Source organism: Flavobacteriales bacterium, assembly GCA_016699575.1.
In the GTDB taxonomy this organism is placed as follows: Bacteria; Bacteroidota; Bacteroidia; order Flavobacteriales_F; family PHOS-HE28; genus PHOS-HE28.
The window spans coordinates 3,742,862-3,800,532 of sequence record CP064979.1; the positions used below are offsets into that span (position 1 = coordinate 3,742,862).

Sequence of the window (57,671 nt, forward strand, 5' to 3'; positions counted from 1 at the left end):
TCCCTCGCCCGCGGCCTCGACTACTACACCGGTGCCATCTTCGAGGTGAAAGCCTTGGAGGGAACCTTGCAGAGCAGCATCTGCGGTGGTGGACGTTACGATGATCTCACGGGCGTGTTCGGCCTGAAGGGCATGAGCGGCGTGGGGATCAGCTTCGGAGCGGACAGGATCTACGATGTGCTGCTGGAGACCGGCAAGTTCCCGGCGGACCTCGGCGCCAGCACGCGCGTGCTCTTCGCCAACTTCGGCGACAACGAAGCCATGCACTGCCTCAAGCTGCTGCGACAGGTCAGGGAAGCGGGCATCAGCGCCGAGCTGTACCCCGATGCCGTGAAGATGGCCAAGCAGTTCAAGTACGCCGACGACAAGAGCATCCCCTTCGTGGCCATCATCGGCGAGAACGAGATGAAGCAGGGCATCGTCACCGTGAAGGACATGAAGACCGGTGAACAGAAAGCCGTGAAGCAGGAAGATCTACTGGCCCTGCTCGCATGATCGTTCAACGCACCCGTACCGTCGACCCACTGGGTCGACACCTCTGAGATCCCATGGCAACCCCTTATCAGATCACCACCCGCGGCATCACCATCGCTGAACTCGACGCCATCGTGCGCGAGCGCCGGCACATCGCCCTTGCTCTCGATGCGCAAGCCGCAGTGGAGAAGAGCCATCGCTGGCTCAGCGACAAGCTGGCCAGCAGCAACGATGCCATCTACGGCGTGAACACGGGCTTCGGCGCGCTGGCCGACACGCGCATCGACAAGAACGACCTGAGCCAGCTGCAGAAGAACCTGGTGATGAGCCATGCGTGCGGCAGCGGCGCACCCGTGTGCGCCGATCGCGTGCGGGCCATGCTGGTGCTGAAGGTGCAGAACATGGCCTTCGGGCACAGCGGTGTTGCGCCTGCCACCGTTCAGCGCTACATCGACATGCATAACATGGGCGTACTGCCGGTGGTATACGAGCGCGGTTCGCTCGGCGCCTCGGGCGACTTGGCCCCATTGGCCCATCTCGCACTGCCCCTGCTCGGCCTGGGCGAAGTGGTGAGCGGCGGCAAACGCATGGCGGCCTCCACGGCCATCGGCATCATGGGCTGGGAGCCGTTGACGCTCGGCCCGAAGGAAGGCCTGGCGTTGCTGAACGGCACGCAGTTCATGAGCGCGCATCTGGCGCTGATCCTCGCTCGCGCGCAACGCCTCGCTGACCGCGCCGACAACATTGCCGCGCTGTCGCTCGATGCCTTCGACGGACGTACGGAGCCCTTCCACAGCAGCGTGCACGAGGTGCGGCGCCACCCCGGTCAGATCGCGGTGGCTGCGCACATGCGGCAGATCCTGGCGGGCAGCGCCATTGCCGCTCAGGCGAAGAAGCACGTTCAGGACCCGTACAGCTTCCGCTGCATTCCGCAGGTGCATGGCGCCAGTCGTGACGCCATCGCGTTCGTTGAACAGATCACGGAACGTGAACTCGCTGCGGTCACCGACAACCCCACGGTGTTCCCCGACGAGAACCTGATCATCAGTGCGGGCAACTTCCACGGACAACCCGTGGCCCTCGCGCTCGATTTCCTCAGCATTGCGCTGGCCGAGTTGGGCAGCATCAGCGAGCGCCGCACCTACAAGCTGATCAGTGGGCAGCGCGGTCTACCGGCCTTCCTCGTGGCGAAGCCCGGCCTCAACAGCGGCTTCATGATCCCGCAGTACACTGCTGCATCACTGGTGAGCGCGAACAAGGCGCGGTGCATGCCCAACAGCGTCGATACGATCGACAGCAGCAACGGACAGGAGGACCATGTGAGCATGGGTGCCGCCGCCGCCATCAAGTGCTGGGATGTGCTGCATGATGTGGAACGCATCCTGGCCATCGAACTCATGAACGCCGCACAAGCGCTCGACTTCCGCCGTCCGCTGCGCAGTTCGCAAGCCTTGGAGGAACTGCATGCGAGTTTCCGCAAAGTTGTGCCCTACGTCGAGAACGATGTGGTGATGCACGACCTGATGGAAAGCTCGACGGCCTTCGTGCGCGCGGTGTGACGATGAAGGTCTATCTGCTGCCGGGCATCGCCACGGATCACCACCTCTTCGATCGTCTCGACCTCAGCGGTCTGGATGTGATGAAGCTCGACTGGCCAAGGTTCCGGCGCGGGACAACGTTGGAGGAGATCGCCAAGGACATGGCTCCGCAAGTGGACCGCGATGAGCCGCACATCCTGGTTGGTGTGAGCATGGGCGGTATGGTGGCGCAGGAACTCGCGCTCATCACCAACCCGGTGAAGGTCATTCTCATCAGCACATGGACCGGCCCGCAGGAGTGGCCGCGCTTCGTGCGTTTCGGTGCTGCCATCGGTGTGCAGCGGGCCATCACCGCTGCGAGCATGAAGGCCAGTTGGCCGGTGAAGCGGTTCCTCACCGGCCAGGACGGGCGCACGGCACAGTTGCTGCGCGACATGGCCTTGCGCGAAGGCCCGGAGCAGATCAGGCGGGGGCTTTCTGCCATCTTCCGCTGGCCCGGTTCACGATGGAAGGGCCCGGTGGTCCGTATCCACGGCGACAAGGACCGCCTGATGCCCATCCAGCAGCTCAAGCCCGACCACGTGGTGCGCGGTGGAGCGCACGCCATGGTGTACTGCCATGCGAACGCCGTGAGCGCGGCCTTGCGGGCCGCGCTCACGTGACTTGCGGTGGAGTTCTATCTAGGCTCGAGCTCGAACGTGAACTTTTGTTGGTAGAGAACCGGCACCGGTTCATCATCAATGATGCCCGGCTTCCACTTGGGCATTCGCTTGACCGCCCGTACCGCCTCGGCGTCGAGTTCTTTCGTAACTCCTTTCGCCACACGTATGCCTACTACGCTACCGTCCTTGTCCACAACGAATTCCACCCAGACCGTACCATGGTGTTCCAGCAGTTGGCTGAGCTCAGGGTAAACCAATGTTCGATCCAGGAATTTCTTGAGACCGGCCTCGCCTCCTGGGAATTCAGGTTCCTTGTCAAGTTCCCAAATGCGCTTGTACCGCGGTCCTTCTGCTGAACCTGTGACGCCTGTGCCGCCGCCGTTAGGTACGAACGGCGCGGTACCTCCCACGCTATCCGCAGGCACTCCGGCGCCTGGACCGGACGCCAGTGAGTTGGTATCGGTACGCTCCGCCGGCAATGAATCAACAGCTACCACTGCGACATCGGGAGACGCGCCACCCGATGGTGGGACAGGAGCAGTGGGTGGTGGGGGCGTTGGTGGAACAACTCCTGTGGGCGGATCAACAGGCGGGAGCACTACCTCCACACCTTTCGAGTTGATTGGCGGGACAAAGGAGTAGGTGGTAGTTCCGAGCATGCTGGGGAGCACGGTCGCTGCGCCGATCACACCGAAGCCGAATACCATGGCCAGCACCATCACCCGGTGGTGCTCCTGCCGGATGCGATACGCTCCGTACTCGTGGTTGCGCCCGGCGAAAACCACCTCATTGCGGTCGGTGCTGAGCACGTTGCTCCAGCTGAAGTCGGCCAGCAGCAGGGAGCAGAACAGGATGATGAGAAAGAGGATCAGCGCGGTTGTCATGGCTTCCGGGGTTTGGAGCCATGAACGCACGAGCGGGGCCGTTCGACATGTGGCCGAGGGCGTGCTTCAGGAACGGTAGCGAAGAGGGAAGGAGCGGACAGGGACCAGCCCGGTTCAGAGCGTGAGCCCGAGCGAAAGCAGGGCTACGGCGAGCAGAAGGGAGAGCCGAAGGGCCAGGTTGATGAGCTTGTTGCGACCGGGTTGATGCAGGGTGGTTGCAGGGGAGCGCATGGCAGAGATCAGGGGCGTCTGCATCCAAGACGGGGGCCGCCGGGAAGGGTTGCGTCCATGTGGTCCGGTGCGGCGCTGCATCTTCGCCGCCATGGAACACTTGCTCACGCTCGACGCCCTCATCAGCCTGCTCACGCTCACCACGTTGGAGATCGTGCTGGGTATCGATAACGTCATCTTCGTTTCCATCATCCTGGGGCGCATTCCGGAGGAGAAACGGTTGCGCGCTCGTCGCCTGTGGATGGTGCTCGGCATATTGATGCGCAGCGCGTTGCTTCTCGGCCTGGGTTGGCTGGTGAAGAACGGCGAGGAAGAGCTTTTCAAGGTCTTTGGCTACGGCTTCAACCTGCACAATTGCATCATGTTCTTCGGCGGTCTTTTCCTGCTCTACAAAGCGGTGAAAGAGATCCACCACAAGCTGGAAGGCGGTCATGAGGAAGCCAAGCCCGCCAGTGCCAGCAAGGGTTTCGCCGCGCTCATCCTGCAGATCGTCCTCATCGATGCCGTGTTCAGCTTCGACAGCATCGTAACGGCCATTGGCCTGGCCGACCACATCGAGGTGATGATCATCGCCGTGATCATTGCCATGGTGGTGATGTTCTTCTTCGCCAATGCGATCAGCGGCTTCATCGAGAAGCACCCGGCCTTGAAGATGCTTGCGCTCAGCTTCTTGGTCATGGTGGGCTTCATGCTCTTCTTCGAAGGGCTGCATCCCGTGCACCACAGCGAGATCCCCAAGGGGTATGCGTACGTGGCCATGGCCTTCAGCTTCGGTGTGGAGCTGTTGAACATGAAGGCGCGCAAGCGGGTGGTGAAGCTGAACCCCTGACCTGTCCGGGCCGGTTCCTGGATCCCCATGGCTTTTGGATCAACTTGCGGCATGGCCCAGCAGGAGCACGAGAACATCCCGGTCCATCACCTGGAAGGCCATGGTCATCGCACGGTGACCTTCGAACGCATCGTGCCCATGCCGGAGGAAGTGCGCAACAGCGTGCACCGCCACGACCACTACGAGATCTTCGTGTTCGCCAAGGGAACCGGCACGCACATGATCGACCTGAAGCTTTATCCGTTCGTAGGCCCCTGCATGCATGTAGTGGAAGCGGGCCAGGTACACCATTTGGTGCGCAGTGCGGATACGGTCGGGTTCGTGATCCTGTTCGAGCCTGCTGCGGTGGCCGATACCCAGCGGTTCAAGGACATGCGCCGCCTGTACGATGCCATGGGCGATCACCCCACCGCACCCCTGTCCGTGGAGCGGCTGAAGATCATGTGTGACCTGGCCGATGCCATCGAACGCGAACTCGAAGCGCAGGAGGAGGGCTACGATCGGGTGCTGGAGAACTACCTCGGTATCGCCTTGACCAAATGCGGACAATGGACCGCGAGGTTGGATCGATCGGGGACCAGGGATCCGTTCGATATCGTGGGGAAATTCAAGCAGCTGGTGGAGAAGCAGTTCAAGGAACTGAAGCAGGTGAGCGACTATGCCGACCAACTGAGCGTAACACCCGGCTACTTGAACGAGAAGGTGAAGGAGCGATTGGGAACGAATGCGAGCGGCTACATTCAGGCACGTTCCATGTTGGAGGCGAAACGGCTGTTATTGCATAGCGGTATGAGCGTCAAGGAAGCGGGCTTCGCATTGGGCATGCAGGACCCTGCGTATTTCACGCGGTGGTTCAAGAAGAACGAGGGCCTGACGCCAGCGGACTACCGAGCGCGCGTGCGCACCGAGTTCCCGGAAGTGGATTGATCCCAGCGGCCGACCGCGATTTGTCCTGTTCGAACCACGGTTTGTCCATTGAGGAGGGGTGGGGCGGAAGGGAGTTTTGCCCCGTGAACCATCCGTCCGATCCGTCCCGCGCCACATCGTTCAGCTTGCTGGCGGCAGTGTTGTTGCTTCCTATGCTGTCCAGCGCCCAGAACATCGGCATCAATACCGATGGATCCTCGCCGCATGCCAGCGCGCTTCTTGACATTGACGTGAGCGCCCTGGGCGGCACCAAACGAGGGTTGCTCATCCCGCGCATGACCGCCGCCGAGATGAACGCCATCGTGGCCCCGGCCACCAGCCTGCTCGTGTTCAATACCACAGTGAACAACTTCTTCTACTTCAACGGCACGGCGTGGGTGCCTATCAGTGTGGCTGCCGGTTGGGGACTTAGTGGCAATGCGGGCACCAACCCGGCCGCCAACTTCGTGGGCACCACGGACAATCAGGGGTTGCGGTTCCGGGTGAACAATGTGTTCGCGGGGGCGCTGGGTACGGCGAACAATCAGACGATAGCTTACGGCATCAATACCGGGTCTGCCGGGTTACAGAACACCTTCATCGGTGGCGGCGCGGGCTCTGCCACCAGTGGCGCGGGGAATACCATGATCGGCCACCTGGCCGGTACCGCGAACACAGGGGGGATCGCCAACGTGATCATCGGTAGCGGTGCGGGCACCTCGTTCAGTGCCAGCAATAACACCATGGTAGGCTGCAATTCGGGCCAGAACACCACCACGGGTACTACCAACACGTTCCTCGGCCGGGATGCCGGCTTGGCGAACACCACCGGGAACGCCAATGTGATGGTGGGTATGTCCGCGGGCAACACGAACGTGACCGGCTCGCAGATCACCCTGGTCGGCGAGAACTCGGATGTAGGGTCCAACGCATTGTTCAATGCGAGCGCGTTCGGTTTCCGAGCGCAAGTGGATGCGAACAACTCGTTGGTGCTTGGGAGCATCGCCGGCACCAACGGCGCTGCCTTCAGCACCAACGTGGGCATTGGCACCACCACACCGGCCGATCGTCTGCATGTGGTGGGCAACATCCGCATGGTTGACGGCAACCAGGCAACTGGGCGGGTGCTTACGAGCGATGCCAATGGAAGAGCCACATGGCAGGCGCTGCCGACCGGGAACAACGATTGGAGTTTGCTTGGCAATGCGGGAACGGACCCGGCCATCAACTACATCGGTACGGCTGATGCACAGCCACTGCAATTCAAGGTGAACGGTGTACATGCGGGCTCGTTGGGTGCCACCACGACAGGATCGGTTTCATTCGGTCTATCAGCAGGCCAGGTCAGCACCGGGTCGAACAACACGTTCATCGGTTCCGGTGCGGGCGCGGCGGCCACCACGGGTTCGTTGAACGTCTTCGTTGGGCGATCGGCCGGGGCCAGCACCACCACCGGATCGGGGAATACCTGTGTTGGGCAGAACGCGGGGTTGAACATGACCGGATCACAGAACACCCTGCTCGGGTCCAATGCCGGTTCCACCAACACCACGGGCGGTTCCAACCTGTTCATCGGTAGCGCGGCCGGAAACGCGAACACCACAGGCAGCATGAACGTGTTCATGGGCTTGGGTGCGGGCAACTCGAACGTGGGCGGCAACGCCAATATCGTGATCGGAAGCAACGCTGATGTGGGTGCACCGGCACTGGTCAATGCCACAGCCATCGGCGCGAACGCACAGGTGAACGTGAACCATGCCATCGTGCTCGGCAGCATCAATGGCGTGAACGGTGCTTTGGCCGATGTGAACGTGGGGATCGGAACACCTGCGCCAGCGGATCGTTTGCATGTGGTGGGCAACATCCGCATGGTGGACGGCAACCAAGCGGCTGGTCGTGTGCTCACCAGCGATGTGAACGGAACAGCCACGTGGCAGAATGCCAGCGCCCAGGCATGGGGATTGGCCGGCAACACCGGAACGAACCCGGCCACCAACTTTCTTGGCACTGCGGACAACCAGCACCTGGTGCTGCGCGCGAACAACACGGAGATGATCCGGTTGAACACGGCAGGCCGGGTGGAGATCGGTACGGGTGGCACGGCCGTAGCGAACGTGCCATCCATCGGGCTGCCCAAGTTGTGGGTAGCCAGCGCGAACACGGCGGACGATAACATCATCTTCCAAGCCTCGCACAACAACCCCGCTTCCAGCGCGGCCTTCGTTTCGGCCAAGTCCAACGGTACGCTGGCCGCACCCACATCGGTGGTGGCCGGTGAGAACATGGGGCGCTGGGCCACCGTGGGCTACGGCGCGGCCAGCTTCCTGCCCGCTGCCGGTATCCGTGTGGTAGCGGAAGCGGCACCCGTTGTAACGCACGTACCCAGCCGCATCAACTTCGAAACGGACAACGAAGTGCAGCGCATGACGATCCGCAGCGGGGGCAACGTGGGCATCAACACCAACAACCCGCTCGATCGCTTGCATGTGGTGGGCAACATCCGCATGGTGGACGGCAACGAGGCCGCCGGGCGCGTGCTCACCAGCGATGCGAACGGAACGGCCACGTGGCAGAATGCGAGCGCCAATGCCTGGGGCTTGGGCGGCAATGCGGGTACCAACCCGGCAACGGATTTCGTGGGTACCACCGATGGGCAACCGCTGCGTTTTCGAGCGAACAACCAGAACGGCGGTCAGATCCCACAAAGCACGCTGGGTACGCTGGCACTTGGATTCGATCCGGGCACGAACGGTACGGGGCCTTTCAACACCTTCATCGGTAATTCGGCAGGTGCGGCGCACACCACGGGTGCTACGAACACAGCGCTCGGCCATGGCGCCGGAAGTCAGATCTCCAGCGGAAGCGGTAATACTTACATCGGGGGTGGAGCAGGTCTGGGATCGAACGCTGGCGACAACACGTTCGTTGGTGCCACCACCGGCCAAAGCACCACCACGGGCGGAGGAAACACCTTCATCGGTCGTTCCGCGGGCTTCAGCAACAACACGGGTGCGGGGAACACACTGCTCGGCAACCTCGCCGATGTGGCCAATGCCGCATTGACCAATGCCACCGCCATCGGCGACCGCGCGGAAGTGGCTGCCAGCAATAGCATGGTGCTCGGGAGCATCAACGGCGTGAACGGCGCCACGGCAAGCACGAATGTGGGCATCGGGGTCACGGTGCCGCTCACCACATTGGATGTGAACGGCGGCCTCACCATCCGCCGGCCGGCCAACGTGAACATCGCCACCGGTGCGAATGCAGTTGTAGTCGGCAACACCAGCTACCTACGGCTCAACTCCGGGGCCACCATCGCCAGTGCCACCATCAACCTGAGCAATGGGTTGGCCACGGGGCAGGTGCTGGTGATCGAGTGCACGTCGCCGGGGCCCTTGTTCGGATTCACGATCACCGACAACAACAATACGATCATGAACGGGGATCATGCCATGAACCCCGGCGACTCGCTCACCCTGATCTGGAACGGTGCCGATTGGCTGGAATTGGCGCGGAGCACCAATTGAGCACGCGAGGTGCCGAGCCCTTGCGCGATAACCGCGATCCGTCCTGTTCGAGCCATGGTTTGTCCATTGTGGGGCCAGCGGCCTACCGGCAGTTTTGCCCCGAGTTCATCAATCCCCATGCACATGTCCCCGTTCCGCATTCCCGCTTTCCTGGCCATCAACCTGGTCTCCGCCGCGTTATGGTCCAACAACATCCAGGTGAGCAATGTGTCGCTCAATGGACAGAACCCCGCCACGGACACTTGGCAGGTGGCCTTCGATCTCAGCTGGGACAACAGTTGGCGCACCAGTTCGGGTGAATCCAACTACGATGCGGCGTGGGTCTTCATCAAATACCGCTTCGGCCCCAATACCGATTGGCGCCATGCCACGCTGAGCCCCAGCGGGCACATCGTCAGTGCTCTGGCCACCGTTGCGAGCGATCAACGCGGGGTGTTCATCCACCGTGGTATTGATGGGATCGGCACCATGTCCCTGACCAATTCGCAGCTCCGGTGGAATTACAGCGGCACCGGTGTCGGCGACAACGACCCCATCGAGGTCCGCGTTTTCGCCATCGAAATGGTGCGTGTGCCGCAGGGTTCCTTCGCCGCCGGCGACGGAGCGACGTCCGATTTCCAGCGCCATTTCGGTGCCGGGAATTCCAATGATCCGTTCATCTTCACCTCCGAGGCCGCGTTGAACCTCGGTGGATTCTTGTCGACCAGCTTGGGGAACCGGAACAACGTTGATTCCGGAAGCGGTGCCGATGATGATTTCAGTACGACCGTGAACCAGACCTTGCCAGCCGGCTTTCCCAAAGGCTTCAACGCGTTCTTCATGATGAAGTATGAATGCAGCGAAGGACAGTACGTGGATTTCCTGAACATGCTGACCCCGGCCCAAGCCAACAATCGCTTCCCCAACACCACGGGAACATTGGGGAACACCATCGACGATTCGGGGACGCCACCAGAGCTGTACGTGACCAGTGCACCGGAACGGGCGGCCAGCATGCGCGGCACGGATCTATTGGCCTACGCCGACTGGGCTGCACTGCGGCCCATGACCGAACTGGAATTCGAGAAGGGCTGCAGGGGCAACCGGCCCGTGGTGGAGGATGAGTACGCATGGGGAAGCACCAGCTTGCGAACAACCCCGGTGTACGGGGTGTTCGATGCCGGCACGGCGAACGAGACCGTGAACGCCGTCGGCACTGAAGGGAATGCGAACTACTCCATTTTCATCACCCCGAACCGCCCGGCGCGAGTGGGCATCTTCGCTGGAAGTCTGACCAACCCGGATCGTGCCGCAGCTGGTGCCGGGTACTACGGTGCGATGGAGCTTTCGGGGAACCTGCCGGAGATGGTGATCAATGTGGGCACCCCGCAGGGAAGGGCCTTCACCGGTGCTAGCGGAGATGGGACCTTGGATGCTTCGGGCGCAGCAACGGTGGCAGGGTGGCCAACATCCGGGTTGCCATTGGCGGTGCGCGGTGGTGGCACCGGCGACCTTGCCGTGAGGCTCCGGGTGTCCGATCGACATTCCGCTGTGAATGCCTTGTCCACTGCTGGAAAAGGCGCGAGGTTGTGCCGTTTTCCATGATGAGGACCTGACCTGAACGGATATGCGGAACGAACAAGCAGGGATCCATGGTTTGGTGATCGGATACGCGTTCATAATCGCGGCATCGGTCCAAGCCCAGAGCAATGCCATCTTCCAGGGCGGCATCGGCGACGGGCATACGGCCTCCGGCTCCGCACAAGCGATCACCACATCCGGGATCTTTTCAGGTGGTATGGCGGACGGCTACGCACGTTCCGGGTTCGCGCCGCTGATCTCTTCACCGGGCATCTGGTCCGGTGGTGTGGCCGATGGATATGCGGGTGCGGGCCATGTGCAGCCTGCGAACAGCTCTGGCATCTTCTCGGGTGGAGCAGCGGACGGATATGCGCGCGGCGCATCCATCCTGGCGATCAATACGGCGGGTATCTTCAATGGTGGTGCAGGAGATGGCCACGCGCGTAGCGACGGCACCAACGTGAAGGTGAGGATCCAAGGGGTCGCCTTGTTGGAAGGGCCGTGGGATCCCGGCACCACCCTGATGAACGACGCGCTTCGCGCAGCCGGACTGGTACCGCTGGATGAGCCTTACACCGCCCTCGGCTATCCTGCGATGGGACCCGGCGAATCCACCTCGGCCACTACGCTCTCGATCACCGGTGGTGGAGCCATCGTGGACTGGGTGCGCATCGAACTCAGACAAGCACTGGCCCCTGAGGTATTGGTCGCAGTGCGTCACGCATTGGTTGACCGAACGGGCCTCATCCTTGACGCATCGACCACCAGCCCGGAGATCCAGCTGGATGCTCCACCGGGCAACTACCACGTTGTTGTGCGGCACCGCAATCATCTCGGTGTGATGAGCGCATCTCCTGTTCAACTTTCCGCCACGGCAACGTTGATCGACTTCAGCAAACCACCAACCGCGACGTTCGGGACAGGCGCCCAAAAGCTCATCGGAGCAGTCACCGTCATGTGGGCCGGCGATGTCAACGGTGATCATCAGCTCAAGTACACCGGCAGTGGCAACGATCGGGATCCCGTATTGGTCGCAGTGGGCGGCACTGTCCCCACGAACACGCTGACCGGTCAGTACCGGGCGGAGGATGTGAACCTCGATGGTGTTGTGAAGTACACCGGCACCGGCAACGATCGCGATCCCATCCTGGTGAACATCGGCGGCACGCTACCCACGAACGTGCGCACGGAACAAGTGCCGTAGCTTACTGCTCATCGGCCCCGCTGAACGCGAACTGCACCAGGTTGCAGCCCATCTGCAGAGCGCGCGTGCGGTTGGCCTCGCTGTCGCCGTGCACGTCCGGGTCTTCCCAACCGTCGCCGAGGTCGCACTCGAAGTCGTAGAACAGCACCAATCGTCCTTCCCAGAACAGGCCGTATCCGCGCGGCGGGGCGCCATCGTGCTCATGCACTTTGGGAAGGCCCCGCTCGAAGTCGAACAACTGGTGGTAAACGGGATGTGAGAACGGCAGCTCCATCAGTTCCAATTCCGGGAACACCCGCTTCAACATGGGCCGAATGAACTTGTCCAAGCCGTAGTTGTCGCTGATGTGCAAGAACCCGCCGCCGATGAGGTAGTTGCGGAGGTTGTCAGCCTCCTGTTGGCTGAAGACCACGTTGCCGTGACCCGTCATGTGGATGAACGGATAGGAGAACAGGTCCGGGCTGCCCACCTCCACCGTGGCCACCTCAGTGCCGATGCTCATGCCGCCTTTCGTGTTGCAGAACTTCACCAGGTTGGGTACCGCTGTAGGGTTGCCGTACCAGTCGCCGCCACCGTTGTATTTGAGCACGGCCAGCCGGTACGTGGCCTGGCCGAGTGCGATGGAACTGAGGAAAATAAGGAGGAAGGACAGCGGAATTCGCATGGACGATCGCAGGTGCGGGCAAAGGTGGACATGATCCGCGAAGAACCGGCCGAAGTAAGGAACGTTCACGAATGCGCAGGCCCCGCACATGGTGCGGGGCCTGCGTGTTTATCGCACCCGGTCACCGATGGGTTACCTGCAAGCGCACGGTGCGTGGTCCATCGTGGGTGAGCAAGGTGCAGGCATACAGGCCATCGGACAGCTGTGCCGTGGACAGTTCCACCGTGTGCATTCCGGGGCCTCGCTTCCCAACGCCCTGGCGGGCAACCTCGCGGCCGGCAGCGTCGTGCATGATCAATTGCACGTCCGACGCATCCTGCATTGAGAAGGTGAAACGGGCTGCATGGTCGGCGGGCGATGGGAAGACCGTTAACCCCGTTGCAGTGCCCTGGGCTTCGGGCGCCCCGAGGAACGGGTTCAAGTTCATGCGCACCATGGGCGTGGCGGTAACGTAGAACCAGGTCGTGGTTGGCGAGTCATAGAGCAAGGAGGTCTGGGGCAGGCTGGTACCGCTAAGGCCGGTCCACAAGTTGTCCTGGCCGCCATAATGGCCCACCGTCACCAAATAGTCACCGGCGAACAGGTCAACAGGTGGATCGAAGACAAGGCTCTTGAAAGTATTGCCGCCTGGGGCGTTGAGGTCAGCAGCGACCACCTCGTCTTCATCGGTCATGGCTAGCAGGTCGCGGTTCGCATCGTAAACGGCTCCATAGATCGGCAGGCCGACCGGGGTATCATCATCCACGGCCACGTCCACGGCGTAAAGCACATCGCCATCGTTCACCATGTTGAACCAGTTGCCCAGTTCATAGGCTTCGCCCGCGTTGTCGTCGCGCCCTGTCAGTGCATTGCGATCGCGTGCGAAGGTGAACGGGCTCACAGCGAAGGTGAGGGTATCGCTGTTATCGGCGGGCACCAGGTCGGTGCTATCGGCGGTGAGCCCGAAGGCCACGGTATAGTCCTCGGCCAAGGTGCCCGGTGTCCAAGCGGCTGCGTAGAGGCTGTCGCGATCCCCGCTGGCCAAGGTGATGCCGGTGCTGGAAGTGCTGTAGACAGGGTTGCCGTTACCATCCGTCACGGTGACGGTCATGGTGGTATTGGTCTGGTCCTGGGCACCTTCATTGGATACATGGCCTTTGAAGGTCAGCGGGCGCACTTGCGTTGAAGGGTAAATGGAGAACTGCAGATCGCCGAAATCGGGTGCCGTATCGAAGAACCATTCGTCGTACATCGTTTCGTTGAACCGTAGATCGTGCTGCGGGGCATCCACGATGGCGATGTCATCGATCATCCAGAAGTAGACCCTGGCGTTCCAACCGATCTTGATGTACACCGTGGGCTGGTTACCGGCAACCGCACTGATGTTGAGGCTCACCGGCATGTTGTTCGGGCTGGCCGAGTTGGCCACCACGGTGCCTTTCACGTTCCATGTGGTCCAGCTTACGCTATCGTTGCTCACCATCACGTCCAAGGTGGGTGCGTTGTTGTAGCGGAAGTACTGCGTGAACTCGAGTTTCACATCAGGGTGGCCAGTGAGGTCGACGGCACCCGTTGTGAAGTAGGTATCGAGGTACTGGTAGGTGGTACCGGATGGCTGCCCGAAGTTCACGTTGTTGGCCGAATCGGCATCGCAAAGGAGGAAGCCGTTCGCGGAGGTGGCGCTGACGATACTGTCGCCGGCCCCGGCGAAAAAGCCCGCACTGCCATGAAAGGAGTGGCGCCATGGGCATAAGCCACTGGCGTCCTGCAGGGTCCATCCGGCAGGTAACCCACTGGCGAAATCCTCTTGCCAGATCACGGCTCGATCGCCGCTATGGGATAGCGCTGCGGAGCGGGCTTTCCGCTGCTGCGGCGTGTCGGGCACAGGTTGAAGTGTTTGCGCGGCCAAGGTCAACGCAAACAACACGGAGCTGGTGGAAAGGAGCGTACGGTGGTTCATGGGCGTGTGATCGAACGGCCAATGTACAAGCCTGCCGCTCACCATTCGTACCCGACGCATGCCTGTGAGATGAACGGTGATCGGGCCCACGGCCACATCACATCGCTTGCCGCATGTTGAAGGTGGCGCAGGCCACGATGGCGGCGGTTTCGGTCCTGAATCGTGCGTTGCCCAAACCCGTGGCGACGAACCCTGCAATGCGCAAAGTGTCTGCTTCCTGGGGCGTGAAATCGCCTTCGGGCCCTATCAGCATGATCACGTCCGCCTTGCTCCGGAAGGCGTTCACAAGCGGTTCGCGCTCGGCTTCGCACCATCCGAAAAACCGCTGTGCGGGAAGTGGTGCTTTCAACAGCTGATCGATCGTCGTGGGCCCATCCAACATGGGCAGCCAGGCGCGCTGGCTCTGTTTCATGGCGCTCACCAGCACTTTCAGCGACCGGTCGTGGCGCAGGTGCGTGCGCTCGGTGCGTTCGGTGATGAGCGGCGTGATGCGGTCCACGCCGATCTCCGTGCATTTTTCCAGCATCCACTCGAACCGGTCGATGTTCTTGGTAGGTGCACAAGCAATGTGGATGCGGCCCAAGCGTTCCGGTGCGTGTTCCGTGATAGCGGAGCAAAGGGCTGTGCAGGCCTTCTTGTCCACTTGTTCCATCGTCGCAACGGCCGCAGCGCCCCGACCGTTGAGCAGCAGCACGGTGGTGCCGGGCTTCAGGCGCAGGACGTTCACGGCGTGGTGCGCTTCCTCCTCCGGCAGCACAACGGTCCCGGCGTTCAGGTCGGGTACGTGGAACGAATGCATCGGCTTACTGCTTGGGGAAGTCGAGCTTGTGGAAGTGGAAATCGGGGCTGTGCAGCTCGACCTTGAAACCCGTCACGCGGTGGTTGCCATCGAAGCTGAACGTGATGTAGCCGGGTTCAAGGAAAGGATCGGCATGGTTCCACTGGAACGTGTCGTAGTGCCAATGCTCAAGGTTGCCCGTGAACAGTTCGGGCGCTGGTCCGAAGGACAGCACCAGCTTGCCGTTCTTCTCGCCGATGGTGGCATCACCGTAGATCTTGTCCGTGTAGGTTCCTGCGAAGGAAGCCTGCGGCAGGGACGGTTTGGTCTTCAGCACGTGCGCATCGGTGCGCTCCTTGCGGCGTTTGGCTTCACGTTCAGCCCGCTTGGCGAGCCGCGGCAGCATTTCGGCCACGGGGTCGGCCTTGCCATCGCCCAAGTAGAGGTCCAGGATCTCGTTCGTCACCGCGAAAACACTGTAGCTCTCACCGTTCCCCAGTGCGATCACCGCGAGGTCCTTTTCGGGCACCACCGCGTGGTTGAGGATGAACCCCGGCATGCCACCGCTGTGCGTGATCACGGTTTCGCCGTTGTTCTCCTCCACGAACCATCCTAGCGCAGCGCCATCGCGTCGACCGCCCATGGGCAAGTGGATGCTCGTGAGCGCGTTGAACGTCTCCGCGCTGATGAAGGGCTTGCCGTTGTGCTGGCCTTCGCTCATCCACATGGCGTCCCACTTGGCCAGGTCCGTAACGGTGCTGAGCACGCCGCACGCACCATCGGCGCCACGCAAGGCCTGGTAGGGCATGCTCTTCTGCGGTGCAGCAGGGTCCTGGCCTTTGCGCACATGCGGCATCGCCACATCCGTCATTCCGGCCAGATCGGCTGTTTCCACCCGGCTGCGGTCCATGCCCAACGGCTTGAAGATGCGGGTGGTGATGAACTGGTCCCACGTCATCCCGCTCACGCGTTCGATCAGCTGCGCCGCAGCGATGAACATCAGATTGCTGTACCCGAACTCGTCGCGGAAGGGCAGGGAGAACGGTTCTTGCGCATGCCGTGCAAGGATCTCCTTTTGCGTGTAATTGGTGCCGTACCAGAGCAGGTCTCCGTCGAAGGTGATCCATCCACTGCGGTGGCAGAGCAGGTCCTTCACCATGAATTTCTCCGTCACTGCCGGGTCCGGTGTCGCGAACTCAGGTAGGTGCTTCCGCACGGGGTCGTCCCACTTCACTTTGCCCTCATCCACAAGCAAGCCCACCGCGCAGGCGGTGAAGGCCTTGCTGATGCTGGCGCAGTAGAAGATGCTGTTCGGCGTCACCGGCTCGGGTTCGGCCAGGTCCAGCTTGCCGTAACCCTTGCTCCAGATCAGCTTTCCGTCCTTTACTATGCCGACGGAAAGCCCGGGCTGGTCGAGGGCCTTGACCGCGTTGGCGATATAGGCATCAAGACTGTCCAAGTTGGGCTGGGCAAGGGCGGGGGCGAGGGCCGCCAGAAAGGCACCGGTGAACAAGTATCGTGTGGTCATGGTGGCGAAGGTGTGCAGAACGTTGCATACATCGTGCGGTGCACGGCAGGCATGATGCGGGCGAGGATGGTACCAATGGTTGCCCCGCCTACTTTCGACGCAAACCCCTGAGCCATGCAGTCGCTTCGTACGATCTGGTCCTCACTTTCCCTGTTCGCCGTTATGGTTGCTTGCTCCCAAGGATCATCACCGGTCGTTTGGAACATCAAGGCGGTGATGCCCACGGGCACCACGCTCGATGTGAAGGCCTTTGACAAGTCGGGCAAGCAGTACGACGTGAAAGCCCTGGAGAACGGCGACACGCACGTAATGGACGTGAAGGCCATGGACGGTACTGCACAGTTCCCCGTCAAGGTGATCGCGAGCGATGATGCCATGATGCCGGTGAAGGCGATCGCTGCCGACGGGTCCCTTCTTGATATCAAGGCACTGGATGCCGACGGCAACAAGCTGGATGTGAAGGGTGTGGCCACGGCCGGCCATCTGGTGCATATCAAGGCCATTGGTCCCGACCGGGCGCTCTATGGTATCAAGGCCATAAGCACCGGAGGTCAGATGCGCGACATCAAAGGCGTGAGCCTCGGTGCTGACGCGGAAGCGATGATGGTGAACGGCGTAAAGGTGCGGGCGCACGTGAAGGCCGTGGTGCACGGCACCGACCACGACAACGATCCCATTTGGAACGTGAAGTGCGTTCAGCCCGATGGGCATGTCCTCGGCATCAAAGCCGTTGACAAGTCGGGAACGCTGCACGACGTGAAGGCCTACCCGGCCAATGGCGATGTCACCATCCTCGACATCAAGGCGCTGATCAATGGACAGGAAGTGGCCGTGAAAGTGCTCGTGAGCGACGACAAGCTCTCGCCCGTGAAGGCGGTGGCCAAGGACGGAACCATCTACGATATCAAGGCCATTACGGCGGACGGAAGCAAGCTGGATGTGAAGGCCGTGCGCCGCCTGGGCAACATCTACGACATCAAGGCGATGGCCGCTGACGGCAAGGAGATGGGCGTGAAGGCGATCTCACCTCATGGGCTCTTCTACGACATGAAGGGCATCAAGCTGCTTGCCGACGACCAGGAGATGACAATAGCCGGCGTGGCGGTGCGGGCGCACGTGAAAGCCCTGCCGCAAGTGGAATAGGCAACGCTCTATCCGCCGCTTCCCATGGAGATCTCCACTGTGGCTTCCTCTTTCTTGGCACCTTTCAGTTCGGTGGAGCCGTCGATCCCCTCCAGCACCTCCAGATTGATGCCATCGCTTAGACCTGTCTTGATGTAGGTCTTCTTCCAGGCTTCGTCGCCTTCACCGCCGGGGTTCTTCACGAAAACGAAGGCGCTGTCGCCCTTGGTATTGAACGATACGATGCTCTCCGGCACGGTGAGCACGCTGTCGCGCTGGTCCAGTACGATGTCGGCATTGGCGCTGTACCCGCTGCGCAGGCTTTCACCATCCTTCAGTTTCACGGCCGCACGGATCTCGAACTGGATGGCGCCGTTCTCTTCCACGCCTTTCGGCGCGATGTACTCCAGTTCAGCATCCCACTTTGCGTTCTCGATGGCGCCCACGGTGAGCACTACCGGCATCTGCAACTTCACCTTGCCCACTTCGCTCTCGTCCACCTTGCCCTGGAAGATGAGATCGCCCATATCGGCCACTGCGGCGATGGTGGTGCCTTCGTTGAAGTTGTTGCGCTCGATCACGCTGTTGCCCTCCTTCACCGGCACATCGAGGATCATGCCATCGATGGTGGATCGCACCACGGTGTTGCCCGCGCTCTTGTTGCTGATGCCGTCGCGCACCACTTTCAACGCTTCCTCGGCCGCTGCCAGCTCCTGCTTGGCATTGCGCAGGGCGATGTCGAAGCCCTGCATTTCCGCTGCGCTGATGACGCCCTTGTCGGCCAGCGGTTTGTTGCGGTCGAAGTTGAGTTGTGCGTTCTGCACGCCGATGTTGGCTGCATTGACGCGCTGCTCGGCGCTGCTCAACTGCATCATGTCCGGTACGATCTGGATCTTGGCCAGCGGGTCGCCCTTCTTGATCTGGTCGCCGGCCTCCACGTACAGCTCCCGGATGATGCCGCTCACCACCGGCTTGATGAGGATCTCCTTGCGCGGCACGATCTTGCCGTTGGCAACCGTCTTCTTCACCACATTGTTCTTGGTGGCTTTCTCGCTCTTGAACTCGTCCGGTTCGGGGTTGCTCTTGTCGTAGAGGAACCACATGGTCCAGATGAAGAGCAGGCCTAGGCCGGTGAGCAGGGTGTATTTGAGGAACTTTCTCATGGTTCTTATTCAGCTCGTAATGCGTCAACAGCTTTGATGGACAACGCCCTGCGCGCAGGCAGGTAACCGGCCAACAGGCCGGAGAGGATGAGGACAACGAAGGCCACGATGGCCACGCTGATGTCAACACCGGGGTTCTTGAAGAAGTCGCTGCTGTCGCCCACGGCGGCACGCGTTCCTTCCAGGACACCGACGGCCGCCAACAAACCGGAATAGCCGGCAATGAAAATGAGCGTTATCGCTTCCTGCATGATCTGGCCGGTGATGATCCGGGGCGTGGCACCGATGCTGCGACGGATGCCGATCTCCTTCGTGCGTTCCTTGATGCTGATGAGCATGATGTTCCCGATGCCGATCACCCCGGCCAGCAGGGAGCAGATGCCCACCACCCAGCTCACGAAGGCGATGAAACCGAAGAGCATCTGCATGCTTCCGTAGATCTCGGCCAGGTTGAAACTGCCGAACGCGTTGTCGTCCGTGGGGTCGATGCGGTGCTTGCGCGCCATGAGGAGCTTGACGTCCTTCTGTATGCGCGCCACGTCCTCCCCGTCCTCGCCCACGATGCTGAACCAGTGCACCATGTTGATGCTGTTGAAGGCTTTCTGGAACGTGGTGAACGGCACGTAGATCTTCGCCTCGGGATTGTCGCCCATCTCGGCGCTGCTCTTCTTCTTCATCAGGCCCACCACCTGGAAGTACACGCCGTTGATGCGGATGTACTTGCCTATGGGATCCTCCTTGTCGAAGAGGCGCTCCACCACCTGCATGCCGATGGCGCAGACCTTGCGCTCCTCGCGCAGGTCGGCATGGTTCAGGAAACGGCCTTCGACCAGTCGCACGGCTTCCACGCCCAGCACTTCGGGTTCGGCCCCGTAGATGCTGAAGGCCGCGGTCTTGCCCTTGTAGTTGACGTTGTTGCCGCCTTGCCATCCGCCCAACTGCAGTTGGGGCGAACAGATCTTGATGCCGGGCACCTGATCGCGTATCAACCGGATGTCCTCGTTGTCGAAATTGAACCGGCGCCCACGTTGGAAACCGGCGTAAGGTTTCGTGGTGGGCATTGTCCAGATGAAGCAGCAGTTGCTCGCGAAGCCGTCGAAGCCGCTCATCACCGCACGCTTCAGGCCGTTGCCCATGCCCAGCATCACCACCAGCATGAAGATGCCCCAGGCCACACCGAGCATGGTGAGGAAGCTGCGGAGCTTGTTGCGCCGCAGTGTCATCATCACTTCGTTCCAGCGTTCGCTATCGAACATGGTGCCTGTGCATTATTCGTCGCGGAGCGCTTCGATGGGTTTGATGGCCGCAGCCCTGCGCGCCGGGAAATAGCCGGCCAGTGCGCCCGCCGCGATCATGGCCGCCAGCGCGTACAGTGCCGTGGCGAAATCGATGGTGGGGTTGGCGAAATAGGGATTGCCGGGAATGGCCATGGCCATGCCTTCCAGGATGAGCACCGCGATCGCCAGACCGAAATAGCCGAAGAGGATCGTCACGAAGAGCGCTTCCAGCATGATCTGCCCGATGACGTTGGCGGGTGTGGCGCCCATCGCTTTCCGGATGCCGATCTCGCGCGTACGGTCCTTTACCACGATGAGCATGATGTTGCCGATGCCCACGATGCCGGCCACGAGACTGCCGATGCCCACCGCCCAGATGAAGAGCTTGATGAAGCCGAAGACCTGGTTGAAGGTGCCCACGTTCTCCACATTGTTCTCCAGCCACAGCGCACGATCGTCCGTGGGGTCGAAGTTGTGGTTGCGGGCCAGGGTGTGGCGGGCCCGTTCCTCGGCCATGGCCGCGCCTTGCGGGCTGTCGTCGGAGAAGCTGAACATGATCTGCCTGATCTCGCGGTTGGCGTTGAAGACCTTCTGCGCACAGCTGAGCGGTATGAACACGGGACTGCGACGCATCATCCCGCCCTCTCCGGCGTTCTCGAACTTGTACAGGCCCACCACCTGGAACGGCACACCGTTCACGTTCACCCATTCGTTCAAGTAAGGCTCTTCCTTGAAGAGCTCCTTGCGGGCGTCTTCGGCAATGACGATGACCTTCCGTGCTTCCTGTTCGTCCACCTCGTTGATGAACCTTCCCTCCACCACGGTCTGCCTCTGCAACAACTGGTTTTCGCTCACGATGCCGTTGATGTCGTAGCTGCCGTAGTTCTTGCCGTACTGCACCTGGCTGGCCCCGCGCCACACCCGGTAACTGCCGCTGATGTGCTCAAGCCCGGGTATCGAATTGCGCAACGTGACAACGTCATCCTCGTCCAATTGGATCTCCCGGTTGGCCGGCAGCCCGTTCCACGGCTTGCTCGTTTCGCCGCCCCAGATGCTGATGCTGTTGGTGGCCGTGTTGGCGAATCCCTGGCTGAACCCGTTCTGCAGACCACTGCCCAGGCCAAGCAGAATGATGAGCATGAAGATGCCCCAGAACACGGCGAACCCCGTGAGCACCGTGCGCATCTTGTTCTTCCCGATGCTCTGGAAGACCTCACCCCATTTTTCCCTATCGAACATCGCTCTGGAGTATGGCGTGGTCGTAGTTGTGGCTTTCGATCAGACCGTCCTTCAGGCGGATGGTGCGCTGGGTGTTCCGCGCCACTTCGGCGTCGTGCGTCACGATCACCACCGTCATGCCCAGGTCGGTGTTCACATGCTTCAACAGCTCCATCACCTCCTGACTGGTCTTGCTGTCCAGGGCGCCGGTGGGCTCATCGGCCAGGATGATCTTCGGGTTGGCCACCAGTGCACGTGCAATGGCCACGCGCTGTTTCTGGCCGCCGCTCAGTTCGTTGGGCATGTGCATGGCCCAGTCCTTCAGCCCAACGCTTTCGAGCATGGCCAAGGCCTGTTCGTTGCGTTTGCGGCGGCTCAAGCCTTGGTAGTACAGCGGCAGTGCCACGTTCTCCAGCGCGTTCTTGAAGGCGATGAGGTTGAAGCTCTGGAAGATGAAACCGATGTACTTGCTGCGCAACTGCGCGTACTCCGTTTCGCTCTGGCTCTTGATGAGCGTGCCGTCCAGCATGTATTCGCCACTGTCGTACTCGTCCAGGATGCCGATGATGTTCAGCAGGGTGCTCTTTCCGCTGCCGCTCTGGCCCATGATGCTCACCATCTCACCCTTGTTGATGGTGAGGTCGATGCCCTTGAGCACTTGCAATACGTTGTTGCCCGTGATGTAGGCTTTGCGGATGGACTTCAGTTCGAGCATCGGCCCCGAATGTACCGGTGCGCCTGTGCCCAGTGGTTGGGCTTACACGAGCGGTTGGGCGGCCGGTAGGAGCGGGGAGCGGCTCACGTGCGGCGGAAGACGAGGTCCACCAAGCCCCTGTCAACGAGGATCTCGTGCAGCACGCCGTCCTTGTACAGGTAATGGTTCACTTTTCCGCCTGACATGGTGAGCGTGTAACGGCCATCGCCCGTCGCCACCAATGGACAGTCCTTCATTTCGCTCTCCACGAAGATGGTCGTGCGGTCCAACGGTTCCTCATAGTACATGCGGGCCGTGGTCCAGGACTGCGGAAGCCCCATGGTCCGCGCCGGTCCTGGGTGCACATAACGCAGTGAACGCTCTTCCTGCACCATCAGATGACTGGAGTCGCGCATGTTGTTGTTCAGTTTGGTGATGGAATAACAGGACACCAGAGCGGTGTCGTTGTAGTGCGCAACCAATTGGGTCTCCACGGTCTGGTCGAACACCACGTTGAATTCCGAGAAGGAAGTGATGATGTACGTTGTGCGCGCTTCCATCTCAGTCCGTACGCTCACGATGTGCCCCACGATCTCATCGCCTTTGTGCACGTTGAATGATGCTGTTTGGGCGGCGCTGTCCATCCCGATGAACGTGGCGTAGAGCGCAAAGGCGAAGCATCCGGACCGCACATTGAGGTGCGTCCGCAGTGCAATGGTGCGGTGGGGCATCGAGCGTGAAATGTACCGATAGGACAGAACACCGTTGCAGTACCCCTATCGGCCGTCACACCAGATCCCAGACCGTGTGCTTTTTGGTGGGCAGGAAGCAGCAGACCAACGCGGCCAACGGACCTGCGAAGGGAACACAAACGAGCAGCCCCAGCCAATGGGCAATGCCCGCGTCGCGCAGTCTGTGCACGGTGTTCCAAACCAACGCGGCGAAGAACAGGATGGTCGTGGCGCAGATGCTCCACGGCATTTGGCCATCCGCCCAAGGACCGATCAATAGGTAAGGGTTCAGCCAGGCTGAAGCAACCGTGCCGATATCCGCAGCCGGTGCGATCGACATGATGGCAAGGTCCAAAAGTGCTTTGCCGGCACCGACCGCGGCGATGTTCCGTTGGTAGCGCAGCCGGTCCGTGCAGCTGTCGCAGTGCAGGAACTTGGTGATGCTGCTCATGGCATTGGGTTTTGTGCGCGCAGGAGGTCGCCCAGAGCGCTGTGGATGTGTTCGTGCTTGAAGGTGTAGCCCAGGGCCAGTGCGCGTGCGGGCACCACACGACGGCTTTTCAGGACAAGCTCTGTTTCCGTGCGCAGGAAAAAGGCCCCGATGCCGAGCATCCATTCAGGGATGTTGAACGCCACAACGGGTTTCAGTCGATGGCGCAGAGCCTTCATCAGTTCACGTTCCGGCAACGGGTGGGGGGCGGCCAGGTTGATGATGCCGTCAACCACAGGCGTATCCGCGAGCCATTGGAAGAAGTGCGCAACATCGGCCTCGTGCACCCAGCTCACGTATTGTGTGCCGCTGCCGTGGTGCCCGCCCAATCCCACGCGCACCAGCCCAGCGAACCGCGGGAAGGCACCACCGCCTTTGCTGAACACCATGGCGCATCGCACCGCGACCTGCCTTACCCCGGTACGAGGATGCTTGAAGAACTCCTTTTCCCAGGCCAGCACCACTTGCGGGCTGAAGTCGGTGCCCAACTCGCCGGTCGCTTCATCCATGGGCCGATCCTCGGCGTGGCGGTAAACGGTGGCGCTGCTGAGGTTGATCCACAGCGGGGGCGGAACCGCGCATCGAGCGATCACTTCGCCCAGCACCCGCGTTGCCTCCACTCGGCTGTTCAGGATGAGGTCCTTGTTGCGCTGGTCGTAGCGGCAGTCCACGCTGCGACCGGCGAGGTTGACGACAACAGATGCATGTTCGAGTTCCGCGGCCCAAGCACCCGGCGTACGGCCATCCCATTGCACCATGCGGACACCAGGGTTCTGTTGCACGGCCGGTCGGCGGGTGAGCACCACCACTTCATGTCCGCGCGCGGCGTAGTGGTCTTGCAGGATGTGGCCCATGGTACCCGTGCCGCCAGCGAGGATGACTTTGGTTTTCATTGTTCGTGTTCTTTCCGGCTGTCATCCCGGCCAGGAGCCGGGACGGCATCGCGTCAGCGTACAGGGGCGGTCACAACAGGGATAGGAGGTGTGAGCATCGCGTTCTGGCGGGCCTTCTTCCGTCCGCGGAAGAACATGTAGAGGTTCAGGAAGAGCATCACACCGAGGTAGATGGCGAAGCCACCGAGCTTGCGCGCCAGGACTTCCACCACTTCCTGGTTCGTGTCCAAGGCGTACTGGAACCGTTGGTGCTGCCCATCATCCGCAATGCTGTAGTTGAGCATCTCGCCTTGGTCGATCTTCAGGATCAGCAGTGCGAAGCCCATGTTCAGCAGGTAGAAGCCCACCTCGAACAACTTGTTCGTGGCGTTGGCGATGTCCTCCTTGCCCTTGAAGATGTCGAGCATGAAGGTGCGGCCGTTGGTGAAGAGCGTGCGGGCCACGTACAGGGTGAGTCCCAGTGCGACGGGCAGGTAGATCATGTACGCGAGAACGACTTTGGTTTCCATGACGTGTGGGTGTTAGTTGGTGGTTGTTGGTTGTTCGGCTGCTTCGTGGGCGGCCGATGTGTGCGCTTTGGAGTGTTTGAAGTGGCTCCAGATGAGCAGGACAGCGATGTTCGTGTAGTGCAGTCCGGCCAGTACGAAGAGGATCACGGCCACATGGTGGCTCAACGTGCCGAGCATGCCCGGCACCGTGGTGATGGCTTCCCAGCGGCCCACCACCAAGGCGATGTAACCAGCGTTCACCACGTAGCAGCCCACTAGCAACACGTTGTTCACCGCATCCACGAAAGCCACTTCGTTGTCGAAGATCCTCAGCATCCACATCCGGCCATTGCGGTGGCACACCTGCGCCACGTACACCGCCACTCCCACCATGGTCGGGAAGAACAGCAGGTAGGAGAGGAGGTTGAAGTTCATTGCCCTGTATAGTTCAAACGTTCAGGAAGAAATGAAACATAGTGGTCAAAAAAAAGGCGCACCCGTTCTGACCTGGGTGGGTCGGAAAAAGTGCGCGATGGAATGCGGTTCTCATTTCAACAGGGTGCTGGCCGCTTTCACGAACCACTGCACATCACGGCGGGTACTGTGGTCCAGTAGCGTGTCCAGGCGGGTGGTGAGGTCGTGGAGGTCATGGGTCATCTTGCGGAAGCTCCTGGCTTCGGGCGTTGCTCCGGGGATGTCTTCCAGTTCGTCCAGCAAGCGCACCAGGGGTTCCAGCTCGCGCTTCTTCCGTTCCCGGGTGATGTGCGTGGCGACTTTCCAAACGTCCTTCTCGGCTTCGAAGTACTCGCGGCGTTCGCCGGTCTTCAGCACGCGGCGCACCAGGCTCCAATCGATGAGCGCCCGCAGGTTCATGTTCGCGTTGCCCCGGCTGATGTTCAATTGGTCCATGACATCTTCCGTGCTCAGCGCTTCGTGGCTGATGAGCAGTAATGCATGCACTTGGGCCATGCTGCGATTGATGCCCCACGCGCTGCCGAATGCGCCCCAGGCATCAATGAACTTCTCGCGGGCTTCCTTCAGGTCCATGTTCCTACGGTTGTCGCACCGGCTCCCATCAAGGCATCAACGGGCCAAACGTAGATCATTCTCCTGAAAGTTTCAAATAGTACTGAAAGAAAGTTGTCAACTAGTGGCCGCAGGCCATGGAGCCGCGATGGACCGGGTCACCAATTCGGCCATGCTTGTCGATCGGCCGGCAGAAGGCCGCTCCACAGCGGATGGTCGGCCTCCGCCCGTGGTGCAGACCGACCATTCCGTGGATGTATCGAGCAAGGTTCAGTTCTTGACGAACCGGGCGAACAGAACGCCTAAGGTGGTCCGTATCCGCGCTGTGTAGCTGCCGTTGGGCAGTCCGCTCACATGCATGGAGCCGTGTTGCAACTGCACCGCCACGACTTGTCCGAGGCCATTGATCACGTCTGTCTGCACGATGCGCTGTCCTGAAGGAACATCGATCAGGAGCATGTCCGTTGCCGGGTTCGGGTACGATCGGACGGCACTGGCACTCGCCGCTTCATCGATGCCCACATCGTTGTATCGTTTGCCGTTCCGGTAGATCCGCCCACCGTACACATCACCGGCAAAGCTCTCCCAGAAGGCGACCACACCGCCGTTCCCATCGGGCAGATGGACACGTTTTTCGTAGGCCGGGTTGAACGCTGGATCGCAGAAGGCCACTGGATCGGCCCATGCCAGCGTGCCGTCGGCGCGCACGCGCATGGCCGTGTATCCGTCCAGATTGCCTTCATAGGTCACCACCACCCCACCGCTATCGGATGCGATCAGGCCGGTGGTGGGGAGGAAGCTGGTGATCTGGATCGCCAGGACACCATCGGCGCTCCAGAGCTCGGCGCCTGTGCCCAGGTCGTACTTCTGGAGGTAGAGATCAGCGTTCGATGCGGGTGGCCTGTTATCGCTCCACGCTACGAAGAGCGCGTCATCCGTTGCCAATGCGGCCGGACCTCCTTGCACGTACGTGGTCAGATCGCAGGCCGACTGCACGGTCGGAGACCAGACCGGTGCACCCAGCGTGTCGATGCGGTTCATGCGCAGATCGCCGTTCACCTCCCACACCGCGGTTTGCGCAAGTGTGTTATCCATGGACGTGGCGAACGCGTAGTTGAGACCGTTCGCATCGGCCAGATCGATGTAAGCAGGCCATACTGCGGTCCCTAGGCTATCGAAGCGTTGTGCCTTCAGCGGTGTGCCCGCGCCATTGCCTGCGCGGATGTTGAACAGCAGTCCACCTGCGCCATCGGGGTGTATCGTGTACGGCCCGTAATAGTTGGAAACCATGGTCTGGCCCGGTAGCGGGAACTGCGCGGAGCCGTCCATCCGAACGCGCTGCATCCTGCAGCCATAGGCGCCCTGGCAACTTTCGCAATAGCAGACGATATAGGCGCAACTGTTGCTCAGCACGACTTGGATGCTGCGGAAATCAAGACCCGTCAATAGAACGGTCGGTTCGGCCCACAGCGCATTGGCGTTGTTATCGAAGCGCATCGCCCGTACGGTATCCCCACCGATGTTGGTGCTGCGCGTGAGAAAGGAGACGATCACCGACCCATCGGGCATGAGCAAGGGTGCCAGGTTGTTGAAGCTTCGCGTCGGATGCGTGAGCAGCAGTTCTCCGTTGGCGGTCCAAAGCGCGTTGCCCTCGCTGTCGAAGTGCTGGCCATAGAGGTCTGCTTTCTGCGGGTCGTTGCGCAGATCGCTCCAGAACACGTAGTAGCCGCTGTCCGCGTCAGCGATCGCGCGCATGTACTGCTGCGCGTTCGCAGCGTTGCAAACGGGCATGGGCGCAGCCGGGTCCGTGCTCCACTGGGCGGTGGAAGTCAGCGTTGCGATGAGCGCGCAAGTGAGCAAAAGGGCTTTCATGGGGTGTGCATTATTGGGTCGAAGGAAGCCGATGGCTGACCGAAGTGGTGGTAGGTCCGAGGGAGCGGTCGCGATCCCGAGGGAGCGGTTCAGGGAAGGTGCACGCGGACAGCGGACCGGTCTCCATCGGGCCTGGTCACCGCAACGATGAATACACCGCTTCCACTGGCCAGTTCGATGCGTGCGCTAGACCCACTGGTCACTGTGGCGGTGAACGGGACCGCACGACCCAGCGCATCAGTAACGGTGATGGTGGCCGAATTGAACACATCCTGCCGCCCGTCACACTGCAGCAGCAAGGTAGCGCCGTCGGTCATGATGTTCAGGTTCTTCAACGCTGAAACCGGGTTGTCCTGCAAGGGCATCAGGACCGGCGGCGTGGTGTTCACCAAACGATGAACGATCAGGTCCCAGCCGCCACCGGAGACCGGTTGATGCACGCCGGGTGTAGTGGTCGCATCACCAAGCTCGTTCGCTCCCACCACTACAGCCGAAGTGCTGTTGGCGCCGAGGCCGATGGTAAAGAGATCGTGGTCGGGCATGTAGCCTGCCCAGTTCTTCACGCCGCTGCTCGTGTATCCCGCCACGTAGGGTCCTGGCCCAACGGGGCCGAACGATCCGGGCGTGGCCTGCCCAGCGGACATCCACTGGGAGGCGATCGCGTACCCTTGGTTCCCGAGTTTGACGATGCGCATCATGTGGTCCTCATCGCTTCCCCCGACGTAGGAGCCGAACAGGCGGGCCTTGGTGAAACGATCGAAAGCAACATGGAACCCGTCGGTCGTGCCACCGCTGTAAGCGGGTTGGTCGCAACCGGCGGTCGCGATGCCGATCGTGCTTGATGTCTTTCCACACATGGCGAAGGTGTTCGTGCTGAGCCAGGTGACCCCCATGCCGAAGTCGTAGCCGGTTCCACCATAGTAGGTACTCCATGTTTTGGTGCCGGTTCCCGATCCGTTGTACAAGGCCATGAACGCGTCGTGGAGGCCATTGTAGCTGGCATCGTGCGAACCGGCCGTGGCGATACCACTGGCCGACATGGTAGTGCCCGAAACCACGAACTCGCTGTTGGCGAACCCTGCGGCCACGCCCGTTGCCCAGTCGTCGCCGCTTCCGCCGATGTAGGAGCCGAAGAGCCTTGCGCCGGTGGGGCTGAACCAGGCCACGAACCCGTCCATGCCGCCACCAAGGCTCACATCCGGGGCGCCCCTGGAGGCTATTCCGGATGGGGAGTTGGTTTGGCCCACCAGTGCCACGCGGCCGTTCATGGCCATGCTGGCGTCGTTCCCGCGGTCCAACGCACCACCGCCGTAGTACGTGCCCCATTGCCGCGTGCCGTTCGCGTTGAACAGCATTAGGAATGCATCGGATGTGCCGGTGAGCTGCGTTTTGTGCGCCCCTACGGATGCGATGCCCGAGGTGGAGAAGGTGTAACCTGAGACCACCGCAAGACCTGCATCGTTCACATGGATGTTTCCCCATCCTTCGGATGATGCGCCACCGAAGTAGGTGCCCCAGACCCGGATGCCTGCGGGGGTGAGCTTGGCGATGAAACCATCCACATTCCCGTTGTAAGTGGCATCGTGGGTTCCGCTGGTGGCGATGTTGTTCGTGCTCGTCGTTTCGCCGGCGATGTAGGCGTTCCCGGCGTTGTCCATGGCCGCGCTCGCGTAGCCTTCGTTGCCGCTACCGCCGTAGTACGTGGCCCATTGGATTGTGGGGTCGATCACCAAAGTGCCTTCGATCCGCTCCTCCGCGATGAAGCCGAACGTGCCGTCCTCTCTGATCGAATAGCGCACTTCCACCGGCGACTTCTTCCGGCCGTTTTCCATCCAACTTTCCGGTATCAACTCTTCCATGGAACCATCAGACCAGGAAAACACCAACCTTCCCTTCAGGCTCTCGCTGATCCCCGCGCCTTCCACGTTGAAGCGCACATCGCTGATATCCCCACCGGGCCTTACGATCACATCGTACTTGAAACCTTCTTCACCGGCGATGCAACGCACATCGATGTTCGGCCATACCTCCGCATAGGTTACGGTTGAATAGTGGCCTACGAACGTTGCGCCTCCTTCGCCGGTCACGTCCGTGTAGTAGTTGAGGTAGTCCTCGCTCTCGCCTTCAGCGATCATTTCTGCGTTGGGATTGCCGTTCGCAAAGCGCAGATCAATGCGGTGGAATTGGTAGGTGGCGGATGTTGCATCCGTAGTTGGACGATCCAGTTCAACTTCATGGATGCGATGGTCGGGATCGGCCTTTCTCCCCTCTCCTTCGGAGAGGGGTCGGGGGTGAGGTATCTGATACGTGTCGTACGAGAATCCATCACTGCGCAGTTGAACGTTCATGCCCGCCCGGTTCAACAGGAACTTCACCGCCGGGTTGGGCTTGCGGTGCTGGTCGTGGATCTGCCCTTTGTTCTCGATGAAGCCTTCGTTGTAGGCGCACGTGGTAAGCGGCAGCAGTGCCAAAGCGGCGAGGACGAGGCATGCCAGAAGGTCAAGAGAGTCGTTTCGGCGTTCCATGGCTGTTGGTTCGGTGCCACGAAACAGGGCCCCCCGCACGAGTGAAACAAGCACAAGTGATCCAGAGGTCCATTCGTCGATTGAACGGTTCAGCCGGCCAAAGCCTTCAGCACATCCTCCTTTTTGCGCCTGCTGATCTCCACGCGCACGTTGTTCTTCAGCACCACATGCCCATCGTCCAAGTGGGTGATCCCGGCCTTGTTCACCAGCGTGCTGCGGTGCACGCGCAGGAAGCCGAGCGGCGCCAGCATGTCCTCGTAATCCTTCAGCGTGCGCGCGCTCACGAAGCGACGGCCATCCGTTGTGTGCAGCTCGGTGTAGTTGTCATCCGCTGTGCAATGGCTCAACTCCGCCGGCGATACGAAGTACGTGCGGTCGCCCGTGGTGAGGGTCAGCTTCATCGCGTGCTCGTCCGCAGCGCCGATGTTGTTCAGGAATTGCTGTTGCATGACCTGGCGCGCCGGAGCGTGGGGATGCGCGGCCCTGAACCGCTCCAGCGCCTGGGCCAGTTCGTCCGGTTGCACCGGTTTCAACAGATAGTCCAGCGCGCTGAAGCGGATGGCCTGCACCGCGTAACGTTCATAAGCCGTGCAGAAGATCACATCGAACGGCCAGGTCTCCATCCTCCGCAGCAGGTCGAAGCCCGTGCCACCGGGCATTTCCACGTCCAGGAAAACAAGCTGAGGGGAATGGCGTGCGATGGCCAGCAGGGCCTCCTGCACATTGGCGGCTTCCCCGTGCACCTGCACGTTCGGATGCGAGGATGAGAGCAACGTGCGGAGGTAGAGCCTGTTGTCCGCGCTGTCGTCCACGATCACTGCGTTGATCATCGTTGCCCTGTCCCGTGCCTTGCTTGCGGGAGTGTGGGCAAGATAGACGACCCGCAGCACGCGATCGCCGCGCACCAGGAACATCGGCTGGCGCGGGGCGGCCCTGATCATTCCTCGTACGTGATGAGGATCTTCACCGGTTTGCTCAGGATGTTACCGCTGTTCGCTGTTTGGTTGATGAGCACGATGTTGGTCGCGTTGGTGATCACGCTGAAGGTGTAACCCGGGAGGTTGATGTACGAGTCCGGGATCCAAGCGTTGGCCGTGTATTCCAGCAGGACTTCCACCGCCAGGATCTTCGCCACGCTGAGCCCGTGCGGAATGGCCACGCTAGCGCCCTGTGTTGCCGCGCTGGTACCGGTGAGCTTCAGCATCTTGACGGCCGGAGCGTTGCTGCCGAGCATGGTAAAACCGTTCACCTCCAGTTCGGCGGCGGGGGCCGTAACACCGATGCCTACGTGTACGGCATCGGCACCTGTGCCGCCCAGCACCATGCTGTTATTGGCGGTCACTTGCGCGTTGTGTCCGATGGCAGCAGAGCGGGTCAGCGCGGCCGTGCCAGCCGCACCAAAGCCCAGGTAGGTGTTCTTCGTGCCGGTTGTGGTGGTTACCCCCGCGAAACGGCCGAGGAATGTGTTGTCCGATCCAGTGGTGCAGACCAATCCGGCGCTGGTCCCGATCATGGTGTTCGATCCTCCGGTCGTGTTGGCTATTCCGGCAGCGGAGCCTAGCATAGTGTTCCCGTTGCCTGTTGTGTTCGCTCCGCCCGTGAACGCACCTACGAACGTGTTGTCAGCGGCTGTTGTGTTGCCGTTGCCTGCGCTGATGCCCACGAACGTGTTCCAATTGCCGGTGGAAGTCGCCATGCCGGATCGGTGTCCAACGAAGGTGTTTCCCACGGCCGTTGTGTTCGTGAAACCCGCGCTGTCGCCCACGAATGTGTTCGCGAACCCTGTTGTGTTGTTGCGTCCCGCCCAGTACCCGAGCAGCGTGTTCCCGTATCCGGTGGTGTTGAAGCGGCCGCTTTCGGATCCCAGGAAGGCGTGTCCCGTGGTGGTAGTGACCGAGGCGCCGCTGTTGCGCCCGATGAACGTGTTGCCGGAAGCCGAAGTGTTGTTGGTGCCCGCCGAACGGCCGAGGAAGGTGTTGTTGTTGCCGTCCACGTTCTCGTTGCCGCAACCGTAGCCCAGGAACGTATTGTCGCTGCCTGTTGTGTTCAGGTATCCGCTTTGCTGGCCCGCGAACGTGTTCCCTGCCCCGGTGGTGTTGTAGTAGCCGCTGATGTGCCCTACGAAGGTGTTGTTGGAGGCCGTGTTCGTGTAACCGGCGCCCGTGCCCAACATGGTGTTGTTGCTGCCCGTGATGTTCTGCCTTCCGCTCACTGTGCCGAGGTAAGTGTTGTTCTGGGCGGTGGTACCGTTCTCGCCGCTCGACATGCCGATGTAGGTGTTCGCTGTGGCCGTGGTGCTCGCAAAGCCGCTGCTTTTGCCCACGAAGGTGTTGTTGGCACCGGTGGTGTTGGATGCACCTGCATTCTGGCCCACATAGGTGTTGTCGGGCCCCGTGGTGTTGCTCGCGCCGCTCGAGACTCCCACGAACGTGTTCCGGGTGCCGGTGCTGTTCTCATCCCCACTGCTCCAGCCGATGAAGGTGTTGTCGATGCCCGTCGTGTTGAGCAGTCCGCTGGAGTAGCCCATGAAGGTGTTGCGGAACCCCGTGGTATTGCTGGCGCCTGATTGCCCGCCCACGAACGTGTTCATCAGGCCGGTGGTATTGCTGGTTCCAGCAACGGCCCCCACAAAGGTGTTGCCGTTGGCCGTGGTGTTCGCTTGGCCCGTGTTCCTGCCGATGAACGTGTTCTGCGCACCGGTCGTGTTGGACTGACCGGCGTTGTTGCCCATGAACGTGTTGTTGCTTCCGGTGGTGTTGTTGGCACCGGCGGAAAAACCGAAGAAGCTGTTCTCCGCTCCCGTGGTGTTGTCTTCTCCGCTCAGAGCGCCAACGAATGTGCTGCTGCTCGAGGTGTTCACCAGACCCGCGTTCTGGCCAACAAGCACATTGTTGCTCCCTGCCGCCCCGTTCCTTCCCGCTTGTGCGCCCACGAACGTATTGTTCGCTCCGACAGCATTGTTGCGTCCTGTTTCAAAGCCCAAGAGCGTATTGTTGGAACCCGAAGCGCTCGATCCGCTGTAGAAACCCATGTACGTGTTGTTGGAACCGACCGTGGCCGACGCACCGCTCGCCAAGCCTACCATGGTGTTTTGTATCCCACTGGTAACTCCGGATCCCGTTTGGTGTCCGATGAAGGTGTTGAAGTAGCCTGTGTTCAGCGGTGTGGCGGTGTTGTAGCCCAGTGCCACGATCCCGTTCGTTGGGTCGATGATCCCGCTGGGGACGTTGACCGTGCGGAAGCGCAGCGGTTGGTTGTCCGTCGTTCCGATGAAGTTCACCGCCGGGTTGGTACCTGCGTTACCCGTGAGCCCCCAGCCGGCCGCGCCGGTGGAAAGGGTCACCCAGATGGTTCCATCGAAGTACCAGAAGCCCTGAGTGTTCGTGTCGTACACCAGCAGACCGGTCGCGGGTGCGGGGATGGCCGTGCGTTCCGCGCTGGTCATGCGCGGGATCAGCAGGCCGCGCTTCGTGCCTGCGATGGCGCTCACATCGATGTCCAACAACGCGGATGGATCGGGCGAAGCCCCGTCCACGTTGATGCCGATGTTCTGGGCCATGGCTGCGGTGGTGGCCAGCAGGAACATTGCAAGAGCTGAGCAACGAGGCATGGGCATGCGCGGTTTTGTGGTGCAAGGCTCCGGCGTTCGGCACGCGGTGGAAAGCGCGATCGAGCAAGCGGAGCGATCCGCGAGGGAGCGGCGAAGGGGCCGCGTGTACTTTGCGGCTCCATGCGCCGCCTGCGTTCCCCACTGGTCTTCTGCATCATCTTCTTTTCTGTAGTTGTGGTGTCCGCACAGGAGGCACCGGACACTGCAGTAAGCAATGCCCGCGCACGGGCCTCGCACGCAGCGTCAGCGGAACGCTCCGCGGCCTTCAGTGCCTTGAGCATGGCCTGCATCAAGGCCGGTAGAAGCACTGAGGCTTGGGCTGCAGCCGATACGGCTGTTTCCTTCGCGCAAGGCGACAGTGCCAAGGCCGAGTGCCTGCTCCAACGGGCGCTGGCAGCCGATTACGATGGTCGCACCGGACCCGGGCTCGCCGATGCGCAGCAAGCCATCGACATCGCGCACCGCATACCATCGCTTCGCTTGGAGCTCGCGGGCCTCTTCCGCTGCCAGAGCCTTCATTTGAACGTCCGCAACTTCGAGCGGTCGCGCGATTATGGCATGCGCTGGCTCAATACCGCCGGTGCGGCCCCGGACATCAACGTACTGAAGAAGGTGCTCAACAACCTCGGCAGTGCGTTCTACCAAGAAGCCCGACCGGACAGCGCTGAAGCGTATTACCAGCGGATCCTGGAGGTGATCGCCCCGGACGATGCGGTCTTCAGGAACATGGCCCTCGCGAACCTGGCCAATGTGTACACGGAACGGGGCGAGTACGATCGGGCCTTGGCAATGATGGACTCCACCAGCACAACCCTTGCAGGCAGCTCGCCGAACACCACGTTCGGCGTGCTGACCACACGCGGCTATATCCTGCACAGTGCCAAGCGCTACGCGGAGAGCAACCTGTACTTCGATAGTGCGCTCGCCCTGAACCGTGCCGAGCTGAAGGACATCGCCAAGACGGTGGAGTGCCTAGGGTTCCTGGCGGACAACCATGCCGCGCTCTCCGACTACGAGCAGGGCTTCAATTATCTGCGGCAGCTGGAGTTCGCCCAGGACAGCCTCAACCAGCAGAACGCGAACGATAAGATCCTCGCGCTCGAAGAGGGCTTCCAGGCCGATCTGCGCAAGCGCGACATTGAACTGCTCACCGCCAGCAACGCCGAGAAAGCGGAACGTATCAAACGGAAAGACCAGTTGCTCTATGCGAGCATCATCGGTGTGGCACTGGCCCTCATTGCCTCAGCGCTCTTCTACCGCAACTACCGCCAGAAACGCAAGCACGCCGATCTGCTCGCCGGGTTGAACAGAACCCTGGAGGGCCAGAAGAACGAGATCGAGGAGATCAACCGCCTGCTGCAACTGAAGGTGCTGCGCACACAGATGAACCCGCACTTCATCTACAACAGCCTTAGTGCGATCGCTGCTCTAACGCAGAAGGGAGAGCAGGCGCAGGCACTCGCCTACCTGCAAGGCTTCGCGCGTCTGTTGCGCCAGGTGCTCGACCACAGTGTAGCAGACCGTGTGCCCCTGAGCGAGGAGATCGACTTCCTCCGGCAGTATCTCAAATTGGAATCCCTACGCTTCGAGGGCGGGATCAATTACACAGTGGATGCCGACACTGCCTTGCTCGATGATGACGCTGATGTGCCGGCGCTGCTCGTGCAGCCTTTCGTGGAGAATGCTGTATGGCACGGCCTGGCGTACCGGGAAGGCGAGAAACGTCTCTCAGTGCGGTTCGTGCAGTCGAACGGATCCATCCGCTGCACCGTGGAAGACAACGGTATGGGCCGTGCGTTCAACCCTGGACCCAAGCCCGGTGGCCACAAGAGCGTGGGCGTGCAACTCACCAACGAACGCCTTCAATTGCTTTCGTTCCGCCTGGGCCAGGAGGGAAGGGCGGAGTACGAGGACCTGGTTGGACCGGACGAGCGACCGGGCGGCACACGGGTGGTGCTGCACCTCCACTGACCAACGCCCCGGTGTTCATCGCTGCTACGCGCTGTGCAGGCGTTGAAGCAGGCCATGTCCATTGGACCGCTGCGGTAATGAATGCGCAGGAGGGAGGAGGGAATGGAGAATGGTGGATGAAGAATGTAGAATGAACAATGAGCAATGAGCAATGGGCAATGAGCAAGGCAACCCTACACCGGCCGCATGAAGTGATAACCGCGCTTCACGAAGCCCTGGCGCTCGTAGAAGCCGTGGGCCGCGGAGTTGTCCAGGTAGGCATCGAGCATCACGTGGCGGCAGCCTTCGCGTTCGGCGATGCGCACGAGTTCATCCACCAGCAAGCGGCCCACACCCTGCGACCGGTAGGGCCCGTCAACCATGAAGTTGTCGATCTCCAGGTAGCGACCACTGTAGAGCTTGTGGCCGATCCAAAAGCCGCTGAGGCCCGCGCAACGCACGTCATCGAACGCGGCCAGCATGGCGTAGTGGTGGGGCACCATGGCGCGCAACAGCTCGGCGTAGGTCGCGGCTGTGAGGGAGGGCGTCAACTGCTGCACCAAGGGCAGGTGCGGGACCATGTCGGGCACGGTGGTGAGGACGCGGAGGTGCATGGTCGCAAAAGAAGCGGGTCCGAGATCGGCACGGGCTGCATATTGTTCGAGGCCTGCTTGATGTGAAAAGGGTTAAGGTGTGCACATATGGACGGGTACGAGCGGTGGCCCGCCCGGAGCAGCGAAGTACCATCGGAACGCATCTACCCCGGAAACCGACTTCATGAGAAAGCTCCTGGCACTTGCCACGTTGACCGCGACCGGCGCTTGGGCGTGCGATTGCTACGGTCCTCAGACTTTCTGCGGCGTGCAAGCCCCGCCGCCGCCATTCTGGGAGTACACACCGCCCGACCACAACATCCTCGGTGTGAAGCTGGGCGAAGTGTCGTACGGCATGGATGTGCTTGTGCTGCAAAGTTTCTCGGGTTCCATTGCAGCAGGCGATACGATCCGCGTGTGGGGCGATTGCGGTTGGCTATGCCGCCGCTTCGTTGACACATGGGCGGATGGCGATACGGTGGTTTGGGGTTTGCACGACGCCGACCTGCAAGGGAACGGCACTTGCGCAGGTGCCGCCGAGCAACCCGGGGATTTCATGATCACCATTTGCGGGTTGAACTGGCTGGGTTATGCGAATGGAAGCGTGAACGGCCAGATCACCGACGGGACGCAGCAGATCATGACCCTGGCTGAATTCCAGACCACGCTGGGCGATTGCCTCGCCGGAACCACAGGTATGGAAGAGCAACAGGCGGATGGTCAACTGCTTTGGGACGGGATCCGACAACAGCTAGCGTGGCAGGGAGCGAACACGCCGGTGTCCATTGACGTGACCGACATGAACGGCAGAACGGTTCTGTCCGGCCGATGGCGCGGCGAAGCGATCCGGCTTGCGGGACTGGCCAGCGAAGTGGTGATCGTGCGCGTGCGACATGCCCAAGGCATCCTTCGGAAGCGCATCGTGGTGCGGTAACCGCCCGGCACGGTGGGGCAATAGCGCGCCGCACACCGCGTTGCAAGCGCACCAATTCCAAACGACATGAGATCCAGTGCTTACCTGCTGATGCTGGCCGCCGCCTTCACCGCCTGCAAGAAAGACAGTGACGATGAATGTCCAGCGCCGATGACCGGACCAGCGAGCTATCCGACCGCCTCCTATGCGCCCTATGCGGCAGGCAGCTGGTGGGTGTACACCGGTGTGAACATCGCTCCGGGAACCGGCGTGGAAACGCCCAACTCCATGCGCGATAGCATTTTCGTGGAAGGTGATACGATCATTGACGGGCGCAGCTACGCGCATCTGCGTGGTGAACGCTTCGGGCTCTTCGGCGTGGACCAATGGGTGGGCGTCGACGGCCCCAGGTTGGTTGAACCGAACGGCAATGTGCTGATGGACGTGACAGCCGTGAGCGACACGATCGCGACCGGTCCCGGGCCCTTCTTCCCCGTTGACTCAACAGCCACTGTGCTGAAGTCGCAGAGCTTGGGTCTGCTCACACCTGCGGGCATTTTTGTTTCAGACCATGCCCGCGAACTGGTGTTCTACATGCAACCTGGATTCACCAGTCCGTTATTCGAGGCTGACAACTACGTGCAAGACATCGGCATTGCCATGTACTCCTCGTTCTATGCGAGCAGCGGAGTGAGGATCGAGATGCGATTGGCGGACCACCACATCGAGGAGTGATGCCCGTAACCACGTATTGATATGAGGACCTTCGCAATGGACGTGCATGTCATCATCCAAGGATCGCACGACAGGTCATGACGCTTCGTCCCGGCCGGCACCACCTTCCACCCCATCGATCACCGACCCGACCCACCATGCGGAACGTAGCACTGATGATCGGCATTGCTTCACTTGTACCAGGTGTGGCGATCGCCCAAGTACCGGACCCGGACTTCGGCAATGACGGCTTCGCCTTGATTGACCTTTCCGGAGCGGACGAGCAGTTCTTTGACATGGTCGTGCAACCCGATGGCAAAGTGGTCGCTGCTGGTTCGGCTTACGGGTTCTCCAACGGCATGGGGTTCGTGTGCCGCTTCACGCTCAACGGCAACCCGGATCCGACGTTTTCGGCCGACGGTGCCTACACAAGCCAGTTCGTTGATTCCGATACCGAGTACCGTGGTGTTGCAATGCAGCCCGATGGCAAGGTGGTTCTCGTAGGAACCATCACCAGTTGGGATTTCGGGACCACTACCGCCTTCGTGCTGCGGTTGAACCCGAACGGATCGCCCGATGGCAGCTTCGGCACCGGAGGCTACGCCTACATGTCGGGTCCGGCGTTCACTGAATTCCGCGAGGTGGCCATTGATGATGATGGGAGCGTGGTGGCCGTTGGCATGCACTACGATCAGGGCGGCAGTCAACTCGGCGATGTGCTTGTGGCACGGTTCACCAGTGCAGGCGACCCTGATGCGGCATTCGCGACCGATGGGGTCTTTCTATGGGATAATTCGAGCTACTGGGATGAGGTGAACGCGGTGCGGATCGCAACGGACGGGTCGATCGTGTGCGCAGCGGGTACCAGCCCGAGCATGTTGGGTCTGGAACCGGTTCTGCTGAGACTCACTGCTGCTGGAACGTTGGACCCGGCCTTTGGAGCTGGAACCGGTTATGTGGAACTGGGTGGCTTGGGTCCGGCGATGGATCTGGATGTAATGGGTGATGGGAGAGTCGTAACAGTGATCTCCCGGCGGGATGCTGGCGGGGCTCGCTTCATGGAAGTGATGCGGACACAGCCTGAGGGCAGCATCGATGTCGCTTTCGGCAACAATGGCGGCGTGGTGGTTTCAGGCATCACCGGGGATTGTTCTTGGGCCGGTGGTCTGAATGTGGACGATTCTGGCCACATCCTCGTAGGAGGTTCGGTGCAGACCAGCTGCGCTGGGATCGGCAATTTCATCCTCGCTGCACTTCAACCCGATGGTACCACGAACAATTTTTTCGGCACCGACGGCTACTACCGGACCACCAATGCGGGTGTTAACGTGTTCTACGCGCCCGATGCCCCGGCGCTAGCTGTAGCGGATGGTCGGGTGCTGCTCGCTTCCGTGGTTTCCGATGGTGCCAACGACGGGGTGGTGTTCGCGGTGAACGGCATTGCTCTGAGTATAGGCCCTGACATTCATCCTGAAGTCCTGGTGCTGTATCCCCAACCCGCCGATGCCCTGTTCTGGTTCCCGGCAGATGAAGGTGCAGTTATCGATCACATCGAGATACATGATGTTGTCGGTCGCCGCGTGATCGTGTTAGAGAACCACTTGGCCCAATCGCCCATCGGGCTTCATCAACTACCGAGCGGATCCTACTTGGTGCAGGCACAGATGGGCCATAAGCGTTACGCCGGGAAGCTTATCGTGCAACTTTGAGCTTGTCGGCCATCCAGTTCGGGCGGTCCGATCTGTTCCCTCGCGGTTCGTCACTTCATCAGGGCAAGCACATGATCAGTGGTTAGCATTGTATTTCGCGACTTCAATACCATGCACGCACTCATTCTCATGTTGTCCGTAACAATGCTGTTGGCCTTCACCCTTGACGGAAGTTCGCTCGTGGTGGAACCCAACCATAGCACCATCGCCTTCACCGTGCCCATCAGCAACGGGCTCACGACCATTACCGGCAAGTTCACCGACTTCACCATCGACCTGGAACTGCCGGATGACGATCTCACGCACGCGCGCATCCGTGCGGTGATCCAAACGGCGAGTGTGAACACCGGTATCCCATCGCGGGATGCCGACCTGCTCACCGCCGACTTCTTCGAGACGGAGAAGTACCCGACGATCACATTCACCAGTGACAGCATAACGGGAGCGGAACCGGGCTATACAGCGCACGGCCGCTTCACCATGCACGGTGTCGAGAGATCAATGGCGCTTCCTTTCCGCGTGACCGGTCGCGATGGCGAGAGCACCATCGGCTTCGAGGCGCATACCCATGTGCTGCGCAGCGACCATGGCGTCGGCATCACGTTCAAGCACACCGAAGATGATGGCTTCATCGGTAATCTCATCGGCGTGGATATCTGGTTCTGGACAAAGGCGAAAAAGTCGGTCACGCGGAATGCAAATGAGTAGTTTCACATCATGAGCATTGCCGTCAGGTGCATCCTGGATCCGTGGATCATGATCGGAGCGTCCGTGTTCATGTGCACTTGCGCAGCACACGAAGCCCATCGATACGAACCACAACGGATCGAAGCCGAAGTGCGCGCCATGTTCGAGCAGTATGCCAACGCCCAGCGCTCGCAGGGGCTACGCGGTGAACTACCCTTCCTGGACACGAGCAATGCCTTCTTCTGGGTGCCACCCGGATACGCCGGACCCATCGGTTTCGATAGCGTGCGGACCATCGTGGAACGGACCGCGCCAACGTTGCGCGCGATCGATCCTCGCTGGCGCGCGCTGCGCATTGAGCCGATGAACGATTCGATGGCTGCCTACACCGGTGAACTGGAGGCTGTGACAGTTGGCATGAACGACAATACCACGCGAACGACGTTGCTGGAGACCGGCTTCGTGGTAAAACGTGCGGACGGATGGAAGCTGTTATGCGGGCAAACGTGTTACGCTCCACCGGAAAAGGAGGGTCCATAAGCATGGCGTAGCCGTCCAACCGGGTGGAGCCGCTCGTGGAGAACATCTGCCGTCGTGAAGCGCGCAAGCTCACCTCGACGCTCACGCGCTTCTTCGGAAGCAAGCATTTGGAACTCGCCGAGGATGTGGTGCAAGAGACCTTGATCAAGGGCACACGCGATTGATCGTGTAGAAGGATTCCCAGCAGGTGATGGACAGTGTAACCGAGGGATAGCCGGTCGGCGTCATATCGGCAAAGCAGCGTGCTATGATGAGATCACTTGCCATCCCACTCTTTGTCGCCATACAGTTCAACCCGTTGTTCGCGATCGCTGGTAGCACTGTACATGGCGCAGGGCCTGTTCTGCGGACGCCGCTCGTGATCGAGGCCATTCGAGGGATCCGTGTAACGGGCGAGATCGATGTCGAGATCAAACAAGCACCGGTCCAGAGCGTGCTTGTGGAAGCCCAGGCCAACCTGGTGCCGCTGTTGATGACCACTGTTCGGAATGGGGTTTGGACGATTGATACGGGCGACAAGCAGTACTCCACCTCCGAGCGCTTTGTCGTACACATCAGCGTACCCACTTTGGAACACATCACATCAGACGGTCCGGCGAGCATCCTCTGTGCCGGGACGTTCACGACCAACGCGTTCGAGGTGGTCTCTACGGGCAATGGAAGCGTGTCGATCACGATTGCAGCGAACCGGATCACCTTGTTGAACGACGGCCCTGGTGCGATCACCGTGGGCGGCACGTGTGCTGAACTGAAGGCCACCGCAAGGGACAGCGGACCCATACGGGTACATGCCTTGTCGTGTGGCAGTGCCATGGCCAAGATCGATGGGAACGGGGATATCATCCTGGGGCCGACTGACCGGATGGTGGTGGCGATCACCGGGAGCGGCGATGTGATCCTCACCGGAAAGGTGGCTGAAGTGGCTTCGGAAATCGATGGTCCCGGCCGGGTGCGCTATGCTACGGCCACGCCCGATTGAGGGCTTCGTGGATGGATAGGTCGCACTGCGAAACCGTAATGCACGATCAACGATCTCCAAGCACATGAAGTACAACCACACCTTGGCGTTCACCCTCGCGCTGATCGGGTCGATGGGCGGCCAGGCCATAGGACAAGTCGCGACCTCGGACCTTTTTGGGCGAACACCGTTTCGCGAGCTGGCAGCAACATGGCCGGGTGTCATGAACGCCGTCCATGTGCAAGGCATGGTCGTTGGAGTGATCCACGGCGACAGCATCTCAACACATGCACTAGGCTACTGCGACGCTGAGGCGAGGACGCCGCCTTCCACAAACAGCCCAGCATACATCGCATCGGTCACCAAGGTTTTCGTGGCACAGGCGATCATGCAGCTGGCACAGGATGGCAAAGTGGACCTCGATGCACCAGTGCGCACATACCTACCGCGCTTCAGGTTAGCGGACAGCACCGCTAGCGCTACGATCACGATTCGCGACCTGCTCGCTCATCGGAAAGGGCTGGAAAGTTGGGCGATCACCTTTGGTGAGGCTTATACCGGCCAAATGAACGATGAACGGTACTACAGGCTGCTCTCCCAGGTGGAGCCGGGAAGTGAGTTCAGCTACTCGAACCTGCACTACACCCTTCTCGGTAAAGTGATCGAGAGCGTTACAGGGCTATCGTGGAAACAGTACGTTGAGGACCGGGTGTTCGCTCCCTCTGTCATGCGATCCACACATGCTGCAGTAGCCACGCTGGCGGACAGCCGTGCGATGCGGCCATTGGAGCATGGACTCGATGGATACCGCATGCCCGATGAACGGAAAACCGACCGCACGATGCACGCAGCAGGAGGCGTGGTTTCCACCTGCGAGGATCTGTTGCGTTGGTTGCATATGCATATGCATGATGGTCGCGATGCAAACGGGCCGGTGATTTCCGGAATCGTGGTGCGGTCCATGTATGAAAGCCAGGTCGCATTGCCAGAGGAACATCCGTTCATTCCAGGCCAATCCCGAACCGGCTGGGGTCTTGGGTGGATGTTGCGCGAACATCGCGGCGCTACGTTCGTTGTGCACAATGGCCTCTTCGCGGGTGCTGCAGCGTTCATTGGCTTTTTGCCGAAAGAGCGGATCGGGGTTGTGGTTCTTGCCAACGCCAAGGAACCCGGTATGTGGATGTGCGAAACGGTGGTCGCGCAATTGCTGGACCGCCTATTGGGCTTGAGCACACAGTCCTATCAGGATCCGTTGCCACCATGGTTTGCGGCTGCGGCCGGGGAACCAGTAGAAGAACCAAAGTCGAAGGATGGGGTCGGCACTACCCTTCCAGGATCCGCTTACGACGGGCGTTTCAGCAATGCGGATTGGGGCGAACTGGATGTGACCTTCGATGGACATGAACTGCGACTGCGTATCGGCGATCTCCCCTTGCCATTGGAATGGACCGGCGCGGACACTTTCATCGCCGGTGGAGATCACGAGGGCTCGTTCATGTTGCAGAAGGGCCAGGTGGTCGCGGTCGAACTTGGAATGCCCTTACCGGACAAGGCTAGGTTCACCAGAGCGCGCTGATGGCTGGTTGAAAGAGGGTTTCGCGCCATCATTCACGGTGAGGCGCGCCGTGAACGCATGATATTACCACCACGTGATGGTCACGATCTTTGGGGCATGTCGGCCCCGCTAGCAACAGACGTCCAGCCACTGGTAGAGAACCTCTTCCGCCGCGAGGCCGGCAAGCTCACCTCGGCACTTACGCGCTTTTTCGGAAGCAACCACCTGGAGTTGGCCGAGGACGTTGTGCAGGAGACCTTGATCAAAGCCATGCGCGAGTGGCCGTTCAAGGGAGTCCCCGATGACCCCGTGGCCTGGCTGCACCGCGTAGCGTGCAACGGAGTGATCAACCACTTGCGTCGCGAAGCGCGTGGGCTGGAGCTGATGAATGAGAATTCGGCGCTGCTCAAGAGCGAGTGGACGCTGACATCCACCGTGCATGAAGCGCTCGATCCGCACAGCATCGCCGACGACCAGTTGCGCATGATGTTCGCATGCTGCGGTCCTTCCTTGCCGGAAGAGCGGCAGGTAGCGCTGGCGTTGAAGCCCCTCTGCGGCTCCAGTGTGCCCGGGATCGCCGGTGCTTTTCTCGGCGCTGTGCGTTTGTACCGGTACGCAGCTTAGCGCGCGGCATACGTTAAGGATCGCTTGACCGTGGATCGGACGATCGAACGAAGCGCGCTAGGTAAAGGTATTCCGAGCAATGAGGGCCGGAGCCTGAAGGATAATGGCACCGGCCACATACCGGTTCCTTTACCCATCTTATTTGTACGTGCATATGGCGTTCCACCGAACGGTGTACGTTCGCATGCCGAGCGCATCCGTGGCTGAATGCGCTCACCGCGCGGCTGGACCTCCCGGATCGCCAGCTGCATTTCGTCAACCGAAACACCTCCGGCCCATGGTCGATGTTCATACCGAGGTCATCATCAACAAGCCCTTGGCGGAAGTCTCGGACTACGCAGCGGACCCCGACAATGCGCCGCGCTGGTACGTGAACATCAAAGCAGCCGAATGGAAGACGAACAAGCCGCTCGCCGTGGGTTCGCGGATCGCGTTCGTGGCCCACTTCCTTGGTCGCAAGCTGGCCTACACCTATGAGGTCGTGGAACTGGTGCCAGGGCGAACGCTGGTGATGCAGACCGCCGAAGGACCTTTTCCCATGCGCACCACCTACACCTGGGAGGCCATAGGACCGGGCTCCACACGGATGACGCTGCGCAACACGGGATCGCCTTCCGGATTCTCGCGCTTGTTCGCGCCTTTCATGGCCGCCATGATGCGCAGGGCGAACATGAAGGATTTGAAGAGCATCAAACGGATACTCGAAGGAGGCTGACAACCGAACGGAGGAACACCACAGCAGAATACCGAACGCCCATGATGAAGCACACGTTGATCGCAGCGGGCCTATTGGGATCCAAATTTGCCCACGCCCAACAGCCCATGCCTGCACCAACCGACTTCGACTTCTGGCTGGGCGAATGGAAGCTCACCTGGGACGGTGGCACCGGCACCAACAGCATCACCAAGGAGATGAACGGCCTGCTGATCCATGAGCGCTTCACCGACCCGAAGGAGAACTACCACGGCGAGAGCTGGACCATGTGGGATGCTCAGCACCGGCTTTGGAAGCAGACCTGGGTGGATGACCAGGGCAACTACATGACCTTTGAAGGAGGCCCCGCACCGGAAGGCATGCTGCTCACCACCTACCTCACCGACAAGAAGGACGGGGTGCGCTACCTCTACCACATGGTCTTCGCGGACATTGCGCCGAACACGTTCAACTGGACCTGGAAACGCAGCGCCGATGATGGGAAGACGTGGGAGGTGAAGTGGGCCATACGGTACGACCGGGTCCGATGACCGAACGGTTCGTGCGAGGGAACGCCGATGGAGAGGGGGATTGCGCAGTGGCAGCGGGTGCGTAAGGCGAGGTGTGCAAAGGCGGCGGTACCGCTGTAGCAAACGATGTTGCTCTGGCGCCACAGGCGCGCGACCAAAGGACACTCGGCGAAGCCGAGCGGCAACCGAGTGCGCACATGCGAGGTGGTGCGGGGAGGTGGTGCGGGCGGAGGTGGTGCAGGGGCACCAATTGAAGTGCACCCGCGATGGGGTGGGCGACAAATGGAAACGACAATAGCTTGGCGGATCATTGAGGCTCACTAGACTGCTATTTCAAAGACGACCGGAAGAGATCATATCCGCGCTGATACCTAAACTCCCATCTGTTCTGTAGTTTGTTTCCGTCTTCTTCCGACAATGGTCCAGGTGAGATGTTGGATATCAGTTTTTCTTTTGAGAGAATAGCCCGGGAAAGGCGGCGCTGGCGACCCCAATCCTCATGATCTATAAGCCCACAACACCACTTTTGGTATGAGACGAATCCTGACGCCAGGAGAGTCACCTCTGCGGCTTGCGCACTATTCGAAGGCCGCCATAAGATCAGAATTGGATCGTTCTGCTGCAAGCGATAGAGTTCAACATCGTAGTCATGTGGTTCACTTTGGTAGTCAAGGATCTTGATCCTTGTCAGCAAGCGTCCCAATACAACGACCTGTGTGAAATCTAGAACCACGTAGTTCCAGAATGGCTCGCCGTTTTCCGTGAAAGTGGAATAGTAGAAGTGCAACGGGACCGTGCGCAGATCTTGAACAGCCGATTCATGGGGAAAGAGGCTGTTTACCCTAACATGCCTTTGCAAGAGATCATAGGTCTTGTTGAACAATGACAAGGCATCGGTTCGCTCATCACCTTTCCGATAGTACTCCTCGATCATCCACCCCGCACTCGACCCGAGCAATGCACCACCTATCGTTGTCAGTATCAGGTGATAGTCGTTGTTTCCGACACTACCCCAGTAGATCCCGATCCCGATCAGGGTTGTTCCCAAGATCAGAAGTAACCAGTGTATCCTCCTGTTCAGCTTAGAAGTTTCTGTCATCGCTTTCAAAGCTCACGGTCCGTGTCTTGCATCAGTCTTGGCTTTCACCTCACACCACCCCCACCCCATCCACCTCCTCCATCACCCTCCCGGTTTCCGTTAGTGCCACGATAATGCGTTGGTAGTGGCGGATGTCATCGAAGGTGAGCGTGCGGCCGTGGCGGTCCTTCAGCCACTTCTGCGCGGGCTGGTAGCCACCGATGTAGAAGTTCCATGCTACCTCGGGCACCTTGTCGAAGTACTGCGCATCGTTGATCCACACTTTGCCATGGCCCTTGTCCGTGGCCACAAAGCCCGGACTGTTCGCGCTCATTTTGCGCGATACCTCGTTGTTGCCGCCAACGGGGTAGCTGGTGATGTACTTGTCGATGCCCTCCCACTCCAGCAGGTGCAGTTGCCGCAGCTTGGCACCCAGTTGCACCAGCGCGCGGAACTTCTTTTCCGCAACGGCTGTCTCCCCGGCCAAGGAGCCGGGGTACGGGATCCGAGGAAAGTCGCTCTTGAGGAACTCCTTGTACTTGGCGCGGTAGGCCGGGCTGTGCAGCACGGCGTAGCAGTAGTCCAGCACATCCAAGGGCAGTAACTCCTTGCCTGTGCCGTGCGTGAAGAGCGCCTCGGGTTTGAAGGTGTAGGTGAGCCCTACGCCCTGCGCTAATTGCTCTACCAGCTTGGCATCCAAGTTGGGCTGCACGCCCTGCGCTAGCGCCTTGGTCTGCTTGGTGGTTTCGGGGTAGAGGTAAAGAGGGAAAACGTAGCCGTTGTCCAACGAAGAGATGACCCCTTTACTGACAACGTCGCGGGCGATGAGGTAGGTGTGGCTGTAGTCTCTATTCGATTTGCATGAACAGAATGCAAGATTCTCTCCTTCATAGAGATGTCGCATCACCTTCTTCTGCGGGCTTGCATAGAAGCCACGAGAATTGCCGGTATAGAACGTCAATCGGCTATCGAAAGGGCGATAGGTCACACGCTTGACACATGCTTCGGACCAGTTCTCAATCAAGTCCGTCTTTGCCGTGGGCACGGTCCAGTCACGCGAATCCTTGTAGAGCCCATACTTGGCGCGAATCTCCTCGACCGGTAGGTTTCTGAAAGTGTCCACGGTTGACAACAGCGTGCTTCGGTCTATGGAGACAGTGAGGTCATCCTGCGCGGAAGCGAAGCCCATTGTGTGTAGAGGAAAGAGGTCGCCGGTATGAACGCCGCTGCTGTATTCCTGTTCCAGCCCCAAGTCGACAGGCTTGAAGAAAAGGTACGGCGCCGCCGGTTTCACAATCTCGAACTTCACCTTCTTCAATAATCCCTCGTTCAAGTTACCGTACTTGTATTCGCGCTCGCCGATAAGACTGCCGTAGTGAACCTTAGCTGGCCCGGACCGCTTCGACTTGCTGCGCACAAAGAGGTTGATGCAGACGCCTTGCTGAATGTCAAACACGTTCTCATCAACTACACCCTTCTCCAGCAGCTTTGTCTTCTTCGTACTCCCGTGTAGGTCGATCACGTAGATCTTGTCGAAGGTGTTCAGCAAGTGCCAGCGCATGCCCCGGAAGGTGGGGTTGTCCAGAAAGCTGTGGTTGTTGATGTAGGCGAGCACACCTTCACCGGTCTTCTCAATGAAGTGCTCTCCGAAGCGGATGAACTTCACATAGTCGTCACCGAGCCAGTGCTTCTTCTCGCCGAAGTGTTCGCCGTCCACGTACTTGTAGTCTTCGATCAAGCCGCTGATCCATTCGCCCTTGTTCGTGCTGATGCCGCTGTACGGCGGGTTGCCCAGCACCACCATCACGGGCGTATCGCGCTTCACGGCATTGGCCTCGTTGGCCTCCTGGCTCAGCCAACTGGCGAAGAGGGTGCCGGTGTCGGGGTGGGCTTCTTCCAAGCTGTTGGTAAGGAAGACGCGTAACCGTTGTTGCTCCGCGTTCTTCGGCCCGGCGTTCGAGGTGCCGTGCGGCTGGCCCATGTCGTAGCCGGTTTCGCGCAATACGAGGTCCAGCTTCAGGTGGGCCATGGCGTAGCTGGCCATCAGCAGCTCGAAGCCGTTGAGGCGCGGGATCAGGTGCTGCTCCACGTATTGTGGCCACATGCCCTGTTGCCCGTCGAACTTGGCGTACACCTGCCGCACCACTTCGGCGAGGAAAGTCCCAGTGCCCGTGGCGGGGTCCAGCACCTGCACGCGGTGCACGGTGCGCTTCTCCTTGCGCTTGCCCGTGGTCGTGCGGTTGTCGGTGTTCTGCGTGTCCACCTCTATCTGGGTGGTGCTGCTGTCGGCCAAGCCCATCGGCAGGCCGAACTCGGTCTTCAGGATATCGTCCACCGCACGCACGATGAAACGCACCACGGCATCCGGCGTGTACCACACGCCGCGGCTCTTGCGCAGCTTCGGGTCGTATTGCGCGAGGAAGTCCTCGTAGAAGTGCATGAAGGCATCGTCGCGCCCGGTGCCCTTGCCGAAGCCGCTGAGCAGCTTGCCGATGTCGGTGGCGCGGAAGATGTCGGCCAGCGCATCCACGATCCACACGATGCGCTCGTCGAGGTCGTTGCCGCTGATGCTGTTGAAGAGCTTGCGCAGGAAGGGGTTGCTCTTCGGGATGAGCTTGGCGGCCTCCTCGCGGCTGAAGCTGTCGAGGCTGCGGTCGTGCAAGCGCGCGGCGAACATGCCGTAGGCGATGGTCTGCGCGTAGAGGTCGGCGAAACTGCGCGGTGCGATGTCGTGGATGAGGATGACCTTGAAGGCCTCGAGCTGCTGGCGCAGTTCGGTGTTGGCCTGGCTCTCCTCGTCGCTGCTCACGGCCTTCTCGATCACGTCGGCCAATAGGCGGGCCTTGCCCGCCATCATGCTGGCGAGCTTCTTGGCGCTGGTGATGGTCTGCCCCTGCCACGCGGCGAAGTCGGTGATGAGCGCGGTGAACTTGTCGAACTCACCGGGCAACGGCTTCACCTTGTCACCGACCACCTCACCAATGCGGATGCTGGTGGTCGGTTCGCCGTTCCGGTAGAAGCGGAACTCGAGGTAGTCGGTGATGATGAGGTTGTCGAGCGAGCCCCGGTAGCGGTCGAACTGTTCCTTCAGGCTTTTGCTCGACAAGTCAACGCCAACATCCTTGGCCTCTACGTAGCCAACGGGGATGTCCTTGCGCGTAAGGATGTAGTCCGGTGCCCCGCACGCGATGCGCTGGGGCTCGTTGGTGACATCGACGCCCTTGCACAATGCGGAGAGCAGTCGTTGCAGGTCGGGCCGGTAACTGTGCTCTGTGGCTTTGCCGCTGCGGTAGAGCTTGTCGACCGCGACGAGGTATTCGGTGGGGGTCACGCCGTGAATATCCGAATAGGTTCGGGATGGGGCCTTACTGGAAAAGCACGAAGCACGTCCCAATGACCACCACCGTCACCAACGCGAACACCGCCCTCGCATTCAAGCTCATATCGTGCTTGTCCATTTCCTCCTGACTGGTCACCGGCGACCACATGAGTTGGAACATCTGCACCAAGAGCACCCGGATGGCGAGCAGGACCCTCAAGGGTGCAAACGTCGGCAACCGGAGGCCTTGCAGTGCGGGCATGCAGTCATTGCCTTCCTGCCCCTAGCTTATTGCCGCGCCGATCGACGGCGTTCTTGGCAATGGAACAATTCAGGAAGGGGGCCATCGTGCCGCGCGATGGCGGCTTATGCCGCATAACGGGCGCGGCCGTGCTGAACGATAAACTCTGCTACTACGTGGTGGACCTGTACGGCAAGGACATACCGGGCGGCACCTACTTGCAGCATGCCGTGGTGCTGGAAGAGTTGAAGCGGATGGCCACCTACGCCGTGGGCGACCAGGTGCGCTTGCGCAACGTGTTCGGGCACCTGTATGTGAAGGCGCGGTGGTGGGACAGCAAGAAAGGCCTGCTCATGTACCGCGTAACGGACTACTACGAGGAAAGCCGCATGCCGTGGATACGGTCGCAGGCGGAGCTGGATGCACTGGTGGTGGAGCGGATCGTCACCCCTGTAGTGCAGTAGTTGGCGGGCTTGGCCCTGTGGCTTTCCGTTGTCATCGCATCACCCCGTGTTATCACCCTACCGGGTGATGCCGTCGTCCTGTCACCCGGTGCCCTTGCCCGATAGGTTCACGCCGTCATCCTATCACCCGGTTGTATCACCCGATAGGGTGATGCCGTCGTCCTGCAACCCGCGCCTGTGGCCCGCTGGGCTCCGGCCGTTGTCCTATCACCCGGTGTGATCACCCTACCGGGTGATGCCGTCATCTGATCACCCGCCCCCGGCGCCCGCTAGGCTCCGGTCGTCTTCCTATCACCCTTCGTTATCACCCGAGCGGGTGATGCCGTGATCCCACCACCCGGTGGTATCACCCCATCGGGTGATGTCCGCATCCGATCCCCTCGGCCCGTCATCCGATCACCCGCCGCTGAGAACCGATCACATCCTTTCGGTGTGGAGTTGTGCTCGCCCCGCGCCCCGGCGCCTTGGCCAGCGCACCAACCTCTTTTTGCGATTTATCCGCACGAACCCCCGCTTTTCCGGGGGGATGACCCCCGCGTTTCCGGGGGGTGGGGTGGTGCAACATCGGTGCGGCTTCGTGCGCTACTCCACCACAACCAACGCGTCGGGCACACGCAACCACAAAGGCCCATTGTCATGGGAACGATCATCCTGTATACCGTGAAGCTGGGCCTGGACAAGCTGAACGCCACCCAACTGGTGGAGCGCGCCCGCCTGCACACCACCAGCATGACGGGCAACGCCAACTTCGTCACGCCCATCCCCGCGCTGAACGACATCGACACCAAGGCCGACGAGACGGAGGCTGCGCAGATCATGGTGGACAAGAACGGCGGCAAGCTGGACCGCCAGACGCGCGATGAGCGCCAGCGCGAGCTGTACCAGATGGTGAAGGACCTGGGCGGCTATGTGCAGGCCGTGTGCGGCGGCGATGGCGAGAAGATCGCCAGCAGCGGTTTCGCCACGCGCGCCCTGCCCAATCCGCCGCAGCCCATGCCCGCGCCCACCAACGTGCGCGCCTTGGCCACCGATATGCCCGGCCAGGTGAAGCTGCTCTTCGGGGGCGTGAAGGACCGTAAGTCGTACGTGATCTATTGGACCGATGGCGATCCGCTGGTGCAATCCAACTTCACCCTCCTGGACATCATCAGCACCACGCGCTTCGTGAAGGACGGGCTGGACCGCAACAAGAAATACAGCTTCCGGGTGGCCGCCGTGGGCCGGGTGGGGCAGGGGCCCATGAGCGATGTGGCCGTGGTGCAGCCGTCGTAGCGCTGCAACAACAGTAGCCAACGGCGCGGCCCGCTTGCACAATAGGCAGGCGGGCCGTGCTGTTCCAAGAGCATGAAGCGCCGGAGATCCACCGCCCGCGCCTCCGCCCCCAAGGCCAGCATGGCCCACGCCGTGCTGCTGATGCACGAGGGCATGAAGGAGCTGCACCGCGTGATGCGGGCCTTGGGCCAGCGCGCCGACCGCTTATCGCCCCAATGCGCCGGACTGCTGCGCCTCACCCGCACCGAAGGCCTGGTGCTGCATGCCTTGGTGACTTCCGACGACACGTTGGACACCCTGGCCGGGCGCCTAGGGATGCACCGCCGCACCTTGGGCGGGCACATCACGAAGCTGTGCAAGAAGCTGGGCGTGCAAAGCACCCGTGGTCTGGTGCGCGTGGCGGTGATGGCCGGGTGGGGGTAGGGCCGTTATTACAACCGCACCACACGCGCGGCCGTTGACCGGTCCCCGACGAAAAGCCGCAGCACATAAGGTGCCGACGGGAGCGTTGCCAGGTGCAACGTGGTGGTGGCCTGCCCGGTGTACTGGCCCAGCCACGCAGCCGAGTACACCTCGCGCCCCAGCGCGTCCGTGAGCCGCACGAGGTGTTGCGCGTCGTGCTCCGCGAAGTAGGTGACATGAAGTTCGTCCGTGAACGGGATCGGCCAGACGTGCAGGGAATCCGTGCCGTCGAAAGCCAGTGGACCATCACATCCGTTCACCAACGCTGGCAGATGGGCATCGAGCCATGCGCTGCGTGCTTCCACCCAGACCTTCAGCTCCTGTAGCTCACCTGCCCATGTGGCGGGTGCCGGTGCGGGTTCGGGCCAGATGGCGTGGCCGAGCGTTGGCCAACGTTGGAAGTTGATCGTTTGCGCCTCCGCGATGTGTTCGCTGATGCTGTCCACCACGGCCCCGATGCTGTTGGTGGCCAGCACGCTATTTCGCAACGCATCCCATCGGCAACGCACGCTGTCGCGGAAGGAAACATCCTGCAGCAAGCGCGCCCACCAGAAGGGCACCTGACGCCGGTCGTCCGGACAGGTGAGGCCGAATTCGTAGGCCCAACCCGCCACGTCGGTAGCGCCGCAGAAATCGGCGTGGCCCCACGCAAGGTCCATGTCCCACAACGGACCGGCCACCAGCTTGCCGCCATCCGCATCGGCCTGCTTGTGCAGGAAGGTGCTGCGCCGGTAACCATCGACGTTTCGGCCCAGTTCGGTGAGGAGGAAGTAGTCGATGAAGGAGCGCGTGTCGATGTAACGCTGGTAGCCGACGTTCGGATCGGTGAACGATGCTGATGAGAGTGCGTCCTCGAAGCCGTCCATGAAATCCTCGATGTGGTCGACCTGCGCATCATGCGGCGTGGACGGGTATTCGAACAGGAAGCGGATCTGTTGGTCGCTGCCAGCGTGCGGCGGTGGATGGTCGGAGTCCCAGCTCGGAACGGGCGGTCGGTCCTGCCGGTCGATCTTCACGATGTAGCCGCCGCTCACACCGGGAATGAGCGTGTCGGCTGGGCTCAGCTTGGCCACGTCCACACGGTGCGCGCCGCGCTTGATCTTCTCGGTGAGGACGTACACACCTTGGTGCTCCCCGTCCAATACAAGATCCACGTGGCGGGTGCGGGGCGCGTAGTGGCCCATGCGCCGTGCGAGCTCGTAGCTCAGCGCGTTGCGCACGCCCGACTTGTCGAGGTACACAGGGTCGAGCACCCAATCACTTTCAGCGGGCATGCCGAGCAAAGGCGCATCGAGGTCTTGGCCCAAGCCGTCGCGCAGCTCCACGGAGTAGGGGCGTTTCGGCTGGTCCTGCGAGCTGTGGCCCCGCCGCTCGATGCCCACGGCGCCCTCGTAACCGGTGGCGGGATCCTGGACGTTGTTCACGGCTCCCGGCCCACTATCGATGATGCGCAGATGTCCAGTCACCTTCCCAGTGTCGGGCACGTGGGACAACGGCGTGGTGATGACCGCGATGGGCAGCGTGCTGCTAGTGAACAGCCTGAAGACGGCCGGAGCATTCCCGAGCAGGATGGACCAACTGACCACTGCGCCACTGTCCGCGAGCGGATCGGTGTCTTCCACGCGCAACCACCAGATGCCAGCGGCGGGCTGCCCGTTGTTCACGCGCCCCAGGTGGCCGTGGGGGCGGTGCACACCGGTGTATGGCGGCACGCCGAAAGTGACCCGCGTTCCGCTGTCGCGCAGACATGTGCCCGTGAAGTGATCGGTGTTGTACCCGACCGCCGTGATCAGCTGCACGGCAGTGCTGTCCGGGGCCACCAACCAGATGTCCAGGTCGCCGATCCACGTGTGCTCCACGGTGAGGCAGACCTGTTCGAGCCCGAAAGCGACCGTGTCCAAGGTGCTCGATGCTGGTGCGGTAACGTCCAGTGGCAACCACAACAATGAACCGTTGGCGGGAACGGTCCCACCGGGTCCATCGTACTGTTGGGCGTGCGCTGCCTGCGCAAGGACCATTGCGATCAGCAGGTGGGAGCAGGCGCGCGCCAGCATGGTTCAGAAGTGGAAGCCGTAACCGAAGAAGGTGCTCTGCATGCCGAAGAGGCTGAGCGAACCGAGGGCGAGCCCCGCCACGACCAGCAGGAAAATGACGTATCGCCCGACGCGCATCGCCGCGTTGTCCCAGCCGAGCAGCCGCATGGTGGGCAACATGAGAAAGGCCAGGCACAAGCCCATGAACGAGGGTTGGAACGATACGGCGGCCAGGTATGCGAAACCGAGCCCCACCGTCATCTCCATCACGATCACGGGCGCGCTGTCCGGATGGCTGCGATCGATGAAACGCTTCCACGCCGCGCGGACGCCACCGGTACGTTCGCTGCGTTGGCGTGCGGCCACATCGCCGGTGACAAGGAACTGCGCCTTGCCGCTGATCAGGTAGGCGACCACGCCGATGCTGCTGAGCGTGCCGAGCGCCGCGTACAGCGCCGTGCTTTGCGACAGGAACCTGACGAGCCTCACAGGGCGGTGCGCCAGACCGATGATGAAGCACAGGATCGGCGCGATGAGCGTGAGCAGAGTGATGAGGAAGAAGTCGGCGCTGTAGAGCGAGTTGAACGCGTTGAACAGGCCGATGGTGTGAAACGTGGTCGCTGAGCCGCCGATCTCGAATGTCACAATGCGGTCCACACCGAAGTAGTAGGGCAGGGCCAGGTTGGCGTTCAGCATGAAGAGGAAGTACAACAGCGTGAGCGGGAGGTTGAGCGTGGGAAAGAGGATGTCCAGCTTTTCGGTGCCGGTGATGTTCCGTGAGTTGATGAGTTCGCGCCCCATGCGGTGCAGGAACTCGCAGGTGCCCCTCGTCCATTTCATGTGCCGGATGCGGAAGGCGCGCACGGTATCCGGGAACTGCTCGAAACAGGTGACATCGGACACGAAGCGTCCGCGGAAGCCGAGCTCACGGGCACGGATGGCGAAGCCAAGGTCCTCGCTAACGATCTCGGGGAAGCCGCCGATCGCTTCCCATGCTTTGCGCCGTAGGAGCGCACCATGGCCGAGGAACATCACGAAACCGTAGTCGTTGCGCAGTGGCTGGTACCACTCCCAATGCAGATTGATTCCGATACCCATGTCGCGAGCGAGCTTCGTGGGCGCCTGCGGATCGGACTTGTGGTTTGCTTGCGTGAAGCCGCATTGCGGGTCGGCCTCCATGATGGGCACGAGCTTGCTGAGGAAGTCGCGCGGCAGGATCTCGTCCGCATCGGCGATGGCGAAGTACTTCTCGCGCACCACCGTGGCCAGCGCGTGGTTCAGGTTACCGGCCTTGAAGGCGCGACGATCGCTGCGGCGCACGACACGCACGAGTGCCGGATACGCTGTGGCGAAGGCGTCCACACGGGCTTGGCACACGGGATCACTGCTGTCGTCGAGGATGTAGACCAGGTACGACGGATAATCCTGTTCCACACAGCTCTGCAGGCTGCGTTCGCTGATGTCGTTGCAGGTGGTGTAGAGGATCGCGACCGCTTCCTGGCACGTGGGAGCGAGCGCTGCGGTGGCACGAACACCGGCGATGTTGTCGCGCCGTGTGCGACGGTACCACCAGGCGAAACCCACTACGCACAGATTGTAGATGCCATACAACCAGGCGAAACAGATGAAGCCGGTGTAGAAGAGGAGCACCAGGCGCATCGGCCAGTCGTAGCCGTAGTTGATGAGATGTAGCAAGCGCGGTCCGAACCACAGGAGCGATAGGCCCCAGACAACGAACACGGTGATGAAAAGATGGGGTTTCGGTCCTGCGGTGCGCGCTGTCGCCGCGGTGTTCGCCGGGGCCAGAGTTGCGTCCGCGGTGAGGTCTTGTAGATGTTGTCGCATGGCCGGGATCAATTGGTGTGGTGGTGATGTTGGAGGGCGCTGAACCGCAAGCGTGCGCCGAAGGCAACGGAAGTGAGTTCGTTGAAGAAGCCGTTCTCGTAGCGGACCGAAGCCATGAGCCAGAGTGGGCGGCTCACCGGGAACAAGCCGGTAACGAAGGCGCCGCTCATGCGCATACGTTGCTGCACTCCACCTTCAGGAACGATGCGTGATGATCCGATCACATAGCCGGCATTCACTTCATACCCTCGTCCAGGCGTGATCTTCGTAGCTAGCACAAGTCGCCGCTCGCTCACTTCGCGTTGGGGAGATGCGAACAGCAGCATCGGTTCCAGCGCAACGGACCGTCCAATGCGATAGCTGCCGCCCAGGTAGTACAACCAGTCGCTGGGCGAGCCACCGCCCTTGGCCAACTGCACGCCGCCCTTCAGTGACAGGTCACGGCGGAAGAAGAGAACATGCTCGGCGCGCAAGGCACGTTGCGTCGGTGCATCATCGAGGAGTCGGACGGCGCCTTCGAGCAGCGTGCCATGGTGTTTGTTCCACTTGTGGTACGCACCGAACGAGACCACCTGCCCATTGGCGCTCCGCCGGAGCAGGTCGGTGTTCTCGATGCTGATGGAACGGTCGTAACGAGCGTGTGCCCGCCATCGCTCGCCGAACATGCGTGTGATCTGGATGAGTCGCAGGCCGTTGCCTCGTAGACCGTCCACGGTCGATGGTCCGGCCCACACATCGAGCTCCATTTCCGAGGCTTCGCGGCGCATCGCATCCAGGCGCTCTCGTGGCAATGGGTCGTTCGGGAATCGTGCGGCTGCTTCTTCATAGTGCTTTGCGGCCTGGCGATGATCGCCCTTGCACTTCGCTGCGTCGCCGATGCCGATCCATGGTTCCAGAAGCTCCGGATGCGCCGCGTGCAATGCTGCGAAGCGCTGGCCAGCATCGGCGCACATGCCCGCCCAGAGCGTCGCATATGCCATACCCATACGGGCGTCGAGGTTGATACTGTCAAGCACGAGCGCGGCCAGGAAACGTTCACGAGCCTTGCTGTGCTCGCCCGCCCATGCGTACGTATAGCCAAGGCCGTTCATCGCTGCGACATTGCCATGGTCGGTTCGGAGCAGGATATCATAGGCGCGCACCGCATCCTCGGTTCGACCTAGCCACGCGTTCACTTCGGCGAACTCGCGCAACGCCGTCATGTCATCCTGATGGTCCAGCAACCAATGCCGATAGTGGTTCAGTGCTTTGGCCAGGTCGCCTGTGCTTCGGTGCTGCCGTGCGAGATCAAGTGCGTTGGTCTGTGCCAGTAGTGCGGTGGTGATCGCTATGGCCAGTAGCGTCATGCTCAACCGGAGCTTGGTTGCTTGTTTCGTGAAGGTTCGCATGCGTCAGGGTTGTGCCTGCAAATGAGAAGATCCACGCTGCCGGTGCATGATCCGTGATGCCGGAACGGACTACCGTGCGGATGAGCCGGGCGATCGACGCGACAGGGTCTTTCCAGTGCAACGTCAACCTTCTGTAGCCCTTGTGGGCAAAGGGTTTCCTAGCGAGCGATGGGGCGCTCGCAATGCCGTCCATGACGCGTGCACCGGCACTTCAATGCACCACAACGAAGCGCACGGCCCGGGCATGCGCGAACAAGGTGTATGCACCC

At 61.0% G+C, this 57,671-nt stretch carries 50 protein-coding genes (2 of these 50 running past the window's edge); 23 read left to right on the forward strand and 27 right to left on the reverse strand.

The genetic code is table 11. The annotated features are described in order from the left end of the window. The 3 genes in view from IPJ76_15590 to IPJ76_15600 are tightly spaced (at most 53 nt apart) and all read left to right on the forward strand, a layout consistent with a single transcriptional unit that may run on beyond the window. A protein-coding gene (locus IPJ76_15590; protein QQR86009.1) for a histidine--tRNA ligase crosses the window boundary here: on the forward strand, window positions 1-495 show its 3' end. Its footprint begins 912 nt before the window's first position; only the last 495 of its 1,407 coding nucleotides appear in the window; its start codon lies beyond the left edge, outside the window; its stop codon occupies window positions 493-495. 53 nt (window positions 496-548) lie between these two features. Further along, window positions 549-2,033, forward strand: coding sequence for a histidine ammonia-lyase (gene hutH, locus IPJ76_15595; protein QQR86010.1), 1,485 nt, complete (start codon window positions 549-551; stop codon window positions 2,031-2,033). 2 nt (window positions 2,034-2,035) lie between these two features. Beyond that, window positions 2,036-2,674 carry an alpha/beta fold hydrolase gene (locus IPJ76_15600; protein ID QQR86011.1) on the forward strand — a complete coding sequence of 213 codons (639 nt, stop codon included), beginning with the start codon at window positions 2,036-2,038 and terminating at the stop codon, window positions 2,672-2,674. Window positions 2,675-2,688: 14 nt separating this feature from the next. On the opposite strand, the gene IPJ76_15605 is transcribed toward IPJ76_15600, so the two are convergent. Next, window positions 2,689-3,558: an energy transducer TonB gene (locus IPJ76_15605; GenBank protein QQR86012.1), complete on the reverse strand. Its 870-nt coding sequence runs from the start codon at window positions 3,556-3,558 to the stop codon at window positions 2,689-2,691. 322 nt (window positions 3,559-3,880) lie between these two features. Between IPJ76_15605 and IPJ76_15610 the strand changes: the two genes are divergently transcribed. The 5 genes from IPJ76_15610 (at window position 3,881) to IPJ76_15630 (ending at window position 11,815) form a co-directional block, all read left to right on the forward strand. Next, window positions 3,881-4,618, forward strand: coding sequence for a TerC family protein (locus IPJ76_15610; protein QQR86013.1), 738 nt, complete (start codon window positions 3,881-3,883; stop codon window positions 4,616-4,618). Window positions 4,619-4,669: 51 nt separating this feature from the next. Beyond that, window positions 4,670-5,545, forward strand: coding sequence for a helix-turn-helix domain-containing protein (locus IPJ76_15615; protein ID QQR86014.1), 876 nt, complete (start codon window positions 4,670-4,672; stop codon window positions 5,543-5,545). Window positions 5,546-5,697: 152 nt separating this feature from the next. Further along, the gene (locus tag IPJ76_15620) at window positions 5,698-9,051 is read left to right on the forward strand and encodes a hypothetical protein (protein ID QQR86015.1); all 3,354 of its coding nucleotides are present in this window, start codon (window positions 5,698-5,700) and stop codon (window positions 9,049-9,051) included. A gap of 117 nt (window positions 9,052-9,168) precedes the next feature. Then, window positions 9,169-10,635: a hypothetical protein gene (locus IPJ76_15625; GenBank protein ID QQR86016.1), complete on the forward strand. Its 1,467-nt coding sequence runs from the start codon at window positions 9,169-9,171 to the stop codon at window positions 10,633-10,635. Window positions 10,636-10,657: 22 nt separating this feature from the next. Then, window positions 10,658-11,815 carry a hypothetical protein gene (locus tag IPJ76_15630; protein ID QQR86017.1) on the forward strand — a complete coding sequence of 386 codons (1,158 nt, stop codon included), beginning with the start codon at window positions 10,658-10,660 and terminating at the stop codon, window positions 11,813-11,815. Between the two features lies 1 nt (window position 11,816). Here the strand turns inward: IPJ76_15630 and IPJ76_15635 are convergent, their stop codons facing one another. From IPJ76_15635 to IPJ76_15650, 4 genes are all read right to left on the reverse strand, one after another. Next, on the reverse strand, window positions 11,817-12,479 hold the full coding sequence (locus tag IPJ76_15635) for a DUF4159 domain-containing protein (protein QQR86018.1): 663 nt from the start codon (window positions 12,477-12,479) through the stop codon (window positions 11,817-11,819). A 121-nt stretch (window positions 12,480-12,600) separates the two neighbouring features. Further along, entirely contained in the window at window positions 12,601-14,418 is a 1,818-nt protein-coding gene (locus tag IPJ76_15640) for a hypothetical protein (protein ID QQR86019.1), read from the reverse strand. 97 nt (window positions 14,419-14,515) lie between these two features. Next, window positions 14,516-15,217, reverse strand: coding sequence for a 16S rRNA (uracil(1498)-N(3))-methyltransferase (locus IPJ76_15645; GenBank protein ID QQR86020.1), 702 nt, complete (start codon window positions 15,215-15,217; stop codon window positions 14,516-14,518). 4 nt (window positions 15,218-15,221) lie between these two features. Further along, the gene (locus IPJ76_15650) at window positions 15,222-16,724 is read right to left on the reverse strand and encodes a serine hydrolase (protein ID QQR86021.1); all 1,503 of its coding nucleotides are present in this window, start codon (window positions 16,722-16,724) and stop codon (window positions 15,222-15,224) included. Window positions 16,725-16,838: 114 nt separating this feature from the next. Here IPJ76_15650 and IPJ76_15655 point away from each other — a divergent pair, with 114 nt between their 5' ends. Continuing rightward, window positions 16,839-17,867 carry a hypothetical protein gene (locus IPJ76_15655; GenBank protein ID QQR86022.1) on the forward strand — a complete coding sequence of 343 codons (1,029 nt, stop codon included), beginning with the start codon at window positions 16,839-16,841 and terminating at the stop codon, window positions 17,865-17,867. Between the two features lie 8 nt (window positions 17,868-17,875). On the opposite strand, the gene IPJ76_15660 is transcribed toward IPJ76_15655, so the two are convergent. The 14 genes from IPJ76_15660 to IPJ76_15725 all read right to left on the reverse strand — a co-directional run bounded on the left by IPJ76_15660 (window position 17,876) and on the right by IPJ76_15725 (window position 33,809). After that, a complete protein-coding gene (locus tag IPJ76_15660; protein ID QQR86023.1) occupies window positions 17,876-19,009 on the reverse strand; it encodes an efflux RND transporter periplasmic adaptor subunit in 1,134 nt (377 codons plus the stop codon). 5 nt (window positions 19,010-19,014) lie between these two features. After that, on the reverse strand, window positions 19,015-20,265 hold the full coding sequence (locus IPJ76_15665) for an ABC transporter permease (protein QQR86024.1): 1,251 nt from the start codon (window positions 20,263-20,265) through the stop codon (window positions 19,015-19,017). A gap of 12 nt (window positions 20,266-20,277) precedes the next feature. Further along, window positions 20,278-21,525 (reverse strand): ABC transporter permease, encoded by a 1,248-nt coding sequence (locus IPJ76_15670; protein QQR86025.1) that lies wholly within the window; start codon window positions 21,523-21,525, stop codon window positions 20,278-20,280. Further along, window positions 21,515-22,219, reverse strand: coding sequence for an ABC transporter ATP-binding protein (locus IPJ76_15675; protein QQR86026.1), 705 nt, complete (start codon window positions 22,217-22,219; stop codon window positions 21,515-21,517). Before IPJ76_15675 ends, IPJ76_15670 begins: the two co-directional genes overlap by 11 nt. A gap of 83 nt (window positions 22,220-22,302) precedes the next feature. Continuing rightward, window positions 22,303-22,929, reverse strand: coding sequence for a hypothetical protein (locus IPJ76_15680; protein ID QQR86027.1), 627 nt, complete (start codon window positions 22,927-22,929; stop codon window positions 22,303-22,305). 55 nt (window positions 22,930-22,984) lie between these two features. After that, window positions 22,985-23,380 carry a hypothetical protein gene (locus IPJ76_15685; GenBank protein ID QQR86028.1) on the reverse strand — a complete coding sequence of 132 codons (396 nt, stop codon included), beginning with the start codon at window positions 23,378-23,380 and terminating at the stop codon, window positions 22,985-22,987. Beyond that, window positions 23,377-24,312: a TIGR01777 family protein gene (locus IPJ76_15690; protein ID QQR86029.1), complete on the reverse strand. Its 936-nt coding sequence runs from the start codon at window positions 24,310-24,312 to the stop codon at window positions 23,377-23,379. The genes IPJ76_15685 and IPJ76_15690 overlap by 4 nt, the downstream gene beginning before the upstream one ends. Before the next feature lie 53 nt (window positions 24,313-24,365). Further along, window positions 24,366-24,821 carry a hypothetical protein gene (locus IPJ76_15695; protein QQR86030.1) on the reverse strand — a complete coding sequence of 152 codons (456 nt, stop codon included), beginning with the start codon at window positions 24,819-24,821 and terminating at the stop codon, window positions 24,366-24,368. Between the two features lie 12 nt (window positions 24,822-24,833). Next, complete coding sequence (locus tag IPJ76_15700) at window positions 24,834-25,235, reverse strand: hypothetical protein (protein ID QQR86031.1); 402 nt, start codon at window positions 25,233-25,235, stop codon at window positions 24,834-24,836. Between the two features lie 111 nt (window positions 25,236-25,346). After that, window positions 25,347-25,847, reverse strand: a complete 501-nt coding sequence (locus IPJ76_15705) for a transcriptional regulator (GenBank protein QQR86032.1) — start codon at window positions 25,845-25,847, stop codon at window positions 25,347-25,349. 249 nt (window positions 25,848-26,096) lie between these two features. After that, window positions 26,097-27,698, reverse strand: a complete 1,602-nt coding sequence (locus tag IPJ76_15710) for a T9SS type A sorting domain-containing protein (GenBank protein QQR86033.1) — start codon at window positions 27,696-27,698, stop codon at window positions 26,097-26,099. 89 nt (window positions 27,699-27,787) lie between these two features. Further along, on the reverse strand, window positions 27,788-30,223 hold the full coding sequence (locus tag IPJ76_15715) for a hypothetical protein (protein ID QQR86034.1): 2,436 nt from the start codon (window positions 30,221-30,223) through the stop codon (window positions 27,788-27,790). Between the two features lie 89 nt (window positions 30,224-30,312). Beyond that, window positions 30,313-31,164, reverse strand: coding sequence for a response regulator transcription factor (locus IPJ76_15720; protein ID QQR86035.1), 852 nt, complete (start codon window positions 31,162-31,164; stop codon window positions 30,313-30,315). Then, a complete protein-coding gene (locus IPJ76_15725) occupies window positions 31,161-33,809 on the reverse strand; it encodes a hypothetical protein (protein ID QQR86036.1) in 2,649 nt (882 codons plus the stop codon). Before IPJ76_15725 ends, IPJ76_15720 begins: the two co-directional genes overlap by 4 nt. 144 nt (window positions 33,810-33,953) lie before the next feature. Between IPJ76_15725 and IPJ76_15730 the strand changes: the two genes are divergently transcribed. Next, a complete protein-coding gene (locus IPJ76_15730) occupies window positions 33,954-35,804 on the forward strand; it encodes a histidine kinase (protein QQR86037.1) in 1,851 nt (616 codons plus the stop codon). A 173-nt stretch (window positions 35,805-35,977) separates the two neighbouring features. Here IPJ76_15730 and IPJ76_15735 read toward each other — a convergent pair whose 3' ends face one another. Continuing rightward, window positions 35,978-36,397: a GNAT family N-acetyltransferase gene (locus IPJ76_15735; protein QQR86038.1), complete on the reverse strand. Its 420-nt coding sequence runs from the start codon at window positions 36,395-36,397 to the stop codon at window positions 35,978-35,980. Between the two features lie 163 nt (window positions 36,398-36,560). On the opposite strand from IPJ76_15735, the gene IPJ76_15740 reads away from it, so the two are divergent. From IPJ76_15740 to IPJ76_15785, 10 genes are all read left to right on the forward strand, one after another. Further along, entirely contained in the window at window positions 36,561-37,310 is a 750-nt protein-coding gene (locus IPJ76_15740) for a hypothetical protein (protein ID QQR86039.1), read from the forward strand. 66 nt (window positions 37,311-37,376) lie between these two features. Further along, entirely contained in the window at window positions 37,377-38,024 is a 648-nt protein-coding gene (locus tag IPJ76_15745; protein QQR86040.1) for a hypothetical protein, read from the forward strand. A 137-nt stretch (window positions 38,025-38,161) separates the two neighbouring features. After that, window positions 38,162-39,712: a T9SS type A sorting domain-containing protein gene (locus tag IPJ76_15750; protein ID QQR86041.1), complete on the forward strand. Its 1,551-nt coding sequence runs from the start codon at window positions 38,162-38,164 to the stop codon at window positions 39,710-39,712. Window positions 39,713-39,823: 111 nt separating this feature from the next. Beyond that, window positions 39,824-40,420: a YceI family protein gene (locus tag IPJ76_15755; protein QQR86042.1), complete on the forward strand. Its 597-nt coding sequence runs from the start codon at window positions 39,824-39,826 to the stop codon at window positions 40,418-40,420. Between the two features lie 9 nt (window positions 40,421-40,429). Continuing rightward, window positions 40,430-40,939: a hypothetical protein gene (locus IPJ76_15760; protein ID QQR86043.1), complete on the forward strand. Its 510-nt coding sequence runs from the start codon at window positions 40,430-40,432 to the stop codon at window positions 40,937-40,939. Window positions 40,940-41,186: 247 nt separating this feature from the next. Further along, window positions 41,187-41,918 carry a DUF2807 domain-containing protein gene (locus tag IPJ76_15765; protein QQR86044.1) on the forward strand — a complete coding sequence of 244 codons (732 nt, stop codon included), beginning with the start codon at window positions 41,187-41,189 and terminating at the stop codon, window positions 41,916-41,918. A 64-nt stretch (window positions 41,919-41,982) separates the two neighbouring features. Then, window positions 41,983-43,473 (forward strand): beta-lactamase family protein, encoded by a 1,491-nt coding sequence (locus IPJ76_15770; GenBank protein QQR86045.1) that lies wholly within the window; start codon window positions 41,983-41,985, stop codon window positions 43,471-43,473. A 96-nt stretch (window positions 43,474-43,569) separates the two neighbouring features. After that, window positions 43,570-44,076: a hypothetical protein gene (locus tag IPJ76_15775; GenBank protein QQR86046.1), complete on the forward strand. Its 507-nt coding sequence runs from the start codon at window positions 43,570-43,572 to the stop codon at window positions 44,074-44,076. 277 nt (window positions 44,077-44,353) lie between these two features. Continuing rightward, window positions 44,354-44,791, forward strand: coding sequence for an SRPBCC family protein (locus tag IPJ76_15780; protein QQR86047.1), 438 nt, complete (start codon window positions 44,354-44,356; stop codon window positions 44,789-44,791). A 41-nt stretch (window positions 44,792-44,832) separates the two neighbouring features. Continuing rightward, window positions 44,833-45,321: a hypothetical protein gene (locus IPJ76_15785; protein ID QQR86048.1), complete on the forward strand. Its 489-nt coding sequence runs from the start codon at window positions 44,833-44,835 to the stop codon at window positions 45,319-45,321. Window positions 45,322-45,628: 307 nt separating this feature from the next. On the opposite strand, the gene IPJ76_15790 is transcribed toward IPJ76_15785, so the two are convergent. The 3 genes from IPJ76_15790 to IPJ76_15800 all read right to left on the reverse strand — a co-directional run bounded on the left by IPJ76_15790 (window position 45,629) and on the right by IPJ76_15800 (window position 49,917). Continuing rightward, on the reverse strand, window positions 45,629-46,348 hold the full coding sequence (locus tag IPJ76_15790) for a hypothetical protein (protein ID QQR86049.1): 720 nt from the start codon (window positions 46,346-46,348) through the stop codon (window positions 45,629-45,631). 100 nt (window positions 46,349-46,448) lie between these two features. Next, on the reverse strand, window positions 46,449-49,709 hold the full coding sequence (locus IPJ76_15795) for an N-6 DNA methylase (GenBank protein ID QQR86050.1): 3,261 nt from the start codon (window positions 49,707-49,709) through the stop codon (window positions 46,449-46,451). 34 nt (window positions 49,710-49,743) lie between these two features. After that, a complete protein-coding gene (locus IPJ76_15800) occupies window positions 49,744-49,917 on the reverse strand; it encodes a hypothetical protein (GenBank protein QQR86051.1) in 174 nt (57 codons plus the stop codon). A 101-nt stretch (window positions 49,918-50,018) separates the two neighbouring features. Here IPJ76_15800 and IPJ76_15805 point away from each other — a divergent pair, with 101 nt between their 5' ends. From IPJ76_15805 to IPJ76_15815, 3 genes are all read left to right on the forward strand, one after another. After that, window positions 50,019-50,402: a hypothetical protein gene (locus IPJ76_15805; protein QQR86052.1), complete on the forward strand. Its 384-nt coding sequence runs from the start codon at window positions 50,019-50,021 to the stop codon at window positions 50,400-50,402. 636 nt (window positions 50,403-51,038) lie between these two features. Continuing rightward, a complete protein-coding gene (locus IPJ76_15810; protein ID QQR86053.1) occupies window positions 51,039-51,674 on the forward strand; it encodes a fibronectin type III domain-containing protein in 636 nt (211 codons plus the stop codon). Window positions 51,675-51,746: 72 nt separating this feature from the next. After that, window positions 51,747-52,097 (forward strand): hypothetical protein, encoded by a 351-nt coding sequence (locus IPJ76_15815; GenBank protein QQR86054.1) that lies wholly within the window; start codon window positions 51,747-51,749, stop codon window positions 52,095-52,097. Window positions 52,098-52,105: 8 nt separating this feature from the next. Here IPJ76_15815 and IPJ76_15820 read toward each other — a convergent pair whose 3' ends face one another. The 4 genes from IPJ76_15820 to IPJ76_15835 form a co-directional block, all read right to left on the reverse strand. Continuing rightward, window positions 52,106-54,190: a CotH kinase family protein gene (locus tag IPJ76_15820; GenBank protein ID QQR86055.1), complete on the reverse strand. Its 2,085-nt coding sequence runs from the start codon at window positions 54,188-54,190 to the stop codon at window positions 52,106-52,108. Window positions 54,191-54,193: 3 nt separating this feature from the next. Further along, window positions 54,194-56,014, reverse strand: coding sequence for a glycosyltransferase (locus IPJ76_15825; protein ID QQR86056.1), 1,821 nt, complete (start codon window positions 56,012-56,014; stop codon window positions 54,194-54,196). Between the two features lie 8 nt (window positions 56,015-56,022). Then, on the reverse strand, window positions 56,023-57,402 hold the full coding sequence (locus IPJ76_15830) for a hypothetical protein (GenBank protein ID QQR86057.1): 1,380 nt from the start codon (window positions 57,400-57,402) through the stop codon (window positions 56,023-56,025). Between the two features lie 211 nt (window positions 57,403-57,613). Then, on the reverse strand, window positions 57,614-57,671 hold the 3' portion of the coding sequence (locus IPJ76_15835) for a hypothetical protein (protein QQR86058.1). Its footprint extends 1,814 nt past the window's final position; 58 of the gene's 1,872 nt are visible here — the last part of the coding sequence; its start codon lies off the right edge, out of view; it ends in the stop codon at window positions 57,614-57,616.

Coding starts and splice junctions, on each gene's coding strand:
- hutH (QQR86010.1), top strand. CDS start 549: ATGGCAACCCCTTATCAGATCACCACCCGCGGCATCACCATCGCTGAA.
- IPJ76_15600 (QQR86011.1), top strand. CDS start 2,036: ATGAAGGTCTATCTGCTGCCGGGCATCGCCACGGATCACCACCTCTTC.
- IPJ76_15605 (QQR86012.1), bottom strand. CDS start 3,558: ATGACAACCGCGCTGATCCTCTTTCTCATCATCCTGTTCTGCTCCCTG.
- IPJ76_15610 (QQR86013.1), top strand. CDS start 3,881: ATGGAACACTTGCTCACGCTCGACGCCCTCATCAGCCTGCTCACGCTC.
- IPJ76_15615 (QQR86014.1), top strand. CDS start 4,670: ATGGCCCAGCAGGAGCACGAGAACATCCCGGTCCATCACCTGGAAGGC.
- IPJ76_15620 (QQR86015.1), top strand. CDS start 5,698: ATGCTGTCCAGCGCCCAGAACATCGGCATCAATACCGATGGATCCTCG.
- IPJ76_15625 (QQR86016.1), top strand. CDS start 9,169: ATGCACATGTCCCCGTTCCGCATTCCCGCTTTCCTGGCCATCAACCTG.
- IPJ76_15630 (QQR86017.1), top strand. CDS start 10,658: ATGCGGAACGAACAAGCAGGGATCCATGGTTTGGTGATCGGATACGCG.
- IPJ76_15635 (QQR86018.1), bottom strand. CDS start 12,479: ATGCGAATTCCGCTGTCCTTCCTCCTTATTTTCCTCAGTTCCATCGCA.
- IPJ76_15640 (QQR86019.1), bottom strand. CDS start 14,418: ATGAACCACCGTACGCTCCTTTCCACCAGCTCCGTGTTGTTTGCGTTG.
- IPJ76_15645 (QQR86020.1), bottom strand. CDS start 15,217: ATGCATTCGTTCCACGTACCCGACCTGAACGCCGGGACCGTTGTGCTG.
- IPJ76_15650 (QQR86021.1), bottom strand. CDS start 16,724: ATGACCACACGATACTTGTTCACCGGTGCCTTTCTGGCGGCCCTCGCC.
- IPJ76_15655 (QQR86022.1), top strand. CDS start 16,839: ATGCAGTCGCTTCGTACGATCTGGTCCTCACTTTCCCTGTTCGCCGTT.
- IPJ76_15660 (QQR86023.1), bottom strand. CDS start 19,009: ATGAGAAAGTTCCTCAAATACACCCTGCTCACCGGCCTAGGCCTGCTC.
- IPJ76_15665 (QQR86024.1), bottom strand. CDS start 20,265: ATGTTCGATAGCGAACGCTGGAACGAAGTGATGATGACACTGCGGCGC.
- IPJ76_15670 (QQR86025.1), bottom strand. CDS start 21,525: ATGTTCGATAGGGAAAAATGGGGTGAGGTCTTCCAGAGCATCGGGAAG.
- IPJ76_15675 (QQR86026.1), bottom strand. CDS start 22,219: ATGCTCGAACTGAAGTCCATCCGCAAAGCCTACATCACGGGCAACAAC.
- IPJ76_15680 (QQR86027.1), bottom strand. CDS start 22,929: ATGCCCCACCGCACCATTGCACTGCGGACGCACCTCAATGTGCGGTCC.
- IPJ76_15685 (QQR86028.1), bottom strand. CDS start 23,380: ATGAGCAGCATCACCAAGTTCCTGCACTGCGACAGCTGCACGGACCGG.
- IPJ76_15690 (QQR86029.1), bottom strand. CDS start 24,312: ATGAAAACCAAAGTCATCCTCGCTGGCGGCACGGGTACCATGGGCCAC.
- IPJ76_15695 (QQR86030.1), bottom strand. CDS start 24,821: ATGGAAACCAAAGTCGTTCTCGCGTACATGATCTACCTGCCCGTCGCA.
- IPJ76_15700 (QQR86031.1), bottom strand. CDS start 25,235: ATGAACTTCAACCTCCTCTCCTACCTGCTGTTCTTCCCGACCATGGTG.
- IPJ76_15705 (QQR86032.1), bottom strand. CDS start 25,847: ATGGACCTGAAGGAAGCCCGCGAGAAGTTCATTGATGCCTGGGGCGCA.
- IPJ76_15710 (QQR86033.1), bottom strand. CDS start 27,698: ATGAAAGCCCTTTTGCTCACTTGCGCGCTCATCGCAACGCTGACTTCC.
- IPJ76_15715 (QQR86034.1), bottom strand. CDS start 30,223: ATGGAACGCCGAAACGACTCTCTTGACCTTCTGGCATGCCTCGTCCTC.
- IPJ76_15720 (QQR86035.1), bottom strand. CDS start 31,164: ATGATCAGGGCCGCCCCGCGCCAGCCGATGTTCCTGGTGCGCGGCGAT.
- IPJ76_15725 (QQR86036.1), bottom strand. CDS start 33,809: ATGTTCCTGCTGGCCACCACCGCAGCCATGGCCCAGAACATCGGCATC.
- IPJ76_15730 (QQR86037.1), top strand. CDS start 33,954: ATGCGCCGCCTGCGTTCCCCACTGGTCTTCTGCATCATCTTCTTTTCT.
- IPJ76_15735 (QQR86038.1), bottom strand. CDS start 36,397: ATGCACCTCCGCGTCCTCACCACCGTGCCCGACATGGTCCCGCACCTG.
- IPJ76_15740 (QQR86039.1), top strand. CDS start 36,561: ATGAGAAAGCTCCTGGCACTTGCCACGTTGACCGCGACCGGCGCTTGG.
- IPJ76_15745 (QQR86040.1), top strand. CDS start 37,377: ATGAGATCCAGTGCTTACCTGCTGATGCTGGCCGCCGCCTTCACCGCC.
- IPJ76_15750 (QQR86041.1), top strand. CDS start 38,162: ATGCGGAACGTAGCACTGATGATCGGCATTGCTTCACTTGTACCAGGT.
- IPJ76_15755 (QQR86042.1), top strand. CDS start 39,824: ATGCACGCACTCATTCTCATGTTGTCCGTAACAATGCTGTTGGCCTTC.
- IPJ76_15760 (QQR86043.1), top strand. CDS start 40,430: ATGAGCATTGCCGTCAGGTGCATCCTGGATCCGTGGATCATGATCGGA.
- IPJ76_15765 (QQR86044.1), top strand. CDS start 41,187: ATGATGAGATCACTTGCCATCCCACTCTTTGTCGCCATACAGTTCAAC.
- IPJ76_15770 (QQR86045.1), top strand. CDS start 41,983: ATGAAGTACAACCACACCTTGGCGTTCACCCTCGCGCTGATCGGGTCG.
- IPJ76_15775 (QQR86046.1), top strand. CDS start 43,570: ATGTCGGCCCCGCTAGCAACAGACGTCCAGCCACTGGTAGAGAACCTC.
- IPJ76_15780 (QQR86047.1), top strand. CDS start 44,354: ATGGTCGATGTTCATACCGAGGTCATCATCAACAAGCCCTTGGCGGAA.
- IPJ76_15785 (QQR86048.1), top strand. CDS start 44,833: ATGATGAAGCACACGTTGATCGCAGCGGGCCTATTGGGATCCAAATTT.
- IPJ76_15805 (QQR86052.1), top strand. CDS start 50,019: ATGGAACAATTCAGGAAGGGGGCCATCGTGCCGCGCGATGGCGGCTTA.
- IPJ76_15810 (QQR86053.1), top strand. CDS start 51,039: ATGGGAACGATCATCCTGTATACCGTGAAGCTGGGCCTGGACAAGCTG.
- IPJ76_15815 (QQR86054.1), top strand. CDS start 51,747: ATGAAGCGCCGGAGATCCACCGCCCGCGCCTCCGCCCCCAAGGCCAGC.
- IPJ76_15820 (QQR86055.1), bottom strand. CDS start 54,190: ATGCTGGCGCGCGCCTGCTCCCACCTGCTGATCGCAATGGTCCTTGCG.
- IPJ76_15825 (QQR86056.1), bottom strand. CDS start 56,014: ATGCGACAACATCTACAAGACCTCACCGCGGACGCAACTCTGGCCCCG.
- IPJ76_15830 (QQR86057.1), bottom strand. CDS start 57,402: ATGCGAACCTTCACGAAACAAGCAACCAAGCTCCGGTTGAGCATGACG.